Annotated in this window: 55 protein-coding genes and 1 pseudogene (2 of these 56 running past the window's edge); 28 read left to right on the top strand and 28 right to left on the bottom strand. The window is 70.8% G+C overall.

Going from position 1 to position 54,700, the window contains the following annotated elements; genetic code table 11:
- Positions 1 to 1,347: the 5' portion of a menaquinone biosynthesis decarboxylase gene (locus tag CP976_RS25065; protein ID WP_150482395.1), read on the bottom strand. 105 nt of this gene lie to the left of the window's left edge; the window shows 1,347 of its 1,452 coding nt (coding positions 1-1,347); it begins with the start codon at positions 1,345 to 1,347; its stop codon lies off the left edge, out of view.
- Positions 1,348 to 1,415: 68 nt separating this feature from the next.
- Here CP976_RS25065 and CP976_RS25060 point away from each other — a divergent pair, with 68 nt between their 5' ends.
- The 3 genes from CP976_RS25060 to CP976_RS25050 all read left to right on the top strand — a co-directional run bounded on the left by CP976_RS25060 (position 1,416) and on the right by CP976_RS25050 (position 2,759).
- Entirely contained in the window at positions 1,416 to 1,718 is a 303-nt protein-coding gene (locus CP976_RS25060; protein ID WP_086841278.1) for a PLD nuclease N-terminal domain-containing protein, read from the top strand.
- Positions 1,719 to 1,809: 91 nt separating this feature from the next.
- The gene (locus CP976_RS25055; protein ID WP_150482394.1) at positions 1,810 to 2,415 is read left to right on the top strand and encodes a DUF6232 family protein; all 606 of its coding nucleotides are present in this window, start codon (positions 1,810 to 1,812) and stop codon (positions 2,413 to 2,415) included.
- Positions 2,412 to 2,759 carry a hypothetical protein gene (locus CP976_RS25050; protein WP_150482393.1) on the top strand — a complete coding sequence of 116 codons (348 nt, stop codon included), beginning with the start codon at positions 2,412 to 2,414 and terminating at the stop codon, positions 2,757 to 2,759. Before CP976_RS25055 ends, CP976_RS25050 begins: the two co-directional genes overlap by 4 nt.
- 1 nt (position 2,760) lies before the next feature.
- Here CP976_RS25050 and CP976_RS43840 read toward each other — a convergent pair whose 3' ends face one another.
- Positions 2,761 to 2,874, bottom strand: coding sequence for a DUF397 domain-containing protein (locus CP976_RS43840; protein ID WP_229876238.1), 114 nt, complete (start codon positions 2,872 to 2,874; stop codon positions 2,761 to 2,763).
- Positions 2,822 to 3,781: a helix-turn-helix domain-containing protein gene (locus CP976_RS25040; RefSeq protein WP_150482391.1), complete on the bottom strand. Its 960-nt coding sequence runs from the start codon at positions 3,779 to 3,781 to the stop codon at positions 2,822 to 2,824. The genes CP976_RS43840 and CP976_RS25040 overlap by 53 nt, the downstream gene beginning before the upstream one ends.
- A gap of 105 nt (positions 3,782 to 3,886) precedes the next feature.
- On the opposite strand from CP976_RS25040, the gene CP976_RS44505 reads away from it, so the two are divergent.
- Entirely contained in the window at positions 3,887 to 4,492 is a 606-nt protein-coding gene (locus tag CP976_RS44505) for a DUF7848 domain-containing protein (RefSeq protein WP_150482390.1), read from the top strand.
- A 51-nt stretch (positions 4,493 to 4,543) separates the two neighbouring features.
- Here CP976_RS44505 and uvrA read toward each other — a convergent pair whose 3' ends face one another.
- On the bottom strand, positions 4,544 to 7,048 hold the full coding sequence (uvrA, locus tag CP976_RS25030) for an excinuclease ABC subunit UvrA (RefSeq protein ID WP_150482389.1): 2,505 nt from the start codon (positions 7,046 to 7,048) through the stop codon (positions 4,544 to 4,546).
- An 81-nt stretch (positions 7,049 to 7,129) separates the two neighbouring features.
- Here uvrA and CP976_RS25025 point away from each other — a divergent pair, with 81 nt between their 5' ends.
- Both CP976_RS25025 and CP976_RS25020 read left to right on the top strand, forming a co-directional pair.
- Positions 7,130 to 7,864 carry a MerR family transcriptional regulator gene (locus CP976_RS25025; protein ID WP_150482388.1) on the top strand — a complete coding sequence of 245 codons (735 nt, stop codon included), beginning with the start codon at positions 7,130 to 7,132 and terminating at the stop codon, positions 7,862 to 7,864.
- Positions 7,865 to 8,024: 160 nt separating this feature from the next.
- The gene (locus tag CP976_RS25020; RefSeq protein ID WP_150482387.1) at positions 8,025 to 9,422 is read left to right on the top strand and encodes a condensation domain-containing protein; all 1,398 of its coding nucleotides are present in this window, start codon (positions 8,025 to 8,027) and stop codon (positions 9,420 to 9,422) included.
- Between the two features lie 102 nt (positions 9,423 to 9,524).
- Here CP976_RS25020 and ccsB read toward each other — a convergent pair whose 3' ends face one another.
- The 7 genes from ccsB to hemL form a co-directional block, all read right to left on the bottom strand.
- The gene (gene ccsB, locus CP976_RS25015; RefSeq protein WP_150482386.1) at positions 9,525 to 10,604 is read right to left on the bottom strand and encodes a c-type cytochrome biogenesis protein CcsB; all 1,080 of its coding nucleotides are present in this window, start codon (positions 10,602 to 10,604) and stop codon (positions 9,525 to 9,527) included.
- Positions 10,601 to 12,343 (bottom strand): cytochrome c biogenesis protein ResB, encoded by a 1,743-nt coding sequence (resB, locus tag CP976_RS25010; RefSeq protein ID WP_150482385.1) that lies wholly within the window; start codon positions 12,341 to 12,343, stop codon positions 10,601 to 10,603. The genes ccsB and resB overlap by 4 nt, the downstream gene beginning before the upstream one ends.
- Positions 12,344 to 12,346: 3 nt before the next feature.
- A complete protein-coding gene (locus tag CP976_RS25005; protein ID WP_150482384.1) occupies positions 12,347 to 13,117 on the bottom strand; it encodes a cytochrome c biogenesis CcdA family protein in 771 nt (256 codons plus the stop codon).
- Between the two features lie 13 nt (positions 13,118 to 13,130).
- On the bottom strand, positions 13,131 to 13,778 hold the full coding sequence (locus CP976_RS25000; protein ID WP_150482383.1) for a TlpA family protein disulfide reductase: 648 nt from the start codon (positions 13,776 to 13,778) through the stop codon (positions 13,131 to 13,133).
- Between the two features lie 66 nt (positions 13,779 to 13,844).
- Entirely contained in the window at positions 13,845 to 15,134 is a 1,290-nt protein-coding gene (locus CP976_RS24995) for a polysaccharide deacetylase family protein (protein ID WP_150482382.1), read from the bottom strand.
- Between the two features lie 119 nt (positions 15,135 to 15,253).
- Positions 15,254 to 15,955 carry a histidine phosphatase family protein gene (locus CP976_RS24990; RefSeq protein WP_150482381.1) on the bottom strand — a complete coding sequence of 234 codons (702 nt, stop codon included), beginning with the start codon at positions 15,953 to 15,955 and terminating at the stop codon, positions 15,254 to 15,256.
- Positions 15,952 to 17,268, bottom strand: coding sequence for a glutamate-1-semialdehyde 2,1-aminomutase (gene hemL / locus CP976_RS24985; protein WP_150482380.1), 1,317 nt, complete (start codon positions 17,266 to 17,268; stop codon positions 15,952 to 15,954). Before hemL ends, CP976_RS24990 begins: the two co-directional genes overlap by 4 nt.
- Before the next feature lie 287 nt (positions 17,269 to 17,555).
- Between hemL and CP976_RS24975 the strand changes: the two genes are divergently transcribed.
- Positions 17,556 to 18,197, top strand: a complete 642-nt coding sequence (locus tag CP976_RS24975; RefSeq protein WP_190147001.1) for a hypothetical protein — start codon at positions 17,556 to 17,558, stop codon at positions 18,195 to 18,197.
- A 201-nt stretch (positions 18,198 to 18,398) separates the two neighbouring features.
- Here the strand turns inward: CP976_RS24975 and CP976_RS24970 are convergent, their stop codons facing one another.
- On the bottom strand, positions 18,399 to 19,064 hold the full coding sequence (locus tag CP976_RS24970; protein WP_150482378.1) for a helix-turn-helix domain-containing protein: 666 nt from the start codon (positions 19,062 to 19,064) through the stop codon (positions 18,399 to 18,401).
- 74 nt (positions 19,065 to 19,138) lie between these two features.
- Between CP976_RS24970 and CP976_RS24965 the strand changes: the two genes are divergently transcribed.
- The 3 genes from CP976_RS24965 to CP976_RS24955 all read left to right on the top strand — a co-directional run bounded on the left by CP976_RS24965 (position 19,139) and on the right by CP976_RS24955 (position 21,249).
- Complete coding sequence (locus tag CP976_RS24965; RefSeq protein ID WP_150482377.1) at positions 19,139 to 19,987, top strand: aldo/keto reductase; 849 nt, start codon at positions 19,139 to 19,141, stop codon at positions 19,985 to 19,987.
- Positions 19,988 to 20,028: 41 nt separating this feature from the next.
- Complete coding sequence (locus CP976_RS24960; protein ID WP_150482376.1) at positions 20,029 to 20,655, top strand: NAD(P)-dependent oxidoreductase; 627 nt, start codon at positions 20,029 to 20,031, stop codon at positions 20,653 to 20,655.
- Between the two features lie 117 nt (positions 20,656 to 20,772).
- A complete protein-coding gene (locus CP976_RS24955; RefSeq protein ID WP_150482375.1) occupies positions 20,773 to 21,249 on the top strand; it encodes a tautomerase family protein in 477 nt (158 codons plus the stop codon).
- A 39-nt stretch (positions 21,250 to 21,288) separates the two neighbouring features.
- Here CP976_RS24955 and CP976_RS24950 read toward each other — a convergent pair whose 3' ends face one another.
- The gene (locus CP976_RS24950) at positions 21,289 to 21,873 is read right to left on the bottom strand and encodes a TetR/AcrR family transcriptional regulator (RefSeq protein ID WP_150482374.1); all 585 of its coding nucleotides are present in this window, start codon (positions 21,871 to 21,873) and stop codon (positions 21,289 to 21,291) included.
- Positions 21,874 to 21,993: 120 nt separating this feature from the next.
- Between CP976_RS24950 and CP976_RS24945 the strand changes: the two genes are divergently transcribed.
- The 4 genes and pseudogenes from CP976_RS24945 (at position 21,994) to CP976_RS24930 (ending at position 24,803) form a co-directional block, all read left to right on the top strand.
- Entirely contained in the window at positions 21,994 to 22,425 is a 432-nt protein-coding gene (locus CP976_RS24945; RefSeq protein WP_150482373.1) for a tautomerase family protein, read from the top strand.
- Entirely contained in the window at positions 22,418 to 23,428 is a 1,011-nt protein-coding gene (locus tag CP976_RS24940; protein ID WP_150482372.1) for a zinc-dependent alcohol dehydrogenase, read from the top strand. The genes CP976_RS24945 and CP976_RS24940 overlap by 8 nt, the downstream gene beginning before the upstream one ends.
- Positions 23,421 to 24,125, top strand: coding sequence for a PaaI family thioesterase (locus CP976_RS24935; RefSeq protein WP_150482371.1), 705 nt, complete (start codon positions 23,421 to 23,423; stop codon positions 24,123 to 24,125). Before CP976_RS24940 ends, CP976_RS24935 begins: the two co-directional genes overlap by 8 nt.
- Positions 24,126 to 24,151: 26 nt before the next feature.
- Positions 24,152 to 24,803 (top strand): annotated as a pseudogene (locus CP976_RS24930) (M15 family metallopeptidase).
- Positions 24,804 to 24,889: 86 nt separating this feature from the next.
- Here the strand turns inward: CP976_RS24930 and CP976_RS24925 are convergent.
- Positions 24,890 to 25,729, bottom strand: a complete 840-nt coding sequence (locus CP976_RS24925; RefSeq protein WP_150482370.1) for an alpha/beta fold hydrolase — start codon at positions 25,727 to 25,729, stop codon at positions 24,890 to 24,892.
- 67 nt (positions 25,730 to 25,796) lie between these two features.
- Here CP976_RS24925 and CP976_RS24920 point away from each other — a divergent pair, with 67 nt between their 5' ends.
- Together CP976_RS24920 and CP976_RS24915 are read left to right on the top strand one after the other, a co-directional pair.
- Positions 25,797 to 26,276 carry a MarR family transcriptional regulator gene (locus CP976_RS24920; RefSeq protein WP_150482369.1) on the top strand — a complete coding sequence of 160 codons (480 nt, stop codon included), beginning with the start codon at positions 25,797 to 25,799 and terminating at the stop codon, positions 26,274 to 26,276.
- A 93-nt stretch (positions 26,277 to 26,369) separates the two neighbouring features.
- Entirely contained in the window at positions 26,370 to 27,176 is an 807-nt protein-coding gene (locus CP976_RS24915; RefSeq protein ID WP_150482368.1) for a GNAT family N-acetyltransferase, read from the top strand.
- A gap of 28 nt (positions 27,177 to 27,204) precedes the next feature.
- On the opposite strand, the gene CP976_RS24910 is transcribed toward CP976_RS24915, so the two are convergent.
- On the bottom strand, positions 27,205 to 28,287 hold the full coding sequence (locus tag CP976_RS24910; protein WP_373304912.1) for a LacI family DNA-binding transcriptional regulator: 1,083 nt from the start codon (positions 28,285 to 28,287) through the stop codon (positions 27,205 to 27,207).
- Between the two features lie 139 nt (positions 28,288 to 28,426).
- Between CP976_RS24910 and CP976_RS24905 the strand changes: the two genes are divergently transcribed.
- Complete coding sequence (locus CP976_RS24905) at positions 28,427 to 29,026, top strand: antibiotic biosynthesis monooxygenase family protein (protein WP_167537411.1); 600 nt, start codon at positions 28,427 to 28,429, stop codon at positions 29,024 to 29,026.
- Positions 29,027 to 29,077: 51 nt separating this feature from the next.
- Here CP976_RS24905 and CP976_RS24900 read toward each other — a convergent pair whose 3' ends face one another.
- The 3 genes from CP976_RS24900 to CP976_RS24890 form a co-directional block, all read right to left on the bottom strand.
- Positions 29,078 to 30,496, bottom strand: a complete 1,419-nt coding sequence (locus CP976_RS24900; RefSeq protein ID WP_150482366.1) for a sensor histidine kinase — start codon at positions 30,494 to 30,496, stop codon at positions 29,078 to 29,080.
- On the bottom strand, positions 30,497 to 31,216 hold the full coding sequence (locus tag CP976_RS24895; RefSeq protein WP_150482365.1) for a response regulator transcription factor: 720 nt from the start codon (positions 31,214 to 31,216) through the stop codon (positions 30,497 to 30,499).
- A gap of 117 nt (positions 31,217 to 31,333) precedes the next feature.
- Positions 31,334 to 32,410, bottom strand: a complete 1,077-nt coding sequence (locus tag CP976_RS24890) for an LLM class flavin-dependent oxidoreductase (RefSeq protein ID WP_150482364.1) — start codon at positions 32,408 to 32,410, stop codon at positions 31,334 to 31,336.
- A 143-nt stretch (positions 32,411 to 32,553) separates the two neighbouring features.
- Between CP976_RS24890 and CP976_RS24885 the strand changes: the two genes are divergently transcribed.
- The gene (locus CP976_RS24885; RefSeq protein ID WP_150482363.1) at positions 32,554 to 32,889 is read left to right on the top strand and encodes a YnfA family protein; all 336 of its coding nucleotides are present in this window, start codon (positions 32,554 to 32,556) and stop codon (positions 32,887 to 32,889) included.
- 21 nt (positions 32,890 to 32,910) lie between these two features.
- Here the strand turns inward: CP976_RS24885 and CP976_RS24880 are convergent, their stop codons facing one another.
- On the bottom strand, positions 32,911 to 33,345 hold the full coding sequence (locus CP976_RS24880; protein WP_150482362.1) for an ester cyclase: 435 nt from the start codon (positions 33,343 to 33,345) through the stop codon (positions 32,911 to 32,913).
- Between the two features lie 121 nt (positions 33,346 to 33,466).
- On the opposite strand from CP976_RS24880, the gene CP976_RS24875 reads away from it, so the two are divergent.
- A complete protein-coding gene (locus CP976_RS24875; RefSeq protein WP_150482361.1) occupies positions 33,467 to 34,243 on the top strand; it encodes an SDR family NAD(P)-dependent oxidoreductase in 777 nt (258 codons plus the stop codon).
- Positions 34,243 to 34,395, top strand: coding sequence for a hypothetical protein (locus CP976_RS43005; protein ID WP_167537410.1), 153 nt, complete (start codon positions 34,243 to 34,245; stop codon positions 34,393 to 34,395). Before CP976_RS24875 ends, CP976_RS43005 begins: the two co-directional genes overlap by 1 nt.
- Positions 34,396 to 34,421: 26 nt before the next feature.
- Here the strand turns inward: CP976_RS43005 and CP976_RS24870 are convergent, their stop codons facing one another.
- Positions 34,422 to 35,615 carry an RtcB family protein gene (locus CP976_RS24870; protein ID WP_150482360.1) on the bottom strand — a complete coding sequence of 398 codons (1,194 nt, stop codon included), beginning with the start codon at positions 35,613 to 35,615 and terminating at the stop codon, positions 34,422 to 34,424.
- Between the two features lie 171 nt (positions 35,616 to 35,786).
- On the opposite strand from CP976_RS24870, the gene CP976_RS24865 reads away from it, so the two are divergent.
- The 3 genes from CP976_RS24865 to CP976_RS24855 all read left to right on the top strand — a co-directional run bounded on the left by CP976_RS24865 (position 35,787) and on the right by CP976_RS24855 (position 39,028).
- Positions 35,787 to 36,641: a DUF3558 domain-containing protein gene (locus tag CP976_RS24865; protein ID WP_150482359.1), complete on the top strand. Its 855-nt coding sequence runs from the start codon at positions 35,787 to 35,789 to the stop codon at positions 36,639 to 36,641.
- A 118-nt stretch (positions 36,642 to 36,759) separates the two neighbouring features.
- Positions 36,760 to 37,665: a DUF3558 family protein gene (locus CP976_RS24860; protein WP_150482358.1), complete on the top strand. Its 906-nt coding sequence runs from the start codon at positions 36,760 to 36,762 to the stop codon at positions 37,663 to 37,665.
- Positions 37,666 to 37,777: 112 nt separating this feature from the next.
- On the top strand, positions 37,778 to 39,028 hold the full coding sequence (locus CP976_RS24855) for a DUF2637 domain-containing protein (protein ID WP_150482357.1): 1,251 nt from the start codon (positions 37,778 to 37,780) through the stop codon (positions 39,026 to 39,028).
- Positions 39,029 to 39,086: 58 nt separating this feature from the next.
- Here CP976_RS24855 and lysS read toward each other — a convergent pair whose 3' ends face one another.
- Positions 39,087 to 40,832 carry a lysine--tRNA ligase gene (gene lysS, locus CP976_RS24850; RefSeq protein WP_150482356.1) on the bottom strand — a complete coding sequence of 582 codons (1,746 nt, stop codon included), beginning with the start codon at positions 40,830 to 40,832 and terminating at the stop codon, positions 39,087 to 39,089.
- A 149-nt stretch (positions 40,833 to 40,981) separates the two neighbouring features.
- Here lysS and argS point away from each other — a divergent pair, with 149 nt between their 5' ends.
- Positions 40,982 to 42,745 carry an arginine--tRNA ligase gene (gene argS, locus CP976_RS24845; protein ID WP_150482355.1) on the top strand — a complete coding sequence of 588 codons (1,764 nt, stop codon included), beginning with the start codon at positions 40,982 to 40,984 and terminating at the stop codon, positions 42,743 to 42,745.
- A 441-nt stretch (positions 42,746 to 43,186) separates the two neighbouring features.
- Here the strand turns inward: argS and CP976_RS24840 are convergent, their stop codons facing one another.
- On the bottom strand, positions 43,187 to 43,687 hold the full coding sequence (locus CP976_RS24840) for a DinB family protein (RefSeq protein WP_150482354.1): 501 nt from the start codon (positions 43,685 to 43,687) through the stop codon (positions 43,187 to 43,189).
- 86 nt (positions 43,688 to 43,773) lie between these two features.
- On the opposite strand from CP976_RS24840, the gene CP976_RS24835 reads away from it, so the two are divergent.
- Positions 43,774 to 44,559, top strand: coding sequence for a DUF4253 domain-containing protein (locus tag CP976_RS24835; RefSeq protein ID WP_150482353.1), 786 nt, complete (start codon positions 43,774 to 43,776; stop codon positions 44,557 to 44,559).
- Between the two features lie 9 nt (positions 44,560 to 44,568).
- On the opposite strand, the gene CP976_RS24830 is transcribed toward CP976_RS24835, so the two are convergent.
- The 3 genes from CP976_RS24830 to CP976_RS24820 all read right to left on the bottom strand — a co-directional run bounded on the left by CP976_RS24830 (position 44,569) and on the right by CP976_RS24820 (position 47,710).
- The gene (locus CP976_RS24830) at positions 44,569 to 45,402 is read right to left on the bottom strand and encodes an arylamine N-acetyltransferase family protein (RefSeq protein WP_150482352.1); all 834 of its coding nucleotides are present in this window, start codon (positions 45,400 to 45,402) and stop codon (positions 44,569 to 44,571) included.
- An 86-nt stretch (positions 45,403 to 45,488) separates the two neighbouring features.
- A complete protein-coding gene (locus CP976_RS24825) occupies positions 45,489 to 46,712 on the bottom strand; it encodes an aminotransferase-like domain-containing protein (RefSeq protein WP_150482351.1) in 1,224 nt (407 codons plus the stop codon).
- A gap of 95 nt (positions 46,713 to 46,807) precedes the next feature.
- Positions 46,808 to 47,710 (bottom strand): SAM-dependent methyltransferase, encoded by a 903-nt coding sequence (locus CP976_RS24820; protein WP_150482350.1) that lies wholly within the window; start codon positions 47,708 to 47,710, stop codon positions 46,808 to 46,810.
- An 86-nt stretch (positions 47,711 to 47,796) separates the two neighbouring features.
- Here CP976_RS24820 and CP976_RS24815 point away from each other — a divergent pair, with 86 nt between their 5' ends.
- Positions 47,797 to 48,153 (top strand): hypothetical protein, encoded by a 357-nt coding sequence (locus CP976_RS24815; RefSeq protein ID WP_150482349.1) that lies wholly within the window; start codon positions 47,797 to 47,799, stop codon positions 48,151 to 48,153.
- Positions 48,154 to 48,175: 22 nt separating this feature from the next.
- Here the strand turns inward: CP976_RS24815 and CP976_RS24810 are convergent, their stop codons facing one another.
- Positions 48,176 to 49,627 (bottom strand): helix-turn-helix domain-containing protein, encoded by a 1,452-nt coding sequence (locus CP976_RS24810; RefSeq protein WP_190147000.1) that lies wholly within the window; start codon positions 49,625 to 49,627, stop codon positions 48,176 to 48,178.
- Positions 49,628 to 49,854: 227 nt separating this feature from the next.
- On the opposite strand from CP976_RS24810, the gene CP976_RS24805 reads away from it, so the two are divergent.
- Positions 49,855 to 50,601 carry a DUF4232 domain-containing protein gene (locus CP976_RS24805; protein ID WP_150482347.1) on the top strand — a complete coding sequence of 249 codons (747 nt, stop codon included), beginning with the start codon at positions 49,855 to 49,857 and terminating at the stop codon, positions 50,599 to 50,601.
- Here CP976_RS24805 and hemB read toward each other — a convergent pair.
- Positions 50,595 to 51,593 carry a porphobilinogen synthase gene (hemB, locus tag CP976_RS24800; RefSeq protein WP_150482346.1) on the bottom strand — a complete coding sequence of 333 codons (999 nt, stop codon included), beginning with the start codon at positions 51,591 to 51,593 and terminating at the stop codon, positions 50,595 to 50,597. The two genes, CP976_RS24805 and hemB, sit on opposite strands and share 7 nt — an antisense overlap.
- Before the next feature lie 304 nt (positions 51,594 to 51,897).
- Between hemB and CP976_RS24795 the strand changes: the two genes are divergently transcribed.
- Entirely contained in the window at positions 51,898 to 53,286 is a 1,389-nt protein-coding gene (locus CP976_RS24795; protein WP_150482345.1) for an FAD-binding oxidoreductase, read from the top strand.
- A 24-nt stretch (positions 53,287 to 53,310) separates the two neighbouring features.
- Here the strand turns inward: CP976_RS24795 and CP976_RS24790 are convergent, their stop codons facing one another.
- A protein-coding gene (locus CP976_RS24790; protein WP_150482344.1) for a bifunctional uroporphyrinogen-III C-methyltransferase/uroporphyrinogen-III synthase crosses the window boundary here: on the bottom strand, positions 53,311 to 54,700 show its 3' portion. It continues 317 nt past the right edge of the window; the window shows 1,390 of its 1,707 coding nt (coding positions 318-1,707); its start codon lies beyond the right edge, outside the window; the stop codon is at positions 53,311 to 53,313.

The following is a 54,700-nucleotide window of genomic DNA, read 5'->3' as shown; positions in this document are numbered from 1 at the left end:
CCACTTCTTCGTCGCGTCGATACCGGCCTTGCCGCCCCAGAACTGCTGGTAGGACGCGTGGTCGAGGTGGTCGACGGGTCCCTCGACGACGCTGAGGTCGCGGGCGTAGTCCGTGTTGCCGAGCGCCCGCCAGGCGACCTCGTGCAGGTCGTGGACGTCGCAGTCGGAGTCGACGACCACGATGAGCTTGGTCAGCGACATCATGTGCGCGCCCCAGATCGCGTGCATGACCTTCTGCGCGTGCTTCGGGTACTTCTTGTCGATCGAGACGATCGCGCAGTTGTGGAAACCGCCCGCCTCCGGCAGGTGGTAGTCCACGATGTCCGGCACGATGATCTTCAGCAGCGGCAGGAAGAAGCGTTCCGTCGCACGACCGAGCGGCCCGTCCTCCGTCGGAGGCCTGCCGACGACGATCGACTGAAGCAGCGGCCGCTTCCGCATCGTCACGCAGTCGATCTTCAGGGCGGGGAAGGGCTCCTGCGGCGTGTAGAAGCCGGTGTGGTCGCCGAACGGCCCCTCGGGCAGCATCTCGCCCGGCTCCAGCCAGCCTTCGATGACGACCTCCGCCTGCGCGGGCACCTGGAGCGGCACGGTCTTGCAGTCGACCATCTCGATCCGCTTGCCCGCGAGGAACCCGGCGAAGAGGTACTCGTCGATGTCGCCGGGCAGCGGGGCGGTGGAGGCGTACGTGACGGCGGGCGGGCACCCGAAGGCGATGGCGACGGGCAGCCGCTCCCCGCGCCGGGCCGCGACCTGGTAGTGGTTGCGGCTGTCCTTGTGGATCTGCCAGTGCATGCCGATCGTGCGCTTGTCGTGGCGCTGGAGGCGGTACAGCCCGAGGTTGCGGATGCCGCTCTCCGGGTCCTTGGTGTGGGTGAGCCCCAGGTTGAAGAAGGAGCCGCCGTCCTTCGGCCACGTGAACAGGGCGGGCAACTGCTCCAGGTCCACGTCGTCCCCGGTCAGGACGACCTCCTGCACCGGACCGTCCTTCACCTTCTTCGGCGGCACGTGCGTCATCGCGCCGAGCTTCCCGAAGGCCTCGCGCACGCCGACGAACCCGTGCGGCAGCTCGGGCTTCAGCAGCCCGCCGATCCGCTCCGAGATCTCGGCGTACGACTTCAGGCCCAGCGCCTTCAGCAGGCGCCGGTCCGTGCCGTACACGTTCATCGCGAGCGGCATGCCCGACCCGCGCACGTTCTCGAAGAGCAGCGCGGGACCGCCGGCCTTCTGCACCCGGTCGACGATCTCCCCGACCTCCAGATACGGGTCCACCTCGGCCTTGATGCGCTTGAGGTCGCCCTCGCGCTCCAGAGCCCTGAGCAGGGAGCGAAGATCGTCGTAAGCCATGCGGTCCAGTATCCCCGAGCCGCTACCCTGGCCCTGAACCGCCCACCCGCTTTGCTGAGAGGCCGCGCATGCTCCGGGTACTGATGTTCCTCGTACCGCTGGCGCTGAGCGTGTACGCGTTCATCGACTGCATCAGCACGAAGGACGACGACATCCGTCACATGCCCAAGCCGCTGTGGGCGATCCTCGTGCTGCTGTTCCCGCTCGTCGGCTCGATCTCCTGGCTCATCGCCGGCAAGAAGCGGAGCGCGGTCGCCGGCGGCGGCCGTCCCCGTCCCCGGCAGTGGGTCGCGCCCGACGACAACCCCGACTTCCTGAAGTCCCTCGACGAGGAGAAGCGGGACGACGATCCCAAGCGGGACGAGTCCTGAAACGAGTTGCCCTCGGGCAACGCATGGTCGTCAATGGTGTTCGGACAGTTACGGCTGTCACTCAGAACCCGTCGGCCCTCAGAAGGACTTCATGGAGATCCAGCAGCCGCCTGGGCAGTGGGACGTCCCGCCCCCGCCCGCCACTCCGCCCCAGGCCATGACCGACATCGAACTGCGCGTCAGCAAGCGGCTGTTATGGGTCGGCGGCGCGGCCTACCCGCTGCGGAACATCGCGCGGGTGTACACCTTCACCCTCCACCCGAGACGCAAGGAGGCGGTCATCCGCTTCCTGGCACGCACGGGGATCACCCTTGCCGTGGCCATCGGCCTGTCGATCATCGGCAGCGTGACGTTCCTCGCGAGCGAGTCCACGGGCAGCGGCCTCCTCACCTTCGTGTGGCTCGGCTCCGGCGCGGCGCTGATCTACTTCCTCGTGGACATGCTCTCCGTCGTCACCGCCCAGTCGCACTACGTCCTCGCCATCGAGACGGCCGGCCCCTCCACCGCGATGGTGACCAGCCGGAACCCGCAGCACCTGGACCAGCTCGTGGGCTACGTCGCCGGCGCGCTGGAGAACCCGGACACCGAGTTCCATGTGACGGTCGAGCGTCTCACCATCAGCTCGCCCAACAACTACTACTTCGGCGACAACGTGAACATGTACGGCGGCAACGGCAACGTGGGGATGGCGAAATGAGCGGCGACAACTACTACTACGGCGACAACGTCACCATGCACGGCGGCAGCGGCAACACGGGCATCGTGAAGAACGGGGCGGCCGGCGACGCCATGGATCCCACCCTGCGGCTGGCCATCGCCGAACTGCTCCAGGGCGTCCGCGAGTTGCGCGACCAGCTTCCGCAGCCCAGCGCGCAGCTCATCGACGAGTCCCTGCCGGTGCTGTCGGCTGAAGCCGCGCCCCCCGAGGAACGGCACCGTGCGCTGATGGCTGTCGCCGCGATCGCCGCGGCCGTCGGGGCCGTGGGCCAGCCGGTGGCGGAGGCGGCGAACCGGATCCTGCAGATGCTGAGCGGGCAGTAGTTCAGCGCACGCCGGAGAGGAAAGCGGACCAGGCGGACCGGGTGACGAGCAGGACCGGTCCGTCAGGGTTCTTGCTGTCGCGGATGGGGACGGTGTCGGGGAAACCGGGGGCTATTTCCACGCAGTTGCCGCCGTTGTCGTCGCTGTGGCTGCTCTTCATCCATTGCGCCGCGCAGAGCTCGTACCGGTCCATGATGCTCGTACCCCTCCATCGCGTCGCTGATCAGGGCGGCGGATTCGCGGGCTGACGGGATGTCGGCCCTGAGCACATCATAGGTCTGGGAATGCCGCTGGTAGACGGCCGGATCGTTGTTGAAGTGGCCACGGTCCAGGGACTCCGAGTACACCCATCGCTCGTCAGCCAGTTCGATCAGCGACATGGATCCTCGGGGCCGGACGAGCCCGAAAGCGTCTGACGGGGCCACCTGGACACGGACGTTCCGGCGCTGCCCGACCGCCAGCAGGTGCGCGCACTGCTCGCGCATGATCTCCGGGCTGCCCACACCGTTGCGCAGGCAGCTCTCGTCGAGGATGACGACGTACAGCGGACCGCCGTCGGCCAGGAAGCGTTGCTGTCGGCTCAGACGAACCCGGACGCGTGAGTCCACCTCGTCGGCATCCGCACCACGGCGGCTGAACAGCGCACGCGCGTAGTCCGCTGTCTGCAACAGGCCCGGAACCACTCGCTCCTGGTACTCCCGCAGGGCGACGGCCACCTCATCCATCTCAGCCCGCCGCCGAAACCAGTCAGGATGCTCCACCTGCGGATACCAGTCGATCCGCCCCCACAACCGCAGCAACACCCCACCCGTGCCAAGAAGTTCGTCGCACTTCTTCGCGAAAGCCTCCTGCGGAACCCTCGTGCCCGCCTCCACCCGCGCCACGTGCGAGCGGTCGCACGGGATCTGCCGCGCCAGACCCTCCTGCGTGAGCAGCGCCGCCTCGCGGAAATGCCGCAGCACCTCGCCGAACACGGCCGCCGTGCTCGCCCCCGACTCCGCCCCGCCGTTCCGTCGGCTCACGGCCTCCCCCTCCGTGACAGTGCACCGGTGTCACACGCCAAGCATTGAACCGGACTGTTCCCCTGCGCAACGCTCGGTACACCCAGAGTTACGGAGGTGCACGGGATGGAACCGGGAACGCTCGTCTACGACCCTGCGACGGGCAAGGTCGGCGAGTATCAGGACAACACCGGCCCGTATGTGATGCTGCGCCCGGCCGGCGGCGGCCGGGAGTGGCAGGCGGACCCGGCGCGGATCCGGGTGGCGACCCTGGAGGAACGGCTCAGGGCGGGCGTACGCGCGGCCAACGACCGTTCCAGGGAAGGGCTGTCACCCGATCCGAACCGGCCCCCCGTACCCGTGTCCGGGTGCGCGGCGTGCGAGGAGCTGGCCGTCCGCCGGGACCAGGCACGGGCCGCCTTCGACGGGAGTGCCGTGACGGACGCGAACGTGCTGCTGCGCCAGCACCAGCGCAAGGAGCACGGTGGGGAACCGGCAGGGCGCCGGATCTTCCGGTACGTCCCGTACTCGATCGTGCAGGACGCTTCGGCCCTCCCGGAGTACCAGGCGTACTGCGTCTCGGGAGAGGTCGAGGACTGCGGGGCGACCTCGGGCCCGCGCCCGTCCCCGGCCGAGGTGGAGGAGTGGCAGCGCAGGCACACCCAGGAGACCCGGCACCTGCGCTACCGCCGCAGCTTCGCCGACTACGCGGTGCTGGAGAGGCAGGGCTGACGGGGCACGACGCCGCCGAGGAAGCGGGCGAACCCGAGAGCCCGGCGCAGGTCACCCTGCCAGAAACCCACCTGTCCGAGACGCCCGCACGGCCGCCACCTCCTGCGGGGTCCCCTCGGCCACCACCCGGCCCCCGCCGGCCCCGCCGACCGGCCCGAGGTCGATCAGCCAGTCCGACGCCCGCATGACGTCGACGTTGTGCTCGATGGTGATGACGGAGTGCCCCGCGTCCACCAGCCGCTGGAGCACGTCCAACAGCCGTGCCGAGTCCGCCGCGTGCAGGCCGGTCGTCGGCTCGTCGAGGACGTAGAGCGTGCGGTCGGCCGCCCGGCGCCCCAGTTCCTTCGCGAGTTTCAGGCGCTGCGCCTCGCCTCCGGACAGTGTGGGCGCGGGCTGGCCCAGCGGGAGGTAGCCGAGGCCGACGTCCGCCATGCGCCGCAACCGGCCGGCCACGGCGGGCACGTCCCGGAACACCTCGAGCGCCTCGTCCACCGTCGCCTCCAGCACCTCCGCGATGTCGTGCCCCTGGTACCGCACCGCCAGCACCTCCGGCCGGAAGCGGCGGCCCCGGCACCCCGGGCAGCGCACCTCCACGGCCGGGAGGAAGTGCATGCGTACCGTGAGCACGCCCGCGCCCTCGCAACGTTCGCAGCGTCCGCCCGGCACGTTGAAGGAGAACCGGCCTGCCGTCAGGCGTCCTTCGCTGCTCGCGGCGAAGACCTCGCGGATCGGTGTGAAGACGTCCGAGTAGGTCGCGGCGTTGGAGCGTGGGACGCGGCTGATCGGCTCCTGGTCGATGAGGACCGCCTTGGACAGGTGCTCCCAGCCGTCGATGCCGTCGTGTTCGGCGGGGAGTTCCCCCGCCCCGTGGAAGTGGCGGCGGGCGGCGCGGCCCAGGATGTCCAGCAGCAGCGTCGACTTGCCCGAGCCGGACGGGCCCGTGACCGTCACCAGGCGGTTCAGCGGGATCCGTACGGTCACGTCCTTGAGGTTGTGGGCCCGGGCCCCGCGGATCACGACCGCCGTGCCGTTGCCGCCGCGGTCCCGGGACTCGGGGGCGGGCAGCCGGCCCGACAGATACGCGCCGGTCACCGAGCCTTCGGCCCGGCCCACCTCCTGCGGCGTCCCGGCCGCCACGATCCGTCCGCCGTTGCGGCCCGCCCCCGGGCCGACGTCCACCACGTGGTCCGCCGCCCGCAGCACGTCCAGGTCGTGCTCGACCACCAGCACGGTGTTGCCCAGGTCGCGCAGGCGGCGCAGGACGCCGATCAGGCGGGCGGTGTCCGAGGGGTGCAGTCCGATGGTCGGCTCGTCGAGGACGTAGAGCACGCCGGTCAGGCCGGAGCCGAGCAGGGCGGCCAGCCGCAGCCGCTGGGTCTCCCCGGCGGAGAGGCTCGGCGTGGACTGCTCCAGGCTGAGGTAGCCGACCCCGACGTCGACCAGGCGCCGTACCCGCTCCTCCAGGTCGGCGACGACCGGCTCCACGAGCAGCCACTCGTCCCCGGCCGACCGCTCCTTCAGGGCGGCCAGCCAGCCGTCGAGTTCGGTGAGCGGCAGCCGTGCCGCCTCGACGATCGTCAGTCCGTGCACGGTCACCGCACGGCTCTCCGGCCGCAGCCGGGTGCCCTCGCACTCCCCGCAGGGCTGCTTCACCAGGCCCTGTTTCTCGGCCCGTTCGCGGTACTCGGGGTCGTGGGCGCGCTCGGTGTAGCGCCGCAGCAGCGCTGTGGCGACCCCTTCGAAGCGGCCCGTCGCCACGGTCGCCGGCGCCTCGACCGACGGGAAGTGCCGCCGGAACTCCGGGCTTTCGACGCCGTACACCAGCAAGTCGCGCTGCTGCTCGCCCAGTTCACCGACCGGGAGGTCCGGGTCGAAGGTGAAGCCGTAGTGGCGGGAGGCTGCCCGCAGCGCGGTGAGGTTCCACTCGGTGAGCTTCGGGTTCCAGCCCCGTACCGCACCCTGGGACAGTGAGCGGGAGCCGTCGACCAGTCGCCGTACGTCGGGGCGGATGACCTCGCCCAGGCCGGTGCAGGACGGGCAGGCGCCCGCGGGCTTGTTGAAGGAGAAGGAGCCCATCACCAGCTCGGGCACGAGGGTGCCGCAGTGCGGGCAGGGGGTCTGCTCCCCCTCGGCGTCGTCGTCGGCCGTGGTGTCGGCCTCCGCCTCGTTGGCGTACGACGGCGGGATGCTCTTGCCGCACCCGGGGCAGGGGCGGGTCCCGATCCGCGACCACAGCAGCCGCAGGTACGTGAACACCTCGGTGACCGTGCCGACCGTAGAGCGCGGGCTGCGGTTGGTGAGGTGCTGGTCGACGCTGATGGACGGGGACAGGCCGCTGATCGAGTCGACGGCGGGTTTGCTGACGAATCCGGTGACCATGCCCAGCGACTCCAGGTACTGCCGCTGGCCCTCCCGGTGGAGGGTGTCGAAGGCGAGCGTGGACTTGCCGGAGCCGGACAGGCCGGTCAGGACGACCAGCTTGTTCTTCGGCAGGGAGAGGGAGACGTTCCTGAGGTTGTGGAGGCGGGCGCCGGTGACCCGGATGCTGTTGTCCATTCCTTCAAGTCTTCCATTGAAGTGCGGTGTTGAGACTTTTCAGGCATCAGCAATGGTTCTCCTGCCGTAACCTTCAAATCGATGACCAACGAACGCCGACTCCGCCCCGTCGACCTCGCCCGGCTGGCCGGTGTCTCGACGCAGCAGATCCGCAACTACGAGGACGCCGGGGTGCTGCCGCCCGCCGCGCGGACCGCGTCCGGCTACCGCGTCTTCGGGGACGTGCACCGCGCCGCGCTGCTGGCGTACCGGGCCCTGATGCGGGGGTACGGGCCCGTGAAGGCGACGGAGATCATGCGGTCCCTGCACGACGGGGACGTCCCGGGCGCGCTCGCGCTGGTCGACGCCGCGCATGCCGCCCTGCACGAGGAGCGGGTCTCCCTGCGGGCCGCGAGCCAGGCCCTGGAGCTGCTGGCGGCCCAGCCGCCCGCCCCGCTGCCACGGTCCGGCGGGCTGCGCATCGGGGAGGTGGCCGCGCTGCTGGGCGTACGGACGTCCGCGCTGCGGGTGTGGGAGGGGGCCGGGCTGCTCACGCCGGGGCGCGAGCGCGGCACGGGGTACCGCGTCTACGAACCCGCCGATGTGCGCGACGCCCGGCTCGTGCACACGCTGCGCCGCAGTCACTATCTCTTCGACCAGATCCGTCCGGTGCTGGAGGGCCTGCGGCGGGAGGGCAGCAGCGAGGCGCTGCGGGCGGCCGTCGCGGCGCGCGGGGAGGCGCTGACGGCTCGGAGCAGGGCCATGACCGGGGGCGCGGCTGCCCTCCACGCCTATCTGGAGGTCAGCGCGGGTGGGCCGGGACCCTCAGCCAGGTGATGACGGCCACCCGGCGTCAACCGAGCGCACCGGCCAGGGCTCGCATCGCCGTTCGAGATGCCATCCGATCCATTGAAAAAACGCCGACACCGGGTGTCGCCGTTAGCTGGTTCGCCATTCCTTTGGTCGGGTCTATCCCACCTGCGAACGGAGACCCCCTGTGCGAATGACTGATATCCAGCGCTGCGAGGTCCGACCTGGGCGACTCTTCGAATGGACACTCAGTCCGGCGACTGTCGCAACGGCGAAGGCTTTGCCCGAGGACTCCAGGCCGCCGGCGTACATCCAGGAGTCGCACATCCGGACGGCGCGGTCCGTCCGGGAGGACGGACTGTTCGTGCCGACCTGGCTGGGCGCGGCGTTCGACATCCCGGGACGGGCCGACCTGGACGCGCTGGGCGAGGCGCTGCGCAGCTGGACGCTGCGGCACGAGACCCTGCGCAGCGGTTTCCGCTGGGCGGGTGGGCCCGGCGACTCGATCCGCCGCTTCACACTGGACCCCTCCTCGGTGTCCCTGCACCGCGAGGACGTCGGCGACTTCGACGACGCGGCGGCCCTGGCCCAGCACCTCCAGGACCGCTTCGACACCACGGCGGACGCCCTGCGCTGGCCCAACCTCATCTACACGGCGGTCGTCCGGGACGACTGCACCAGCGTGTACATGGCCTTCGACCACAGCAACGTCGACGCCTACTCCATCCACCGCATCCCCGCCGAGATCCACGAGCTGTACGAGGCCGGGGTCGCGGGCCGTGCCGAGGGGCCGGAGCCGGTGAGCAGTTACGTCGACTTCTGCGAGGCCGAGCGGGCGGACGCCGACCGCATCGACGCGGATCACGACATCGTCTCCCGCTGGCGGGAGTTCATCCGGCGTTGCGGCGGACGGCTGCCGAGCTTCCCCGTGGACCTCGGCGTGGATCCCGGGGGCGAACTGCCCACGCAGAAGTTCATGCGCGAGATGATGGTGGACGCGGATGCCGCCGCCGCGTTCGAGTCGTACTGCCGCCCGTACGGCGGGAGCCTGGTCGGTGTCCTCGCGGCCACCGCCCTGATCGTCCACGAGATCGGCGGCGAGCCCGTCTACCGCACGGTCGTGCCGTTCCACACGCGGGTGAAGTCCCAGTGGTCGCAGTCGGTCGGCTGGTACGTGGGCGGCGCCCCGATCGAGATCCCCATGTCCGAAGCCACCGACTTCCCGAGCGTCCTGCGCACCGTACGCGCCGCGCTCCAGGCCAACCGCCGGCTGGCCCGCATCCCCCTCGCCCGGGTACTCCACCTCCTCGGCACCGACTTCCGCCCGACGTCCCCCGACCTGTACTCGATCGTCTCGTTCGTCGACACGCGCGGTATCCCCGGCTCCGACGACTGGGCGGACCGGAAGGCGTACGGGCTGCTCAGGGTGTCCTACGGCGACCAGGTCTGCGCCTGGATCACCCGCCTCCACGAGGGTCTGTGGTTCGCCGGCCGCTATCCGGACACGGACGTCGCGCACAAGAACATGCGGCTGTACGCCGAGCGGCTGGGGGATCTGATCACCTCGGTCGCCGATCCGGCCTGACCGTGCCCGGCTGGTGCTGCTGACGTCGCTCGCTCACGAGCGGCAGGCAAAAGGCCGGTTCCCGTGACTCAGGTCGCGGGAACCGGCCTTCGCCGGTACGGGCTAGACGCCCGCGTACGAGTGCTTGCCGGAGACGAAGATGTTCACGCCGTAGTAGTTGAACAGCCAGCAGCCGAAGGCGACGAGCGCCAGGTAGGCGGCCTTGCGGCCCTTCCAGCCGGCGGTGGCGCGGGCGTGCAGGTAGCAGGCGTAGGCGACCCAGGTGATGAAGGACCAGGTCTCCTTCGGGTCCCAGCCCCAGTAGCGGCCCCAGGCGTCGCCGGCCCAGATGGCGCCCGCGATGATCGTGAACGTCCACAGCGGGAAGACGGCCGCGTTGACGCGGTAGGAGAACTTGTCGAGGGAGGCGGAGGACGGCAGCCGCTCCAGGACGGACGTCGCGAAGGTGCCGGGCGTGCCGCCGCTCGCGAGCTTGTTCTCGTAGGAGTCCTTGAAGAGGTACAGGATCGTGCCGACCGCGCCGACGTAGAAGACCGCGCCGCAGAAGATCGCCGTGGAGACGTGGATGTACAGCCAGTACGAGTGCAGGGCCGGAACCAGCTGGTCGCTGGCGGTGTAGAGGACCGTGACCGCGAGGCCCAGGTCCAGCAGGACCGAGGTGATCAGGAACAGGCCGAGCCAGCGCACGTTCTTCTTCAGCGCCAGCAGCCCGAGGTACACGCCGACGGCGACCGTGGAGAACGTGATGTTGAACTCGTACATGTTGCCCCACGGCGCCCGCTCCACCGAGGCCGCGCGGGCGACGACGCCGCCCAGCTCGATCAGGAAGGCGAGCACGGTGAGGGAGATGGCGATGCGGCCGTACAGGTCGCCCTGTTCGTCACCGCCGTGCGCCCCGGGACCGTCCGGCACGTCCCGCTGACCGCTCGCGGCCCGCACGGTGACCTTCGGCCGCTCCAGGACGGCGGTGCCGCCCGCCTTGTTCACGGTGACGGCGGGCGCCTTCTTCGCCTCCGGCTCGCTGGTGAGCGCGGCGGCGGTCCGGGCGACCTTGCTGCGGCTGCCGAAGAGCCATTCGGCGATGTACGCGAAGAACGCCAGGGTGTAGACGGCCATCGCGGAGTAGATCAGCACATTGCTGATGTTCGCGAGGTTTTCGTTGGTGGCGGCGGCGAGAGTCACTTCTCAGCCCCTTCGGCAGGTACGGGGGTTTCGGTACCCGGCTCCTGGTCGGTGTCGGGGGAATCTGCGGGGTCGTCCGGGCCGGACGCGGCCGGCGCCTCGTCGTAGAGGATCCCGGCGAGGTCGCCGAGCTCCTCGGGGACCTTGGCGGACTCGCTGCGGCCGAGGCCGGCCATCTCCACGACGGTGACGCCGTCGGCGCCCTTGACCGCGCGGACCCAGACGCGGCGGCGCTGGATGAACAGGGAGGCGGCGAGGCCGCCGATGGCCGCGAGGGCCCCGGCGAGGGCCCAGCCGCCGCCGGGCTCCTGGACGACCTGGAAGCCGGCCCACTCCTTGATGTCCTTGCCGAAGGTGACCGAACCGGCGCCGTTGGGGAGCGTCATGGTCTCGCCGGGCTTCAGCAGCTTCTTGAACAGCTTGCCCTGGGAGTCCTTGAACTCCTTCATGTTGGTCTTGTCCATCTGGTACACGCTCTGCGGGATGCCGGAGTCGGCCCCCAGGTCGCCGTGGTAGGCGGACAGCGCGAGCACCGGGGAGTCCAGCGCGGGGAACTGCGACAGCATCGTGCCGCTGGCGGAGCCGCCGAAGGTCGGCACGAAGAACGCGTTGAATCCGAGCTGTTCCTTCTTGCCCTCGGCGTTGCGGTAGCCGTCGAGGACCTTGACGACGCCGGAGGAGGTGACGTTGGCGTCGAGCGGGAGCAGGGGTACGGCGTCGTCGAAGACGACGTTGCCCTTGGCGTCGCGGACGGTGATGACCGGGGCGTAGCCGTGGCTGACGAGGTAGACCTTGGAGTCGCCGATCTCCAGGGGGTGGTTGACCTTGACGGTGGTCTTCTGGTCCTTGCCGTAGGGACCGTCGCTGTAGGTGAGGTCGGCCTGGTAGACGCGCGGGGTGCCCTTGTTGGGGCCGCTGCGCTCGTAGGTGCCGGTGAACTTCTTCAGGTTGAAGCTGAACGGCACCAGGTCGTCCGACGTGAAGAGGTTGCCGGACTTGAAGTCGTCGTACTGGGTGAGGGTGTTGGAGAAGCCGTCGCCCTCGACGATCAGTTTGTTGCCCTCGGACTTGTAGAGCTGGCCCCAGGCGAAGGCGATCAGCAGCACGATGAGGGCGATGTGGAAGACGAGGTTGCCCAGCTCGCGCAGGTAGCCCTTCTCGGCGGCGACGGCGTCACCGGCGAGGTGGGCGCGGAACCGGCGCTTCTTCAGCAGGGCCAGGGCGGCGCTGTGGATCTGCTCGGGTTCGGCCGTGGTGCGCCAGGTGGTGTGGGCGGGCAGCCGGTTCAGCCGGCTGGGGGCGCGCGGCGGGCGGCCGCGAAGCTGGCCCACGAACTGCCAGGTGCGGGGGACGATGCAGCCGATGAGGGAGATGAACAGCAGGATGTAGACCGCGGAGAACCACACCGAGCTGTAGACGTGGAACAGGCCGAGCTTGTCGTAGACGTCCCCGAGGGTCGGGTTGGCCTTGCGGAAGTCGGCGACCTTCGTCTCGTCCTGGCCGGACTGCGGGATGAGCGAGCCGGGGATCGCGCCGAGGGAGAGCAGCAGGAGCAGCAGCAGCGCGACCCGCATGGAGGTGAGCTGCCGCCAGAACCAGCGGGCCCAGCCGATGACGCCCAGGGAGGGCAGGTTGGGCGCGTCCTCCGTGGGGGCGGTGGACAGCTGGGAGCCGGCGTCGCCCAGCTCCTGGTTCTCGGCGGCGGTCGGGGCCGGGTCGGAGGCGGTGGTCTTGCTCATCGATCAGATCCCCACAGTGAAGCCGTCGGACCAGACCTGCATCTCCTGCACGATGCGGTCCCAGGCGCCGGTCAGCAGCAGCAGACCGGTCACGATCATCATGGTGCCGCCGATCCGCATCACCCAGACGTAGTGGCGCTTGATCCACCCGAAGGCGCCGAGGGCCTTGCGGAAGGCGACCGCGGCGAGCACGAACGGCACGCCCAGGCCCAGACAGTACGCGACGGTGAGGGCGGCACCGCGTCCGGCGCTCCCCTGGTCGGAGGAGAGGGCCAGCACGGAGGCGAGGGTGGGGCCGATGCAGGGCGTCCAGCCGATCCCGAACAGCGCTCCGAGCAGGGGCGCGCCGACCAGCCCGGCCACCGGCTTGCGGTGGAGCCGGAACTCGCGCTGGGTGAACCAGGGCATCAGGCCCATGAAGAAGACGCCCATGAGGATCATGAGCACGCCGAGCACCTTGGACAGGACGTCCTTGTGCTCCTGGAGCGTGTCGCCGAAGTAACCGAACAGCGCCCCGGAGGAGACGAACACGGCGGTGAAGCCGAGCACGAACAGCGAGGCGCCCGCGACCATCCGGCCGCGCCGCGCCTCGGCGAGGTCGGTGCCGGCGACCCCGGTGACGTAGGACAGGTAGCCGGGCACGAGCGGCAGCACGCAGGGCGAGAAGAAGGAGACGAGTCCGCCGAGCAGCGCGATGGGCAGGGCCACCAGCAGGGCGCCGTTGAGCACCGTGCCGTTGGGGTCCGCCACCGCGGCGAGGGTGAGCGCGCTCACGTCACTACTCCGCTCACTTCTCGGCGACGACCGGCTTGAGCATCTTCAGCAGCCGTTCCTCGCTGAGCGCGGACAGCGAACGGGCCGCGATCTTCCCGTCCCGGTCGAGGATCAGGGTGGAGGGGATCGCCTGCGGGTTGAGGGTGCCCCTGCCGAAGCGCAGCAGCAGCTTGCCGGTGGGGTCGTAGAGGCTGGGGTAGGTGATGTCCCAGTCCTTCTCGAAGGCGAGCGCGGCGCCGGTGGAGGTGTCGCGGGTGTTGATGCCGACGAACTGCACGCCCTTGCCGGCGTACGCCTTGGACACCTTCGCGAAGTACTTGGCCTCGGCCCGGCAGGGGTTGCACCAGGAGCCCCACACGTTGAGGACGACGACCTTGCCCTTGTAGTCGGCGACGTCGAGGGTCTTGCCGGCGATGGTCTTGCCGGACAGGTCGGGTGCCGGGGCGCGCTCACCCTTGGCGGCCGTCGCGATGCCGTCGGTGCCGGTGACGAAGTTGGTGTTGCCGCCCCCGCCGGAGGTGCCGCCGGAGCCGCACCCGGTGACGAGCAGCGCTGCCACGGCGGCACCGGCGGTCAGGGCGGCGCGGCGACGGACCCGGGTCGAGCGGGTCGCGCGGGTCGAGCGGTTCGAGCGCAGGGGGGCGCGGCTGGCGGCACTCATGTGAAAAGTTTCGCATGTCCGTTCCGGGGCTCTCGCCCACCCCCCTTGCGGGTGGAAAACCGCATTTCAGGCGGCGTTCCGGGAGGGGGTACCGGCACCTCCCGGGGTCTTCTCGGCGAACCCCTTCCAGCCACCGGCCGGTTGCTGCCCGACGTCGAGCGTGCGGAGCTTGTCGAGCACCTCGGGCTTCTGCACGTCCAGCCAGTCGACGAACTGCCGGAAGGAGACGAGGCGCACATCCGCGCCCTTCTCCTTCTCGCGCGCGATGTGCTTGAAGGCCTCCTCGACGGCGTCCATGTAGATGCCGCCGTTCCACTGCTCGAAGTGGTTGCCAATGAAGAGCGGCGCCCGATTTGTCTCGTATGCCCGCTTGAATCCCTGGATGTACGCCTGTGCCGACTGCTCCCGCCACCCCGGGTAGTTGTGCGCCGGGGCCTTCGTGGTGCTGATGGACTGGTTGGCCAGCATGTTGTAGTCCATGGAGAGGACCTCGAAGCCACGGCCGGGGAAAGGTATCTGCTGCAACGGCAGGTCCCAGAGACCCTGCCGCTTCACCGGCCAGACCTGACGGCCGCCGGGCGAGGAGGCGTCGTAGCGCCAGCCCAGCTCGCGGGCGGTGGGCAGCAGGTTGTCCTGGCCGAGCAGACAGGGCGTACGGCCGCCGACGAGCTCCTTGTCGTAGTCGAACGGCAGCGAGGGCAGGTCCCTCCAGCCGGTGTTGGTGCGCCACTGCTTCACGAAGGACTTCGCCTGGTCGATCTCGCTGCGCCACTGCCGCGGCGTCCAGTTCTTGACCGAGCCGTGGGCCTCACCGCAGAAGTGCCCGTTGAAGTGGGTGCCGATCTCGTGGCCCTCCAGCCACGCCCGGCGGACGTTCTTCAGCGTGTCCTTGATGTGCGCGTCGGTGAGGTAGCCGATGTCGGAGGCGCCGCGCGGGTTGTTCGGCGGGTCGTAGAGGCGCTTCTTCGACTCGGGCAGCAGGTACAGCCCGGACAGGAAGAAGGTCATGCTCGCCCCGTGCTCCTTGGCCAGGTCCAGGAAGCGCGCGAAGAGCCCGTTGCCGACCTCGCCGGCGCCGTCCCAGGAGAACACGACGAACTGCGGCGGGGTCTGACCCGGCTCCAGCGGCTCGGGCCTGCCGGGCTGGTGGGGCTGCTTGCCGGTGTAGGCGGTGGAGCCGTCGCCGATGGGCCGGGCGGTCGGCTTCGGCTTCGACCCGCCTTGTGCGGAGTCTCCGGAACCGTCGGCGTGGCTGGAGTCATCTGACCCGGTGAGTCCGCCGCACCCGGCGAGCGAGACGGCGGCCGCGGCACCCGCGCCGATTCCGAGCATTCCCCTGCGGGAGTGAGGGCGCATTGCATCCCCGTTCATCACGTTCTCTGGTGGTCACCCAGTCAGAGGACGTGACGAACGGGGAGGTTCCGCTCATATTTGCAGATTCCGTAACGAAGCCGTCAGAAGCGAACAGAAAGGGCCTACGCCCCGAACGCCTTGTCCTTCCCCTTCACCGGCTTGGCGCCGGCGAGGAGATGCGCCGGGACGAGATCGCGGGCCGGCTCGGAGTAGCCGACAGAAACGATCCGGTCACCCCGGTACGTGAAGCTCGTCAGCGAGGCGAGCGTGCACTGCCGCTTGCGCGGGTCGTGCCAGAGCCGCCGCCGCTCGACGTACGACCGCACGATCCAGATCGGCAGCTGGTGGCTGACCACGACGGCCTCGTGCCCCCGGGCCCGGTCCTTCGCGGTGCTCAGCGCGTTCATCATCCGCACGACCTGGTCGACGTACGGCTCGCCCCAGGACGGCCGGAACGGGTTGATCAGGTGCTTCCAGTTGCCGGGCTTGCGCAGCGCCCCGTCCCCGACGCCGAACGTCTTGCCCTGGAAGATGTTGCCGGCCTCGATCAGCCGCTCGTCGGTGGCGAGGTCAAGACCGTGCGCCTTGGCGATCGGCTCCGCCGTCTCCTGCGCCCGCTCCAGCGGGGAGGCGACGACGTACGTCACATCGCGGGACGCCAGGTGCTCGGCGACCCGGTCGGCCATGCGCCGGCCCAGCTCGGACAGGTGGTAGCCGGGCAGCCGTCCGTAGAGGATGCCGTCCGGGTTGGCGACCTCGCCGTGCCGCATGACGTGGACGACGGTGATGTCGTCGTCCGTCTCATGGGTCGTCCCGTTGCTCATGCCGTGGCCTCCGCGGCGGCTCGGGCCGCCGCCGGGAGGGCGTCGGCGATCCGCTGCACGGCCCGCTCGTCGTGCGCGGTGGAGACGAACCAGGACTCGAAGGACGACGGCGGCAGGTAGACGCCGCTCGCGAGCATCGAGTGGAAGAACGCGGTGAAGCGGAAGGACTCCTGCGCCTTGGCGTCCTCGTAGTTCCGCACGGGCCGGTCGGTGAAGAACACGGAGAACATGTTGGAGGCGTTCTGGAGCCGGTGCGCGACGCCCTCCTTCGTCAGCGCCTCGCTGACGAGCTCCTGGATCTGCTTCGACACGGCGTCGACCTTGTCGTAGGCGGCGTCGTCGAGGAGGCGGAGCTGGGCGAGCCCAGCCGCGGTGGCGACGGGGTTCCCGGAGAGGGTGCCGGCCTGGTAGACGGGCCCGGCCGGGGCGAGATGAGCCATCACATCCGCACGCCCGCCGAAGGCCGCGGCGGGGAAGCCACCGCCCATGACCTTGCCGAAGGTCATGAGGTCGGGCCGGACCCCGTCGACCCCGTACCAACCGGCCCGGCTGGTCCGGAACCCGGTCATGACCTCGTCGGAGACGTAGAGGGCGCCGTTCTCGGCGCAGAGGTCCTTGAGGCCCTGGTTGAAGCCGTCCGCGGGCGGCACGACGCCCATGTTGCCCGGGGAGGCCTCGGTGATCACGCAGGCGATCTCGCCGGGGTGGGCGGCGAAGGCGGCGCGTACGGCGTCGAGGTCGTTGTAGGGCAGGACGATCGTGTCGCCGGCCTGGGCACCGGTGACGCCCGGGGTGTCGGGCAGCGCGAACGTCGCGACGCCGCTGCCGGCTGCGGCGAGCAGCGAGTCGACGTGCCCGTGGTAGCACCCGGCGAACTTGACCACCTTGCTGCGCTGCGTGAACCCGCGCGCGAGCCGGATCGCGGACATGGTCGCCTCGGTCCCGCTGGACACGAGCCGCACCTGCTCGACCGGCTCCACCCGGGCGACGATCTCCTCGGCGAGCGCCACCTCGCCCTCACCGGGCGTACCGAAGGACGTACCGCGGGCGACGGCGTCCTGCACGGCGGCGATCACCTCGGGGTGCGAGTGCCCGAGGATCATGGGTCCCCAGGAGCACACGAGGTCGACGTACTCCCGCCCGTCGGCATCGGTCAGATACGGCCCCTTGCCGGACACCATGAACCGCGGTGTGCCGCCGACGGCGCGGAAGGCCCGCACCGGCGAGTTCACGCCACCGGGTGTGACGGCCGCCGCACGGTCGAACAGAGCCTGCGAGGCCGGTGCTTCATACGGATATGCCAGTTCGCTCATGACCTGCGACTTCTCCGACCTTCTCCGACGACGTCGGACTCCGGGTGTGAGTGACCTGTTCAGGGTAGGACAGTGCCCGGCAACCGGTCCCCGAACCTCCGTCGTCTGCGAGACTGGGACGTGATACACACAGCTCAAACGGCCGAGGGTGGTCGGAGGCTGCGTAGATCCCGCGGGCAGATGTTTCAGCGCACGTTTCGGCGAGCGGCCGCGGGGGAGGTCACTGACACGATGATCGGGTTGCGCGGCGGGGGCGACGCGTCCTAGAAAAGCAGTCGGGTGGAGATATGCATCGCGGTGGCGGACTGGGCGAGGGGACTGATGACCTGGGTCCTCGACGTGCCCGGCGGGGAAGGCACCGGCGCGAAGCGGAGGAAACGCAGGAAGCACGTCGGACTCAGGATCTGCCGAGTGAACCGGAGCGGCTCGACGGACGTACAGAACGCCGAGTGGACGATCTTCGGGCCGGGAGCAGCAGGAATGGTGGTCGGGTGGGGGTGACGTACAAGTACTTCGGCGCGCCGGACGGCGCGACCGCGGCCCGCGTCCCGATCTCGATGCGCCCCGAGGAACTCGGCGGCGACGAACTCGGCATGAACGGCATGTTCACGAAGATCAAGCCGGAGACCATGGCGGCGATGGTCCTGACGGGCATCGAGGGCATTCCCCTGCACAAGGTGCCGCCCCTGGAACTGGTCGTGCTGCACCCCGACTACGCGGTCGTGAAACTCCCGATGACCGTCGTCGACCCCCTGCGGGGCATCGGCGAGGAGTCGGTGGGCGCGGCGGCCTTCATCTGGTCGACGGTCCCGGACCGGGGCGGGCCCCGGGACGCGTTCAACGTGTACCAACTGCTGCACGAGTGGCAGGACTTCTCGCATCGGCTGCATGAGGCGGGACACCAGCCGTATTGCCTTGTCTGGCCCTGAGCTGGGGTTTCGTGGTGTTCGGGCGGGGCTTTCGGGCTCCGCCCTCGTCATGTGCCGGTGATGCGGGGATCGACTGGATGATCGTCGGTGGCGCGAGCGGCTCGGCTCACCGGCGGCTTTCCTGCTCGGCCGGGCCTTGCGGCGGTCATGGCGATCCTGCTCGTCCACGTCCTCGCGCGAAGTCCGCGGCAGAGACAGTGATCACCCGCGGGTCAGGCCCAACTCCCCCGCGCGTACTCCCGCTTGGAAACGCGAACCCGCGTCGAGGGCGACGAGCAGTTCCGCGACCCTGCGGCGGTAGGTGCGCAGGGACATGCCGAGTTGCCGTGCGGCTGCCTCGTCGGTGACGCCGGTGCCCAGGGCGCGCAGGACTCTGCTGGTCTGAGCGTCGATGGCGGGCCGGCCCGAACCCAGGAAGGCGTCGAGGTCGGCGGCGCTCTCCCAGGCGGCTTCGAACAGCGCGTAGGCTCCGCCGACCAGGGCCGGTGCGGCACTCATGGTGTACGTGCGCCGGCCTTGAGCGGCCGTGGCGGGGAGAACCGGGTCGGTGAGGATGATGGTGCGCCGGTCGATGATGAAGGTTCCCTGCGGGAGCGGGGTGGTGGCGATCCGCACCCGGAAGCCATGGTCGGCCATCTCACGCAGCGCTTCCCGGTCGCGCTCGTCGGCGAGGACGGCGGGACTGTACAGCTTGCGTGCCCGAGGCGCCGCGCCGCGACGCATCTGCAGACGGGCAGCCTCACGGGCACCGGGCCAGGTGTCGAGGTCGCGGGCGGCGTTGACCCATTCCGCGTCGTCGGACTCCGCCAGGGGCTTCATCCGCGCCCACAGCTCGAGATCCCCGCGGAGCTCCGTGACCTGTGTCATGGGCCCATTGTGCCGGTGGCAGCAAACTGCCACGGGCTCGCCGGGTGGATCCCGGGCCGCGCAGGCTCAAGGCCATGAGCAACAGATTCCGCCTCGGTGGCGACCTGGATGTGAACCGGATGGGTTTCGGCGCCATGCGCCTGCCGTCGAAGGACGGCATGGGCGGTCCCGCCCGCGATCCCGAGGCCGGCCGTGCCGTGCTGCACCGCGCCGTGGAACTCGGCGTCGATCACATCGACACCGCCGACTTCTACGTCAGCCACGGCGGTACGGTGCGTGCCAACACCCTGATCCGTGAGGCTCTGCATCCCTACCCGTCCCACCTGGTGATCGCGGCCAAGGTCGGCCCCATCGTCAACCAGGACGGTTTCACACAGGGCAGCCCCGGCGACATGCGCGGACTGGTCGAGGCCAACCTGGAAGGCCTGGGGCTGGACCGGCTCGACCTGGTCTACCTGCGCATCGGGCGCATGACGCTCCCGCACGGCGAGTCGATCGCCACACGCTTCGAAGCGCTGGCCGCACTGCGCGAGGAGGGGCTGATCCGGCACCTCGGCCTCAGCAATGTCGACGCCGGTCATCTCGCGGAGGCTCAGGCCATCGCCCCTGTCGCGGCCGTGCAGAACCACTTCCACGCCGGCCGGCGTGACGACACCGACCTGCTGGGCGCCTGCGAAGAGGCCGGTATCGCCTTCGTGCCCTTCTTCCCGCTCGGTGGTGGGCGGGACCTCGACGACGAGCGTCTGGTCAAGGTGGCGGCCCGGCACCGCACCACCGTCTCCCGGATCGGCCTCGCCTGGCTGCTGGCCTCCTCTCCGGTGACTCTGGCCATCCCGGGCACGGGGTCCCTCTCCCACCTGGAGGAGAACACGGCCGCCGCGGCGATCACCCTCACCGAGGAAGACCTCGCCGACCTCGCGTGACGCCGACCGACCTCGCCACGTAGCCGAAGGGCGCCCCTGTCATGAAGCTGTTGATCCTTGGTGCGACCGGCCCCACTGGTCGTCATGTCGTCGACCTGGCCCTGCGCTCGGGGGACCAGGTCACCGCCCTGGTCCGTCACCCGGCGGCGCTGGGCGACCTGGCGGACCAGGTCACTCTGCTCGCCGGAGACGCGACCTCCCGCCGCGACGTCTCCACCGCCCTGGCCGGTCAGGACGCCGTCGTCGCCGCCCTCGGCAGAGGCAATTCGGTGGTCGCGGACGACCTCTTCGCACATTCCTCGGCCGCCCTGATCGCCGCGGCCGGGGAAACTGACGTTTCCCGGCTGGTGTGGCTGTCGTCGTTCGGGGTCGGCCACACGTTCGCGTGGGCGAGCGGCCCTCAGAAGGTGATCTACCGCACGCTCCTGCGGGCGATCTACGCGAACAAGGAGATCGCCGACGACAGCATCCGCTCCAGCGGACTGGACTGGACCGTGGTCTACCCGACGAGGCTGACCCACGGCCCGTCCAAGGGTGCGTACCGCGCGGGCGACCGGCTGCCGATGAAGGGCAACCCGACGATCAGCCGGGCGGACGTCGCCGCCTTCATGCACCGGGCGGCACACGGGAGCGAGTGGATCCGCCGCTCGGCTGTCATCTCCGACTGAGCATCCGCCTCCCCGTCGATGACAGTCGTCGTCGTTCACGACAGCCGCAGTTTATGACAGTCGTTATAGGCGGGTGTAGCCTGACGCCGTCTATAACGACTGTCATAGGAGGATGCCATGACGATCATCACGGTGAACGCCCTGAAGGGCCGTCTCAGTCAGGAGCAGCGCCGGAAGCTGGCCGGGACGCTGACGGACGCGGTGCTCGTGCCGGAGGTCGGGCAGGTCGCGCCGGCCGCGCGGGTCGGGTTCCAGGTGCACTTCACCGAGCGTGAGGCCGACATGATGGCCATCGGCGGGTGGCTCCTCGCGGATACCGGACCGGACGCCGACGTCATGGTGATCGACGTGACGGTGATGGACGGGGACTGGCGGGAGGAGGTCCGGGCCGAGGTCATCGAACGCGTCCTGGCCGCGATGGCCGACGCCTGCGGCCTCCCCGAGCCGTCGCCGGCCTGGTGGGTGACCTTCCGGGTGATCGACGAGGGCAGCTGGGGGTCGCGCGGCGGCGTGCTGTCCGTCCTCTCCCTCCTGGACAGCGGCGTGTTCACCGAGGAGAAGGCCGAGGCCGTGCGTGCCGCGCTCGGCGCGTGACGCGGATCCGCCCCACCGGCCCCAGCGCCTTGGCGGGCGTCAGCGCTTGATCGCGCCGACGACGAGCGCCCGCAACTGCTCGGCGGTGTCGTCGAGCGGCTGCGCGCTGCGCTTGGCGCGGCACATGGCGACCGTGCCCTCGACGGCCGCCACGACGAGCGTCGCGAGTTGCGCGGCCTGTTCGGCCTCGGCGCCGTGCTCCCGCAGCGAGGCGGCCAGCAGGGTCTCCCACTGGGCGAACACGTCTGCCGCGGCGGCCAGAGCGGGCGGGACCTCGTCAGCCGGAGGCTCCTCGACGGCCACGGCCAGCACAGGGCAGCCGGCGTGGAAGTCGCTCTCGACGACGATCTTGCGCCACAGGGCGAGGAACGCCCGCAGCCCTTCGACCGGCCCCGACTCCAGCTCCTTGCGCAGGCTGCGGGCGACCCACTCGCCCGTGTACCGGACGGCTTCGGTGGCCAGCTGCTGCTTGCCCTCCGGGAAGTAGTGGTACGTCGAGCCGAGCGGCGCCTTGGCGTGCTTGGCCATCTCCCGGATGCTCGTGGCGCTCAGACCACGCCGACTGATCATGTCGGCGGCCCCGGCCACGATCCGCTCGCGCGACGGCGTTCTGCGCTCGGCCACCTGTGCACATCCCCTCTGGCTATAACGGCCGTCATAGTCTACCGTGACCTCTCGTTATAACGACTGTCATAGAAAATGGCTGTCGACGAACAGTGGCTGTCGACGATTCGAGGAGCTGCCATGCCGATGATCAGGCTGACCGTCCCGACCGGTGCGCTCACCGCTCAGGGGCGCACGACCGTCCAGCGCGACCTGGCCGCCGTGCTGCTGCGCTGGGAGGGCGCGCCCGACACCGCCTTCTTCCGCGCTCAGGCGTGGAGTTACCTCGTCGAACTGCCCGAGGGTGCCCAGACCACCGCCGGGGACGACGAACCGCGCTTCCTGGTGGAGGTCACCGTTCCGCAGGGCGCCCTGTCCGAGCGCCGCAAGGCGGGCCTGGTCGAGGAGGCCACGAGGACCGTCCTGGGCGCCGCCGGCCTCGGCCCGGACGACACGCTGCGGGTGTGGGTGCTGGTGCACGAGCAGCCCGACGGCACCTGGGGCGCGGGTGGCTCCGTCGTCCGGTACGCCGATCTGGTGGCACTGGCGAAGGGGCAGCGCACCGATGCGTGAACTGACCTACGTCGCCAAGCGCACCGTCGAGTGGCGGGAAGCACCCGACCCCAGGATCCAGTCGGACGGTGAGGCGATCGTCGCGCCGGTGGCCGCCACCCCGTGTGATGTCGACTCCTCGATCCTCGCCGGGCACGGCTTCATCGAGCCGCCCTTCGCCCTCGGCCACGAGTGCGTCGCCCGGGTCGTGGAGACCGGCGACGCCGTCACCACCGTCTCCCCCGGCGACCTCGTGGTCGTCCCGTGGTCCGTCAACTGCGGCGGCTGCGACCGCTGCCGGGCCGGGCTGACCGCGCACTGCACCGCCGTGCCCTACATGGCGATGTACGGCGCACCGATCGGCGGCGACTGGGGCGGGCTCTTCTCCGACCTGGTCCGCGTGCCCTACGCCGACGCCATGCTGGTCCCGCTGCCCACCGGCCTCGACCCGGTCGCCATGGCCTCCGCCAGCGACAACTGGTCCCTGGCCTGGCGCCTGGTCGCACCCCACCTCAAGGCCCGCCCCGGAGCACGGGTACTCGTCGTCGCCCGCGGCAGCATCGGCCTGTACGTGTGCGACATCTCCCGCGCGCTCGGCGCCTCCGACGTGCTCTACGTCGACCCCGACCCCGAACACCGCGAGCTGGCCCGCGCGTTCGGCGCCGCCACCACCGAGACACTGGAGCCCCTTCCGCAGGGCTACGACATCGCCGTCGAGGCCACCGGCCGCGTCGACCAGCTCGGCCTGGCCGTCAAGTGCCTCACCCCGGAGGGGATCTGCGAGAGCGCGGGCAACCACTTCCGCCCCGGCGAGCTGCCCCTGATCGACATGTACCTCAACGGCGTCACCCTGCGCATCGCCCGCGACAACGTACGCGCCCACATCCCCGACGCTCTGCGACTCGCCGCCTCCGGCAAGGTCGCCCCCCAACGGGTCGTCTCCCACGTCATCGACTGGGAGGACCTTCCGGCCGCGCTGCCGGAGAAACACCTCAAGCCGGTCTTCGTCCGGGCAGATGTCTGACCGCCCCCGGCTTCCGCGCACCGGCACCGGCACCGGCACCGGCACCGAGGAACTGGAGCGCCGGAAGGCGGCCATCACCCGCCTCGGTCACGAACTGCGTGCTCTGGTGGAAGCCACCGTCCGCACCGACGCCTCCCCGGACACCCTCCACCGCGTGGCGGACGGCGTCCGCACCGTCACCGGCCGGCTCACGGGGCGACGTCGCGCACGAGGCGAGATCCCCGAGGTGGACGAATTCCCCGCGGGACCGCGGTTCTACAGCCCCGTCACGGGAGCCGGCAGCCCGCTCGCCCCGCCGATGCGGGTCACGGCCGCCGACGACGGCCTGATCGGCGAGTGCACCCTCGCCGGCACCCACGAAGGCCCGCCCGGCTACGGCCACGGCGGGGTGAGCGCCATGCTCCTGGACGAACTGATGGGCCGCGCCTGCGCGGCAGCAGGGACGCCCGGCCTGACCGTCTCCCTCCAGATGAGCTACCACCGCCCGGTCCCGCTGGAAACACCCCTGCGGATCACCGCGCGCGTCACCGGCACGGACGACCGCAAGATCTTCGTGAACGGTTCGATCACCAGCCGGACGGCCCCGGACGCCGACCTCGTCACGGCCGAGGGAGTCTTCGTCACCCCCGACCCCGACAGCACCCGCGCCCTGTTCCCGGGGCTGCAACGGGTGATGGCCGAAGAGCTGCGCGGCTGAGTCGGTCCCTGCGTCATGATCGGCGCATGACCGAGATCGTGCTGATGTCAGACGCCAGAATCGCGGCGATCCCCGTGGCCGACTGCGGGGAGGCTGCTCGACGTCAGGGCGCGGGAGTCCATCGCCGTCGACCCTCGCAAGGAAGACGGGTCGGGCGCTTTCGCGCACCTGCGGGAGGGCGTCCTGGCCCGCCTGCTGACGGCTCAGGAGCTGCCGCCGGACGGAGTTCGTCTGTTGTTCGTCGAGGGGTACCGGCCGCCCGCCCTCCAGCGTTCCTATTTCGAGCAGTACTCCGACGCCCTGCGGGCGGACCATCCGGGCTGGTCGGCGGAACAGGTGCGGGAGGCCGCGAGCCGCTACGTGTCACCGCCCGAGATCGCTCCCCACAGTGCCGGAGCGGCGGTCGATCTCACCCTCATGTCCGCCGACGGGCAGGAACTCGACATGGGGACGCGGGTGAACGCCAGTCCGGAGGAGAGCGACGGCGCCTGCTACACGAACGCCCCCGGCATCCCACCCCGGGCACGCGACAACCGGCGGCTGCTCGGCGACGCACTGACGGCCGCGGGCCTGGTCAACTACCCGACCGAGTGGTGGCACTGGTCGTACGGCGACCGCTACTGGGCTCTGGCCAACGGTGCGGAGAACGCGCTCTACGGGGCGCGGGAGCAGGCTTGAGTGTCACGTCGTCATCGGAGGCGGGGCGGTCCGGCGCGGCGGGCAGGTCGCTCGTGACGGACCGGTTGCCCAGGCGGCCGCGGTGCTCAGGCCAGGAACTCTGCCAGCAGGCGGTTGAGTTCGGCAGGCCGCTCGGTGGGGAGGGAGTGGTGGGAGGCGTCCGGCAGGGTGACGACGCTTGCTTTGGGCAGGAGCCGGCGTGCGGCGGCCGCTGTGCGCGGCACGTCGTGAACCCGGCTGTGTTCGGCCAGGACCACCAGGGCCGGGACGGTGCAGGCCCTCAACTGCTGTGCCCTGGGGCGTCGCATGGCGACGACCTTCGACCGCCGGGCGGTGGCGGTACTGTCCAGGAACGCCCGCCACACCGGATCCTCAGGGGCACGGCCGGTCTCCCACCGGTGGAAGGCCCGCACGCGCTCAGCGGTGGGCTTCAGCAACACCGGCAGCCCGTGCATGAGGTAGCGCGGGCTCATGCCGGCGAAGCAGTTGGCCGGGTCGAGCAACGCGAGTCTGCCGAGCCGGTGGGGCGCGTGCAGCGCGTGGTTCAGGGCGATCCAGGCGCCGTAGGAGTGGCCGCACAGGTGTGCCCCGTCCAGGTCCAGTTCGTCGAAGAGCGCGTCGAGCCATGCCACCAGGTCGCCGGCGCCGCGCAGTGGCGCCCCGTCGTGCACGCTGCGACCGATGTCGCCCATCAGGTCGACGGCGTACACCCGATGGGTGGAGGCCAGGGCCTTGACGTTGGCGAACCAGACCATCGAGGTTGATCCACCGCCGGGCAGGAGCACGACCGGAGCGCCGTCCTCCGGGCCGCAGATGTGGACCCGCGTGCTGCCGTACGGGGACGGAACGTCGACGCTGTGGACCTCGACGGGCCACTGTCGCAGGACGGCGTCGTACGCCGCGAAGAAGACTGCCTCGTCACCCATGGCCCCCGCCTTATGATTACTCGGTCATCAATAATCTCGACTATCGAGATAGTACGGGAGTGAGAGCGTGGACGACCAGGACCCCGGCCTTCAACTGGTCCACCTGCTGCGAGCCGTCACGGTGGAACTGGACCTTCTCGCTGCCGAGTTCGCCGGCCGTGAAGGGCTTCATCCCACGGATGTGCGCGCACTGATCCACCTGCTCGACGCCGGCCGGGAGGGCGTGCGGGCCACCCCCGGATGGCTCGGAGCGCAGTTGGGTGTGAACTCCGCATCGACCACTGCCCTGGTCGACCGGCTGGAGCGGCTGGGGCTCGTACGCCGGGAACGGGACACGCGCGACCGCCGGCGGGTACTGCTGGTCGTCCAGGACGAGGCCGTCACCCTGGGCTGGTCGTTCTTCGGGCCGCTGATCCACGAGATGGTCGCCGAGATGCGGTCCTTCGAGGAGACGGAGCTGGCCACGGTGCGGCGTTTCCTGCTGGCCATGCGCGATGTCGCCGCCGCACGGCGACGGGCCCAGCAGGACAGCTCGGGCCGACGGTGAACACATGAGCGGGATGAGGCAGCCCCGCGAAGGGCAGTACGTGTACGGGGCACGGCCAACGTCCGTGCTCCGTCGCCGACCTGGGGGGATGTCATGCGCGATCTCGCGGACTCGACCGAATCGATGGAGCAGCTCGCCGCGGTGTGGCGGGTCATGGTGCTCGACCGGGATCCGCGGGCGGACGTCCGCGATCTGCCGGGGATCGCCGTCCGCTGGGCCGACTGCCGGTTCGCCTTCTGGAACTGCGTCACGCTGACCGAGCACGGCACCACCGCCGGGCTGCTGAAGCAGCGGCTGAACGAGGCCGCGGAGATCATGCGGTCGAAGAAGTGCCCAGGCTTTCTGTGGGTCTTCGAGGATCTCCTCGACGACGAGGCACGCGCGGGCCTCGGGGACGCCGCCGAGCGGGCCGGGCTCGTGCACGCCTTTCGCGGCACGGGGATGGCGGGGGACTTACTGCCCGTTCCCGATCCCGCCCACCCCGACCTGACGTTCGTACGCGTGACCACCGATGAGCAGCTACGAGCCTTCGCCGACCTCAACTCGCGTGCCTACGGGTTCCCGTCGGAGGACGGCCGCGACGGTCTCGGCCGCTCCTCGCTGTGGAAGAACCAGGTGTACGCCTACCTGGGCGTGCGCGACGACGGCACTCCCGTGACCTGCGCCGCCACCGTCGAGGCCGACGGCCGCCTCTTCGTGCTGCTCGTCGCCACCGATCCGGCGTGGGAGCGCCGGGGATACGGGGAAGCGGTGACGCGGAAGGCTCTGCACGAGGGCGGCCGGGCCACGGGACTGACCCGGGCGACGTTGCACGCCACCGCCGCCGGAGCGCCCGTGTATCCGCGCATCGGGTTCGAGGCGAACTCACCGATGAGCTTCTTCACCCTCGCGGGGGACTGACACCGGTCCTCGGCTGCGGAGCGTGCCCTCAAGCGCCCCCGCCCCGCGTCCCCTCGCCCCCCGCCTGTCGCTCGCCCTCGTCCCGGGGCCGGGCCACCGGCGCGGTCGTGGCACGCGGGAGCACATACGTCGGCAGCACGACATGCCGCTGGTGGTCGGCCCCGGAGTCGTCGATGAGCTTCAGCGCCAGCTCGCCGGCCTCCCGCCCCATGTCCGACGGTGACTGGGCGACCGTGGACAGGTCGAACCAGTCGGCCAGCGGCTGGTCGTCGAAGCCGAGGACGGAGATGCGTTCGGGTACGGCGATCTGCGTCCTGCGCAGGTTCCAGATGAGGGCGACGGCGACCTCGTCCTGCTCGGCGAAGACGGCGGTGGGCGGCTCGCGCAGGCTCAGCAGCATGCCGAGCACCTCGGCGGCGGCACGCTTGTCGCCGACCCGCGTGGACACCACCAGGTCGTCGTCGAGCGGGACCCCCGCCTCGGTGAGCGCCTGCTGGTAGCCCAGCAGCCGTTCGTTGGAACTGAAGGAGAAGCCGCTCGTGCCCGCGGTCTGGACGAAGGCGATCCGGCGGTGGCCGAGGTTGAGCAGGTGCCGGGTGCCGTGCAGGGCGCCGGCCACGTCGTCGACGTAGACGCTGGGCCGTCCGGCGACATGCTGGCTGACGTAGATCACCGGCATGCCCAGGTCGTCCAGCCGCGCGGTCTCCTCGTCGGTGAGGTCGAAGGAGAACACCAGGAGCGCGTCGGCGTTGCGGCGGGCCGGGAGGTGCTCGAAGAACGCGGTGCGCTCGGCCAGGTCGGGGATCTCGTAGACGTTCAGCTGCATGCCCGCCGCCCGCAGCAGCGGGGCCAGGCTGGACAGGGCGGATCCCATGAACCAGGAGTCGAGCGTCGGGACCAGCACCGCCACCGTCCCGGTCCTGCCCGTGACGAGGCTCGCGGCCTGCCGGGACACGGCGAAGTTCAGCTCACGCGCGGCCTTCTCGACCCGGGCCCGCACGTCCGGCGAGACCGTGGACAGGCCGCGCAGCGTGCGCGAGACGGTGGATGTGGAGACCCCGGCCCGTTCGGCGACGTCGGCCATCGTGGGGTGCCGTTGAGCTGGAGGCATGAGCGGACGGTAGCAGCCGCCGGACCGGGCCGGAGCGAGCGTGGAGCCCCGGACGCCCAGCGACGTAAAGCAGTTGACGACTCCCTGCCACGCCGGGGCACGATCACGGTTCCGCTCCCTTCACGAAGGAGTTCCGTCCGTGCCCTCAGCCCCCTTCCCGGACCTGACCGTGCCCGGCACATTGGTGATCGGCACGCGGTACGCCGACGGCCCGGAGCAGCAACAGGCCGTCGTGGAAGCCGAGTCCGGCACACTGGCGACCCCGCCCGCCGGGCTCGCCGCCGTGAGCTGGTTCTTCAGTACGGACGGGGAGACGGTGCTGACGCTCGCCCGGTGGACCGACGACACCGCGGTTCCGCCGGCCGGCCCGCCCCGCTACCGGCTGTACCGCAGCCTCGTCGAGGAGCAGGAGACGCGCGTCCCGGGGTGTCTCATCACCGCCGCCTTCGACGTCGACGGGCCCGAGCGGCAGCGCGCCTTCACCGACGCGGTGATCGAGGCCCAGCCGCGCGAAGGCGGCCACCCCGGGGCGATCTCCGCCCACTTCCTGCACAGCGTCGACGGCAGCCGGGTGCTGCTGTACACCGAGTGGACCAGCGTGGAGGCCCACCAGGAGGCCGCCGAGGCCGGGGACCACGACAAGGGGCACGAGCTGTTCTCGGGGACGCCCGGGGTGCGGCTCACGCACGGTGGGCGGTTTCACCTGTACCGCACCCTTCGGCGGGATCCTGCGAGCTGAGCCTCATACGAAGGCAGGTGATGTCAGTCGAGCCCGCGAGGGCAGGTGATGTCAGTCGATCCCCCCGCCCACCGTGAACCCGATCACCGTCCCGCCCCCCTCCCGCCGGAACGCGAACGGCGCTCCCCCGTGCGCGAGTGCCACCTCGCGCACGATGGACAGGCCCAGGCCGGAACCCGGCAGGGAGCGGGCGTCCGCGGCGCGGTAGAAGCGGTCGAAGACGCGGTCGAGGTCCTTGCCGGAAATCCCGGGGCCGCGGTCGAGGACCTCGACGCGGATGGTGCCGGGCCGGGCGGGCCCGGCGACGACGATCTCGATGGGGCCCGAGCCGCCCTGGTCGAACTTCACCGCGTTCTCGACGAGGTTGGACAGCGCCCGGGTCAGCATCCCGGGCCGTCCGTCGGTCGTGGTGTCGCCGCTCGCGCGGAGCAGGATCCGCCGGCCGCTGCGGCGCCGGGCGAGGCCCGCCACCTCCTCCGCGATGTCGGCGACGTTCACCCGCCGTGGCGGCTCGGTGTCGGACTGCCCGGCCGCGAGGTCGACGAGCTCGTTGACCAAGTCGGTCAGCTCTCGGGCCTCCTGCCCCAGGTCGGCGACCAGTTCCTCGCGGGTCCCGGGCGGGAGTTCGTCGATCCGGCGGAGCAGGGAGATGTTCGTACGCAGGGAGGTCAGCGGCGTACGGAGCTCGTGGCCCGCGTCCTGGACCAGGCGGCGCTGGTCCTCCTCCGACTGGGCGAGCCGCCCCAGCATGCGGTCGAAGGCCCGGCCGAGCCTGCCCACCTCGTCGTGCCCGGCGACGGGCACCTGGATGCCGAGCCGGCGGGTGCGGGCGACGTCCTCGGCCGCGTCGGTGAGGACGACCAGGCGGCGCGTGATCCGCCGGGCCAGCCACCAGCCGAACAGTCCGGCGGCGATCACGACGGCGGCCATCAGCAGCAGCGTCCGCCGCTGGAGCGCCCGCAGCAGGTCCTCGACGTCGCTGAACTCCTGCGCGACCTGCACCGCGCCCCGGCCGTCGCCGAGGGAGACGGTGGCGACACGGTAGACGTCGTCGCCGACGTCGACGTCCTTGTGCTGGGCCACCCGCCCGGACACGGCCGCCGCGGCGATCCGCACATCGGCGCCGGTGACCGGCAGCCCCGGACTGCCCCGGTCGACGACATGCCCGTCCGGGCCGAGCACCTGCACATCCGTCCGGGCGGGCCGGACCAGGTCGTGCCCCGGCGCGGCGGACGAGAAGTCGCCGGGCGTCATGCGGTTCTCCCGCACCTCGTCGCGCAGGTCCTGCACGACCTCGTCGAACACGGTCTGCTGGTCCACCCGCACCAGCCGGGCCGCCGCGCTGTACGACAGGATGCCGACCAGGATCGTCACCGCCGCCGTCACCGCCGCGAACGACACCGCGAACGTGGTGCGCAGCGAGACCAGCTTCGGCCGCCGCCCGTCCAGCAGCCGGCCGAGACGGCCCACTCAGTCCTCCCGCAGCACGTAACCCACGCCACGCACCGTGTGGATGAGCTGCGGCGCGTCCGGCTCGTCGAGCTTGCGGCGCAGATAGCCGACGTAGACGGCGAGGTTCTTCGAGCCGGGGCCGAAGTCGTACCCCCAGATGCGGTCGTAGATCGTCGAGTGGTCGAGGACGATGCCCGCGTTGCGGACCAGCAGCTCCAGCAGTTCGAACTCGGTGCGGGTCAGCTCCAGCTCCCGGGCGCCGCGCCAGGCCCGGCGCGCCTGCGGGTCCATGCGAATGCCGGCCGCCTCGATGAACCGCTCGGGCACCGGCCGGGGCGCCTCGGCCACGGGCGCGCCGCCGACGCCCACCGGGCTGGTGCGGCGCAGCAGCGCGCGCAGCCGGGCGAAGACCTCCTCCACGTCGAAGGGCTTCACCACGTAGTCGTCGGCGCCCGCGTCCAGGCCGGCGATCCGGTCGGCGGTCTCCACGAGGGCGGTCAGCATCAGGATCGGCGTCCGGTCGCCCTCGGCGCGCAGCACACGGCACGCCTGGAGCCCGTCGATGCCGGGCATCATCACGTCCAGGACGAGGACGTCCGGACGGTTGCGGTGGGCCTGCGCCAGTGCCTCGACACCGTCGGCGACCGCCATGACCTGGTAACCCTCCAGGGTCAGGGCACGCTCCAGGGCGTTGCGGATGGCGCGGTCGTCTTCGGCGAGCAGCACTGTTTGGGACACGCGTCCAGTGTGCCCCGCCGCCGGGGTTCCGGGACCGGACGAGCTGCGCCGGAACGTCCTTCTTACTGCCCTCTCACCAGGGGACACGCAACCGCAGGCCGGGGGCCTACCGTCCTCTCACCCTCGGGCCTGCGCGAGCCGGGCCGCGTGCGTCGGCGCGTCCGGCACGTCCGCCGGGCGGCCCACGGCGAACTCCTTGCGCAGCACCGGCACGACCTCCTCGCCCAGCAGGTCGATCTGCTCCAGCACGGTCTTCAGCGGCAGCCCGGCGTGGTCGACCAGGAACAGCTGGCGCTGGTAGTCACCGGCGTACTCGCGGAAGGCCAGCGTCTTCTCGATGACCTGCTGCGGCGAGCCGACGGTCAGCGGCGTCTGCGCCATGAAGTCCTCCAGCGACGGCCCGTGCCCGTACACCGGCGCGACGTCGAAGTACGGCCGGAACTCGCGCACGGCGTCCTGCGAGTTCCGCCGCATGAACACATGCCCGCCGAGCCCGACGATCGCCTGCTCGGGCGTGCCGTGCCCGTGGTGCGCGTACCGCGTCCGGTACAGCTCGACCATCCTCTTGGTGTGGTCGGCCGGCCAGAAGATGTTGTTGTGGAAGAAACCGTCGCCGTAGTACGCGGCCTGCTCGGCGATCTCCGGCGAGCGGATCGACCCGTGCCAGACGAACGGCGGTACGCCGTCCAGCGGGCGGGGTGTGGCGGTGAAGCCCTGCAACGGCGTACGGAACTTCCCCTCCCAGTCGACGGCCTCCTCGCGCCACAGCCGGTGCAGGAGGGCGTAGTTCTCGATCGCGAGCGGGACGCCCTGCCGGATGTCCTGCCCGAACCAGGGGTAGACGGGGGCGGTGTTGCCGCGCCCCAGCATGAGATCCACCCGGCCGTCGGCCAGGTGCTGGAGCATCGCGAAGTCCTCGGCGATCTTCACCGGGTCGTTGGTGGTGATGAGGGTGGTGGCCGTGGAGAGGATCAGCCGCTCGGTGCGGGCGGCGACGTAGCCGAGCATCGTGGTCGGGGACGACGGCACGAACGGCGGGTTGTGGTGCTCGCCGGTGGCGAAGACGTCGAGCCCGGCCTCCTCGGCCTTCAGCGCGATGGCGACCATGGCTTTGATGCGCTCGCGTTCGGTCGGCGTCCGGCCGGTGGCCGGGTCGGGCGTGACGTCGCCGACGCTGAAGATCCCGAACTGCATGGTCGCTCACCCTCCAGGTTGTTTACACTTCAACCGTACCTCCGGGTGGCAGGAGCGGTAGGGGTCCCCCGTGTCCAGGACGAGCACTCCGTCAGGTGACACCACGCCCCTCCGGTCCCACCCCGACGTGCCAAGCTGCCCGCATGCAGATCCTGCGTTCCGCCGCCCTCTTCGTCCTCGCCGCCCTGCTGGAGATCGGCGGCGCGTGGCTGGTCTGGCAGGGCGTGCGCGAGAGCAAGGGCTGGCTGTGGGCGGCCGGCGGCGTCCTCGCGCTCGGTGCCTACGGCTTCGTCGCGACGTTCCAGCCCGACGCCCACTTCGGCCGCGTCCTCGCCGCGTACGGCGGGATCTTCGTCGCCGGCTCGATCCTGTGGGGCGTGATCGCGGACGGCTACCGCCCGGACCGCTGGGACATCACGGGCGCACTGATCTGCCTCGCGGGCATGGCAGTGATCATGTACGCCCCGCGGGGGAACTGACCGGCCTTCCGGGCCGGGCGCTCAGAACGGCTCGTCGGGCAGCAGCCCGAGCTGCCCCAGGAAGTCCATCTCGTCGAAGTACAGGCGGTAGTCGACGATCCGGCCGTCCTTCACGGTGGCGATGTCCACCCCGCGGATCCTGATCTCCTTCTGGGTCGGGGGCAGCGTCTCACCATTGGGCAGTTGCAGCGGCCCGGTGTTCCGTCCGCTGAAGATCCCTTCGTCGATGGCGGTGTCGCCGACCTCGTAGGAGTGCAACGTCTGGAACGTCGCCTCGGGAAGCGCCTCCGTCATCGTCCGCCAGTACTCGACGATGTTGTCGCGCCCGTGCAGCTCGCCCTCGTCGGGGGTGAAGGCGACCGCGTCCTCGGCGTACAGCTCGCTGATGACCTTCAGATCGGCGTGCGTGGTGACCGCGTCCGTGAGCCGGTCCATGACCTGGCGTGCCTCTCCCATGATCAACCTCCAGAGGAACAGGAGGATCACCCGACCCCATTCTCCCACCGCGGGGCCCACCTATCCTGGCCGGAGGCCTTCGCACAGAAGTCGGCCCGTCCGCCACGCCCGAGGAGCTCCCATGGCCACCGCCGCCCCGTCCGCAGCCTCCCGCATCGCCGTCGTCACCGGTGCGAGCAGCGGAATCGGCGCCGCCACGGCCCGGCAGCTCGCCGCCGCGGGCTACCGCGTCGTCCTCACCGCCCGCCGCAAGGACCGCATCGAGGCGCTGGCGGAGGAGATCACCAAGGCCGGCCACCAGGCCACGGCGTACGCCCTCGACGTCACCGACCGCACGGCGGTCGACGAGTTCGCCACGGCCTTCAAGACGATCGGCGTGCTGGTCAACAACGCGGGCGGCGCGCTCGGCGCCGACCCGGTCGCGACCGGTGACCCGGCCGACTGGCGCCAGATGTACGAGACGAACGTCATCGGCACGCTCAACCTCACCCAGGCCCTGCTGCCCAAGCTGGTCGCGAGCGGCGACGGCACGGTCGTGGTCGTCTCCTCCACCGCGGGCCACGGCACCTACGAGGGCGGCGGGGGCTACGTCGCCGCCAAGCACGGCGCGCACGTCCTGGCCGAGACCCTGCGCCTGGAGATCGTCGGCCGGCCGGTCCGCGTCATCGAGATCGCCCCCGGCATGGTCAAGACGGACGAGTTCGCCCTCACCCGCTTCTCCGGCGACAAGGAGAAGGCGGAGAAGGTCTACGAGGGCGTCGCCGAACCCCTCACCGCCGACGACGTCGCCGGCACCATCACCTGGGCGGTCACCCGCCCCAGCCACGTCAACGTCGACCTCCTGGTCCTGCGCCCCCGCGCCCAGGCGTCCAACACGAAGGTCCACCGGGACCTGTGATGCCGGACGCCGAACGCGAACGGGAACAGCGGCGCCTCGCCCAGGAGACGAAGAACGAACGCCACATGTGGTGGTGGCTCGCCTACTTCCTCTTCGGCATCCACATCGTGGCGTTCGTCATGATCTACGCGGTGCTGCACGCCCCGAAGTGAACGGGCAGCCGCTCACCGAGAGCGGCTCAGCCCTTCACGCACACGACCTGCTTCAGCTTCGCCACGACCTCCACCAGGTCCCGCTGCTGGTCGATGACCTGCTCGATCGGCTTGTAGGCGCCCGGGATCTCGTCCACGACGCCGGAGTCCTTGCGGCACTCCACGCCCCGCGTCTGCTCCTCCAGGTCCTTCGTCGAGAACCGGCGCTTGGCCGCGTTGCGGCTCATGCGCCGGCCCGCGCCGTGCGAGGCCGAGTTGAAGGACTTGTCGTTGCCGAGGCCCTTCACGATGTACGAACCCGTGCCCATGGAGCCCGGGATGATCCCGTAGTCGCCGGAGCCCGCCCGGATCGCGCCCTTACGGGTCACGAGCAGGTCCATCCCGTCGTAGCGCTCCTCGGCCACGTAGTTGTGGTGCGCGCTGATCTCCGGCTCGAAGGCCGGCTTGGCCTTCTTGAACTCCTTGCGGATCACGTCCTTCAGGAGCGCCATCATGATCGAGCGGTTGTACTTCGCGTACTCCTGCGCCCAGAACAGGTCGTTGCGGTACGCCGCCATCTGCGGGGTGTCCGCGACGAAGACGGCGAGGTCGCGGTCGACCAGGCCCTGGTTGTGCGGGAGCTTCTGGGCCACGCCGATGTGGTGCTCGGCCAGCTCCTTGCCGATGTTGCGGGAACCGGAGTGGAGCATCAGCCAGACAGAGCCGGTCGTATCCGTGCAGACTTCGACAAAGTGGTTGCCCCCGCCGAGCGTTCCCATCTGCTTCGTGGCCCGTTCCTGACGGAATTTGACCGCCTCCGCAACCCCGTCGAACCGCCCCCAGAAGTCGTCCCACCCGGCAGTGGCCAACCCATGGAACCGCCCGGGGTCGACGGGATCGTCATGCATCCCCCGCCCCACCGGAATCACCTGCTCGACCCGCGACCGCAGCCGCGACAGATCCCCGGGCAGGTCGTTCGCCGTCAGGGACGTCTTCACGGCCGACATTCCGCAGCCGATGTCGACGCCCACCGCCGCCGGGCACACCGCACCCTGCATGGCGATGACCGAACCGACCGTCGCACCCTTGCCGTAGTGCACGTCGGGCATGACGGCCAGGCCCTTGATCCAGGGCAGCGTGGCGACGTTCTGGAGCTGCTGGAGCGCGGAGCCCTCGACCGTGGACGGGTCGGTCCACATCCGGATCGGTACTTTCGCACCAGGTATCTCTACATACGACATAGCTTCCTCAATCCCCCGTATACGAACAGAAGTCTTCAACAGCAAATACCGGAGCCAAGGTCTACGAAAGGGATTCCGGACCGGCGTCCACGGCAGTGCGTGCGATAGACATTGTGTTCATCGGCCGCCCCGCGGCGGCAAGCCGATTTCCGCGTCGAGAGGGGCCACCACGTGCAACGGAAGGCGTACGCACCCGGTATCGCCGCGCTCCTCGCGGCCCTGCTGGCCGGCTGCACCGGCAGTTCGGGCGACGGCGGCCCGACGGACGACTCCAACCCGGGCGACACGGGCACGGCCTCGGCCGCCGCCGAGCCGGGCCGGTACCGCACGCTGCCCGAGCCCTGCGGCGCCGTCGGCCCGAGCTCCCTCGACGAACTCCTGCCCGGCATCCGGGAGATCACCGACAAGGAGCAACGCGAGAAGGCGTACGAGGGCGAGGCGACGGTCACGTACGACACCGACCGCAAGGTCGGCTGCCAGTGGAAGGTCGATGCGCAGCAGGCCACCGACCATCTGCTCGTCGACTTCGAACGGGTCGTCTCCTACGACAACGCGGTCAGTGACGACAGCCAGGCCGAGCAGCTCTTCGCGGAGAAGGAGGCGGCGGCCCACCTGCCCGAGCCGACCGCCACCGAGTCGGCGACCGTCGGCAGCACCCCGGCCGGCGGTTCCTCCGCCGCTCCGAGCGGCTCCCCGTCCCCCTCGGGCAGCACGTCACCGTCGGGCTCCCCGTCCCCGTCGGGCAGCACGTCACCGTCGGCGTCCGCCTCCGCCGCCCCGACCGATCTCCAGCCCCGCGTCCTGGAGGAGGTCGGCGACGAGGCCTTCCTCGACGACGAGCTGAGCAGCTCCGGTTCGACGGCCAAGCAGCGGACGGTGACTGTGGCATTCCGCACGTCCAACGTCATCGTGACCATCGAGTACACCGAGCAGCCGACCACCATCGGCGTCGTCCCGGACAGCAAGGAAATGCAGGACAGAGCCCGGAAACTGGCCTCGCAGCTGGCCGATTCGCTGGGCGGCTGAGGCCTCTTCACGCCCCCTTCACGCGCACCCGCAAAGCAGCCGAAGGAAGAACACACAGCGGCCTCACCGCGTACCGTGACCACTCGGACCCGTTCCGACCGCAGGAACCACGAGCGTCATGAGTGAAGGAACCATGCAGCGACGAGCACAGCGTGAACAGCGAGACCAGCGAGCGAAGCGACTCCACCGCGTCCTTGTCTGCGCGGCCGCCGTCCCCGTGATGCTGGTCGCCGCCGGCTGCTCCTCGGACTCCGGCTCTGGCGACAGCACGGACAAGGCGGCGAAGGCCGCCGCCTCGGCGTCCGCGAGCCCGTCGCCGACCGTGGAGGCGGCGGCGTACGGCAAGCTTCCGGAGCCCTGCAAGGTGCTGTCGAAGAAGACGCTGAAGGACCTCGTCCCGGAGGGCAAGTCCGGCAAGGAGGGCAAGTCGGACGACATCTCGACCCGCGGCAACTGCTCCTGGAACAGCCTCGACAACAACGGCGTCAAGGGCTCGCAGTTCCGCTGGCTGAACGTGTCGATGCTGCGCTTCGAGTCGGACGTCGCCCGCGGCCCGGCCGACAAGCTGGCCCAGGAGTACTTCGAGAAGCAGGTCCAGGACGCCCAGGCCACGGAGGGCGCCAAGAGCACCAAGTCGGAGCCGGTGCCCGGGACGGGTGACGAGGCGACGGCCGTGCGCTACGAGCTGAAGAAGAAGGAAGGCACCTTCAAGCAGCAGACGGTCGTGGCACGCGTCGAGAACGTCGTCGTCACCATCGACTACAACGGCGCGGGCCTGGCCGGTGACAAGAGCCCGAGCGCCGACGACCTGGCGAAGGACGCGAAGAAGGCCGCCAAGGAGGCGGTGGCGGCGGTGTCCGAGGCGAACGGCGCGGGCGGCGGCAAGGCGAGCGGTGCCCCCTCCAAGTCCGCGTCCAAGTCCCCGTCCAAGTCCCCCTCGCAGTCGGCCTCCAAGGACGCGTCGGACGAGCCGTCGGGCGGCGCGTCGAAGTCGCCGTCCAAGAAGCCCGCGTCGAAGAGCTGAACAAGCCCGACGGGATCCGGCCACCCGTCCTCCGCACACATGTGCCACCCTGTTGCGCGCAACAACACGCAAGGGGAGGGGAGTACGGGTGGCCGCGCCACAGCTGACTCGGATGCACCGCGTTCTCATCGGTGTGGTCGTGGCCGGTGCCGTGATCATCGCCGGCATCGGCTTCGCCGGTTCGTACGCGGCCGTCCGCGAACTGGCCTTGCAGAAGGGCTTCGGGAACTTCTCCTACGTCTTCCCGATCGGCATCGACGCGGGCATCTGCGTCCTGCTGGCCCTGGATCTGCTCCTCACCTGGATCAGGATCCCCTTCCCGCTCCTGCGCCAGACGGCCTGGCTCCTGACGGCGGCGACGATCGCCTTCAACGGCGCGGCCGCCTGGCCGGATCCGCTCGGTGTCGGCATGCACGCGGTGATCCCGATCCTGTTCGTGGTCGCGGTCGAGGCGGCCCGCCACGCGATCGGCCGGATCGCCGACATCACGGCCGACAAGCACATGGAGGGCGTCCGCCTCACCCGCTGGCTGCTGTCCCCCGGGCCGACGTTCCTCCTGTGGCGCCGCATGAAGCTCTGGGAGCTCCGCTCCTACGACCAGGTCATCAAGCTGGAGCAGGAACGTCTCGTCTACCAGGCCCGGCTGCGTTCCCGTTTCGGACGGGCGTGGCGCCGGAAGGCCCCGGTGGAGTCGTTGATGCCGCTACGGCTGGCGCGCTACGGCGTGCCCCTGGCGGAAACGGCCCCGGCGGGTCTGGCGGCGGCGGGCATCGAGCCTGCACTGATCCCCCCGCCGCCACAGCTGGACACAGGCATAGCTGCGGGCAGTCGTGCCGCTGGGGCGGCACCCGTCCCCCAGAAAGCGGCACCTCCCGGCGAGCAGCGCCGGCAGCTCGAGAGCCACCGCACCGAGCAGCCGGACGACATCCCGGAACCAGACCAGAGCCCCTGGTTCAACGCCCCGCGCGAGGTCGAATACCAGGGCGGCTACGACCCGGCCTACGACCCCGAGCAGTACGCCCAGTGGATCGCCGAACAGCAGCAGGCCGAGCAGTACCTCGACCAGCCTCACGAGGAACCCTCCCCGGAGGACACCGGCAGCTTCCCCATCCCGGTGGGCCCCAACCGCACCCGGGAACTGGGCGACGGCGGCGGCACCCCGCCGGCTCCCGAGCCGGACGAGGAGTCGTACTACCAGGTGTTCCGTCAGTCGATCGACGGCAGCTACCCCACGCCCCGCGCCCTCGGCGACAACATCCAGGCGACCTACGGGACGACGCTGAGTCCCAGCGCCCTGAAGACCCTGGCGGAACGCTTCCAGAAGCGCCACACGGCGGAACTGGAAGAGGACCACATCGCATGACGACATGAAGGAAGGGGCCCTGGGAACAGGGCCCCTTCTTCCATACCGATACCGGCGGCTACTCCCCGAGCAGAGCCCGAACCCGCTCCTGACCCACCGCCAGCAACAGCGTGGGCAGCCGCGGCCCCGTGTCCCGCCCCACCAGCAGGTGGTACAGCAGGGCGAAGAAGGACCGCTGCGCGGTCTTGATCTCCGGCGGCAGCTCCTTCGGCGTGGCGTCGGCCGAGAACCCGGCCTGCACCTTGGGCACGCCGTACACCAGGTGGGTCAGCCCGTCGAGGGACCAGTGCTCGGCGAGTCCGTCGAGCAGGAGCCGCAGCGACTGCTGGGACGCCTCGTCCAGCGACTTCAGCAGCTCCGCGTCGGGCTCGTCCCGCACGATGGTCCGCTGTTCGGCCGGCACATGCGTGTTGATCCAGGCCTCGGCCTTGTCGTACCGCGGCCGCACCTCGTCGAGCGAGGTCAGCGGCTGCTCCGGGTCCAGCTCGCTGAGGATCCGCAGTGCCTGGTCCTCGTGCCCGGCGGTGATGTCCGCGACGGACGCGAGCGTCCGGTACGGCAGCGGCCGGGCGGTCCGCGGCAGCTCACCGGCGGCCGTGCGCACCGCGCGCGAGTGCGCGGCGGCGTCGGCCGGCAGGACGCTGCCGTCGGCGACCTTGGCGTCGAGCCGGTCCCACTCGTCGTAGAGCCGCTGGATCTCCTGGTCGAAGGCGACCTTGAAGGACTGGTTGGGCCGGCGGCGGGCGTAGAGCCAGCGCAGGAGCTGCGGCTCCATGATCTTCAGGGCGTCGGCCGGGGTGGGCACGCCGCCCTTCGAGGAGGACATCTTCGCCATGCCGGAGATGCCGACGAAGGCGTACATCGGGCCGATCGGCTGCTTGCCGCCGAAGATCCCGACGATCTGCCCGCCCACCTGGAAGGAAGACCCGGGGGAGGAGTGGTCGACGCCGGAGGGCTCGAACACGACGCCCTCGTACGCCCACCGCATCGGCCAGTCGACCTTCCAGACCAGCTTGCCGCGGTTGAACTCACTGAGCCGGACCGTCTCGGAGAAGCCGCACGCGGTGCAGGCGTACGTCAACTCGGTGGAGTCGTCGTCGTAGGACGTGACGGTCGTGAGGTCCTTCTCGCAGTTGCCGCAGTACGGCTTGTACGGGAAGTACCCGGCGGAGGCGGAGCTGCCGTCGTCCTCGGCGGCCGCGCCGGAACCCTCGGCGGCCTCCAGCTCGGCCTCGTCGACCGGCTTCTGCCCCTGCTGCTTCTTGGCCGGGGCCTTCTTCGTCCGGTACTGGTCGAGGATCGCGTCGATGTCGCCGCGGTGCTTGATGGCGTGCAGGATCTGCTCGCGGTACACGCCTGAGGTGTACTGCGCGGTCTGGCTGATCCCGACGAACTCCACGCCCAGCTCGGCCAGCGACTCGATCATCGCGGCCTTGAAGTGCTCGGCCCAGTTGGCGTGCGTCGAGCCCTTGGGCGCCGGGACGGACGTCAGCGGCTTGCCGATGTGCTCGGCCCACGACTCGTCGACGCCCGGGACACCGGCCGGCACCTTGCGGTAGCGGTCGTAGTCGTCCCAGGAGATCAGGTGCCGCACCTGGTGTCCCCGGCGGCGGATCTCGTCGGCGACGAGGTGCGGGGTCATGACCTCGCGCAGGTTCCCGAGGTGGATGGGGCCGGACGGCGAGAGGCCGGACGCGACGACGACGGGTTTGCCCGGGGCCCGACGCTCCGACTCCTCGATGACCTCATCCGCGAAACGGGAGACCCAGTCGGTGGTCTCGGTGCTCTGAGCCACGATCGGCACGTCCTTCTTTCTGCATCGGGCAGCCGGTACGGTCGCACGGCTGACCGCACCATTGTCCCAGACCTGCGTGCGCCCGGAAAAACGGCTTTACCTCCGTGGGATACTGGCCGGGTCTATCCATCCCCACGAGGAGAACGGCACCCTTACCTATGGCCTCGGTCACGTCCCTCAGCGACTCCGTCCACCAGCGCCTCGCGGCGGCCCTGTCGGCGGCTCTGCCGCAGGCCGGCTCCGCGGACCCGCTGCTGCGACGAAGCGACCGGGCCGACTTCCAGGCCAACGGGATCCTGGCCCTCGCGAAGAAGGAGAAGGCGAACCCGCGGGAGCTGGCGGCGCAGGTCGTCTCCCGGGTCGAGTCGGGTGACGTGATCAAGGACATCGAGGTCTCCGGCCCCGGCTTCCTGAACATCACGATCACGGACCGGGCGATCACGGAGACCCTCGCGGCGCGCTACGCGGACGACACCGGCCGCCTCGGCGTGCCGCACGCCGAGCAGCCCGGCACCACGGTCATCGACTACGCCCAGCCGAACGTGGCGAAGGAGATGCACGTCGGTCACCTGCGCTCCGCGGTGATCGGCGACTCGGTGACGCAGCTGCTGGAGTTCACCGGCGAGAGCGTGGTCCGGCGTCACCACATCGGCGACTGGGGCACTCAGTTCGGCATGCTCATCCAGTACCTGGAGGAGCACCCGCACGAGCTGGACCACAAGGCCGACGAGGTCTCCGGCGAGGAGGCGATGTCGAATCTGGACCGCATCTACAAGGCCGCCCGCAAGCTCTTCGACGCGGACGAGGAGTTCAAGACGCGGGCCCGCCGCCGGGTGGTCGACCTCCAGGCGGGCGAGCCGCGGACCCTCGCCATGTGGCAGAAGTTCGTGGACGAGTCGAAGATCTACTTCTTCTCCGTCTTCGAGAAGCTGGACATGGAGATCCGGGACCCGGACATCGTCGGCGAGTCCGGCTACAACGACATGCTCGCGGAGACCTGCCGCCTGCTGGAGGAGTCGGGCGTCGCGGTCCGCTCCGAGGGCGCGCTGTGTGTCTTCTTCGACGACATCAAGGGCCCGGACGGCAAGCCGGTCCCGCTGATCGTGCAGAAGTCGGACGGCGGCTACGGCTACGCGGCGACCGACCTCTCGGCGATCCGCGACCGCGTCTTCACCATCAAGGCGAACACGCTGCTGTACGTGGTGGACGCCCGCCAGTCGCTGCACTTCAAGATGGTCTTCGAGACGGCCCGCCGGGCGGGCTGGCTGAACGAGGACGTCAAGGCGGTGCAGCTCGCCTTCGGCACGGTCCTCGGCAAGGACGGCAAGCCGTTCAAGACCCGTGAGGGCGAGACGGTCCGCCTGGTCGACCTGCTGGACGAGGCGATCGACCGTGCCTCGGCGGTGGTCCGGGAGAAGGCGCAGGACCTCTCCGAGGAGGAGATCGCCGAGCGGGGCACCCAGGTCGGCATCGGCGCGGTGAAGTACGCGGACCTGTCGACGTCGGCGAACCGCGACTACAAGTTCGACCTGGACCAGATGGTCTCGCTGAACGGCGACACGTCCGTCTACCTCCAGTACGCCTACGCCCGTATCCAGTCGATCCTGCGCAAGGCCGGCGAGGCCCGTCCCGTCGCGCACCCCGAGCTGGATCTGCACGAGGCGGAGCGGGCGCTCGGCCTGCACGCGGACTCGTTCGCGGCGACGGTGGCGGAGGCGGCGGCGGAGTACGCCCCGCACAAGATGACGGCGTACCTGTACCAGCTGGCGTCCCACTACACGACGTTCTACGACAAGTGCCCGGTCCTGAAGGCCGAGTCGCCCGAGCAGATCGAGAACCGCCTGTTCCTCTGCGACATCACGGCCCGCACCCTCCACCGGGGCATGGCCCTGCTGGGCATCCGGACGCCCGAGCGGCTCTGAGCCCGGACCGGTACGCACGGACCGAGGGCGGCACTCCCCCGTGAGTGCCGCCCTCGGCGTATCAGGAGCCGTGGATCACTTGCAGTTGACCCACGTGTTGGACTTCGCGAGCTTCCTGGTCGTACGCATGCTGTTTCCCCCTCCGTGGGCGGGCCGACCGCACCGGCCGGCTCGTCAACGAGACTGCGGCCTGCGGTCCCGGGTCCGCCACAGTCGCCTCCGAAGTGACGTGCTCGCGGGACGTCCCACGCGCTGACCTGCGGTGACACCGCCCGCCGGGACGGTGCGGCGGGACGGTCGCGGCGGGCGTGGCCGAATCGGTAGGGGGCGGCGCGGGGAAGGGAACCGATGTATGGGGCACCGCGTGGATGCTGATGCTGCCCGGCGGCGGGAGGCAGCCGCGAGTGCTTCGACGCCCGCGTCATCTGACGGACCGCCGGGTCAGCGCCGGGCCGTGGTGTTCGCGCCGTCCAGGGCCTCCCGGACGATGTCGGCGTGCCCGGCGTGCTGGGCCGTCTCCCTGATCAGGTGCAGCAGGATCCGGCGCGCCGACCAGCGCTCGGGCTCCGGCGGCGACCACGGAGTGGTCGGCAGAAGCACGTTCCGCCCCAGGTCCGGCAGCCCGGCCACGGCCTCGTCGGTCGCCCGGGCGGCCGCCGCGTACCGCTCCAGCAGCGCGGGGAGCGTCTCGCCCTCGGCCATGCGGTACTGCCCCATGTCGAGCATGCCGTCGGGGAGTTCACCGTCGCCCTTGGTCATGATCCGCGTCCACGCCTCTTCTCCCTGGGCGAGATGCTTCACGATCCCGCCCAGGGTCAGCTCACTGACGGTCGTACGCTGCGCGGCCTGCGCGTCGGTGAGCCCGCGCACGGTGATCAGCAGCAACTCCCGCTGCTCCGCGAGCGCCTGCGCCAGGTCCGTCTTCTCCGGGGAAGTGGTCATGGGAGGACCGTAGGGAGCAACTAGGCCAGACTGTGTCCTCCATGGGGCCGGTCCGATTGTCAGTGGTCGCCTCTAGAGTCACGACCATGGCGACTCTTCCCAACCCCCTGCCGAAGCTGGCGGCAGACCCGAGCGGCAGCGCACTCGGACTCCGGCTCCCCGCCGGGTCACTGGTCGACACGACGGACGAGGGCCCCTGGCGCGAGCCGCTGTTGTGGTACGCGGACGATCGGGCCCTCCCGGGTGGCTGGGCAGCGCTGGAGTCGGCCCGTCGTACGGGACTGCTGCCGGTCGTGCTCGACGTGGGGGACGGGCATGACGGGCCGGAGCGCTGGCAGTTGATGCCCGGCGAGGTGTCGTACCCCGGGGACCACGACGCCGAGGAGGTCCTGGCGGAGTACTGGGAGGAGTACGCCGCGGAGGTCGGCGCATGGCCCGGGCCGGCCGGTCCGTTCCCCCACCCGCAGGACCCCGACGCGGTCGCCGCCGGGGCCGCGGACGCGCTGCTCGACGGCGGAGGCCCCCTCAAGGACCCCCGCCTCGCCCTCGTCCCGGCCCGCCGCAGCGCCGACATCCCCACGGCGATCGGCTGGACGGGCCCGGCCAACCACGAGGGCGACACGGCCCGGCTCAGCGCGGTGCTGCGCTCCTGGGAGGACCGCTTCGGCATACGGGTCGTGGCGCTCGGCTTCGATCACCTGCTGGTGTCGGTCGCCGCCCCGCCCGTCACGATGGCCGACGCGGAGGCAGTGGCCGCCGAGCACTTCGCGTTCTGCCCGGACAACCTCCGGCAGGGCGCCGACCCGACGCTGCGGGCCTACGCGGAGCACCAGGTGCTCGACCAGCGGGTCTGGCACTTCTGGTGGGACTGACGCGACCCGTCAGCCGGTCAGCAGCGTCATCCCCTCCGGCGCGGTGATGCCGAACTCCTCCTCCAGGAGCCGTCGCGCCTCCGCCTCATCGGTCACCTCCCGCTCGGTGACCGTCCCGTCGGTGCGGGTCTGCGTGAGGAGCCGGCCGTCGAGGAGGAGGTGCCGCGTGGCGCTGATGTGCTGGGCGTAGAGGCGCTGGGCGAACGGCGAGCGCGGGTTGGTGGCGATGTGCCAGTTGATGACGTCGTAGTCGGGCTTCTCGAAGGGCTCCAGGGTGAAGGCGTACTGCCCGATCCAGTCGTCCTTCTCCTGGTCGTGGGCCTGGAGCAGCCACATCTCCAGTGGACCGTCGTGCGGCGCGTGCACCAGGCGGTGCCGCCGCCCGGCCCCGGTGAACTCGACGTCCGCGATCAGCGGCACCGGCTCCAGGATCGAGCCGATCGCCCCGAAGCCGACGTCCGCGAGGTACGGCCGTGATTCGCCGGGGACGTGGGCCAGCAGCGTCATGTGGGTGCGCGGCCGGCTCGCGATGGTGTCGGCACCGACGACGACCCGCGCGGCCAGCCGGGTCACCCGGAAGCCCAGCGCCTCCAGGGCGCAGGCGAACAGCGTGTTGTGCTCGTAGCAGTAGCCGCCACGCCGGCTGTGGACCAGCTTGGCCATGAGGTCGGCCGGATCGAGGGACGGGGCTCCGCCGCGCAGTGCGTCGAGGTTCTCGAACGGGATGGCCCGCATGTGCGCCAGATGCACACCGCGCAGGGTGGCCGCGTCGGCCCGCCGCTCCCCTTCCCATCCGATCCGCCGGAAATACGCGTCGAGGTCGAACTGTGTGGAGTCCAGCATGGCGTCACCGTAACGACACCGGCCCCACCCCGTCCGCGGTCCACAGCAGGAATCGCCGCTCCGCCGTTGGTCCTAGGCCGGCAGTCTCAAGGGGTGTCAGTCCGCAGTCCCGCCCCCAGCCTCCGCAGCCCTTCCTCGATCTCCTCCGGCGTCTGCGTCACGAAGCACAACCGCAGGGTCGCGCGGTCGGGTGTGCCGGCGTGGAAGGGGGCGCCGGGGACGTACGCCACGTCGTGCCGCACGACGTGCGGCAGCAGGGCCGTCGTGTCGTACGGCTCGGGCAGGCGCGCCCAGAGGAACATGCCGCCCTCGGGCCGGGTCCAGACCGACCCCTCGGGCAGCGCGCCGGGCAGGCCCGCGAGCATGGCGTCCCGGCGTTCGCGGTACACGCCGGCGACGCGCGTGACGTGCGCGTCCAGGTCGTGGTCGGCGAGGTACCGGGCCGCGGCGAGCTGGTTGACGGTCGGCGTGTGCAGGTCGGCGGCCTGCTTGGCGACGGCACAGGCGCGCCGCACCTCACCGGGCGCGCGCAGCCAGCCCAGCCGCAAACCGGGCGCCATGACCTTGGAGAAACTGCCGAGCAGGACCGTACGGTCCTCGGCGCCCGGGTGGGAGGCGATCCACGGCAGGCGTTCGCCCTCGTAGCGCAGCTCCCCGTAGGGGTCGTCCTCGACGATCCACAGCCCGCGCCGGGCGGCGACGGCGGCCACGGCGGCGCGCCTCGAGGCGGGCAGCGTGCGGCCGGTGGGGTTCTGGAAGGTGGGCACGGTGTAGAGCAGCTTGGGCCGCTCGCGCGCCACGAGGTCCTCCAGCGCCTCGGGATCGACTCCGTGCTCGTCGCCGGGCACGGCCACGATCCGCGCTCCGGCCAAGCCGAAGGCCTGAAGGGCCGCCAGATAGCAGGGGTTCTCGACGAGGACGGTGTCCCCGGGTTCGAGCAGTGCGGTGGCGAGGAGCGAGAGGGCCTGCTGGGAACCGGTGGTGACGAGGAGATCGTCGGGAGCGGTCGGCAGTCCGCGTGCCGTGGTGCGGTCGGCGAGCGCGGCCCGCAGCGTGGGCTCGCCCTCGGTCGTGGAGTACTGCAACGCCCGGGCGGGTTCCTCGGCGAGGACGGCCCGGTACGCGGCCGCGATGCCCTCCGCGTCGAACAGCTCCGGTGCCGGAAGCCCGCCCGCGAAGTTGATCACCTCGGGGCGGGCGGTGACCGCGAGGATGTCCCGCACGGGTGACCCGCCGACCGATCGCGCCCGCGCGGCGAGCGGCGGCACGGGAGAGCGGGCGGGCGCGGGTGCGGGCTCGGTGACGGTCATGACACGGCTCCTTCGACTGCGGTGGCGGTTGTGGGCCGCAGCCTAGGAAAGTACGTGCCGCCTACAAGCACATTTCCGCGATCCGGACGCCCGGCTCAGCCCTTGGCGGCCGTCCCCGCGTACACGTTGATGTCCGCGTCCGTGACGTCGTTGATGTCGTGGTAGCGGACCTTCTCGATGTCGTCGAGCCCCGCGAGGTACGACTCGTCCGGCCGCTCGGGGACGGGAGCGGCGTGGTCGGGCCGCCAGCGGTGGGCGGGGACGACCCCCGGGTCGGCGATCTCCAGGGAGTTCTCCGTGAAGAACCGCTCCACCTCCGCCCGGGACCGCAGTACGAAGGTGAACCCCCGCTCGGTGTACGTCCGCTGGACCGCGCGGATCTTCTCGGGGTTGAGGTCCTCGGTGAGGTGGCTGAGCACCAGCCGGCTGCCGACGGGCAGCGCGTCCAGCAGCTCGCGCACCAGCGGGTACGCCTCCTCGTCCGCGACGAAGTGCAGGATGGCGACCAGGCAGAGCGCGACCGGCTGGTCGAAGTCCAGGGTCTTGGCGGCCTGTTCCAGGATGCGGGCCGGATCCCGCAGATCGGCGTCGATGTAGTCCGTACGCCCCTCGGGCCCGCTCGTCAGCAGGGCCCGCGCGTGTGCGAGCACGACCGGGTCGTTGTCGACGTAGACGACCCGCGAGTCGGGCGCGATGCGCTGCGCGATCTGGTGCACGTTCTCGGCGGTCGGCAGTCCCGTGCCGATGTCGAGGAACTGCCGGATGCCGTACTGCTCCACCAGCGTGGTCACCGCGCGGCGCAGGAAGTCGCGGTTGTGCCGTACGTCGAGGTATCCGCGCGGGTTGGCGGCGAGCGCGGCGGCGGCCGCGTCCCGGTCGGCCGGGTAGTGATCCTTGCCGCCGAGGAAGACGTCGTAGACGCGGGCCGGATGGGCCTTGCTGCTGTCGATCCTCCCCTGCAGCTCGGCTGGATCCTGGCTGAGGGCGTCACCGGTCATGGACGTCTCCCTGAAGAGTAGGTGGTTCAATCAGCAACCACTTCGGCGGTCAACAACCTAACGGCTCAGGTGATTTGATGGTGCCCATGCAGCCCGACCAGCCGCCGACGACGACCCTGTGGCGCCCCACCGGGCCCAAGGAACTGGACCTGGTACGGGAGCTCGACTGGCGCGCCTGGCCGCCCCGGCTCCCCGAGCAGCCGATCTTCTACCCGGTGCTCAACGAGGACTACGCCATCAGGATCGCGCGCGACTGGAACGTCAAGCACGACGGCGCCGGCTTCGTCACCCGGTTCGAGGTCGACTCCGGCTTCCTGCGCCGGTACCCGGTCCAGCAGGCGGGCGGGGAGACCATCCTCGAACTGTGGGTACCGGCCGAGGAACTCGACGAGTTCAACGCGCACATCGTCGGCGAGATCGAGCTGGTTCACGAGTTCCGCTGAGTTCAGTCCCGCGCGCCGGCCTTCAGGAGTCGGTGGTCCCGGCCTCGACCCACTTGTCGCCGCCCAGCGGGAACTCGTACGCCGGCCGCCCGTTGTTGCCGCTCGTGCGGAAGGGCCGGCCCCGGTCGTCCACCGTCAGCGTGCCGCTCCGGTCGCCGCTGGACCAGCTCAGCTCCAGGTACCAGCTCACGTCGTACGCGGAGGCGTCGGCCCGGATGTAGTAGACCTCCGGGTCGGACTCGCTCACCGAGAACGGGAAGTCGTCGTGACCCGCCTCCGGGACGACGGCGGGACGCGCGGCGTCGAGAGCGACCGTGAAGGAACGGGTCGGGACGTTGCCGCCGCAGCCGACGCCCGGATAGCCCATGGCGTAGTCGTTCCAGGCGAGCGGCGCCCGCTTGCCGGCCATACGGACCTTCAGCCCGTCGACGACCACCGTCTCCTTCCCGGTGCCCTGCACGGTGACCTTCAGATACTGCTTCCCCGACGGCACCGCGCCCGTCGCCCCCACCCAGGCGGGCGCGTCCTGCTCCAGCGGCGGCGGCCCCACCCGCCCCGGCGGCCGGTTCACCAGGTAGCGCTGGGAACAGGGGTTCTCCCAGACGTGCGCGTCGGTGTTCACCGTGAGGGGGACGGGGGCGGCCGGGGCGGCGGCGTCCCGGCCGGGTCGGTCGGCGCCCTCGCCGGTGCCGGAACCGGTGCCGGTACCCCTGCCGGTGGCAGAGGCGGAGGAACTGGGTGCCGCGGAGGCCGCGTCCTTTCCGCCGCCCTTCTTCTTGCCGCTGCCGGGGGAGGAACTGCCCGAGGGCGACACCGATGCGGCCGAGCCGCCGTCCGGCTGCTGCCGATGCCCGCCGGAGACCGCCGCCGAACCACGATTCCCGTCGTCGTCCGCCCCGCCGTGGGGAACCGCCACGGCGAGCCCGACCCCGGCCAGGACCACGGCTACGGCGGCAGCGGCGAGCAGGGCGGGACGTGGACGGCGCGGGCGGCGGTCCACCGGGCCCCCTGAGACCACCTCGCCCGGCTCCTCGCGGACGTCCTCGCCCGACTCCTCCGGAAGGCCTGCTTCCGAAGAAGCCTCCGCCGCGGACGCGGTCTCCGCAGACACCGTCTCCCCGGACACCGTCTCCGCGGTCACGGCCTCCGGGGCCGCGGCGTCCGGGGTCACGGCCTCCGGTCTCACGGCCTCCGCGGCCGGAGCGGCAACGGCCCCTTTGCGCCCTCGGTCGGCATCCGCCAGCACCCACCGCCGATGCAGCTCGACAAGCTCCCCGGGCGACGCCTTGCACAGCCGGGCGAGTCTCTCCACAGGCGCGTAGTCGGTGGGTACGGCATCCCCGTTGCAGTACCGGTGCAGCGTCGACGTACTCATGTGGAGCCGCTTGGCGAGCACCCCGTAGCTCAGCCCGGACCGCTCCTTCAACTCCCCCAGCAACGCGGCGAAGTCCGCCGCGGCCGTGCCTTCCGACACCGTTCCTCCATCCCCCATGTCCCGATCCCCCGTTCCAGGGGAGGGTCGTTTCCCCTGGTCAAAGCCTGTGCGGGCGTTCCAGCGTCCCGGATCGTCCGCCGGCTGTGGCGGCCGGGACGGATCACGGCACAAGCTCTGGTCATCCAAGCACGCCGCTCCCGGCCGACCGGTGGAGCGGCTCGCTCAGGCCTCCTTGTCAACGACGTTTGTCCGAAAGGGAACCACCCATGCGCAAGTACCACGCTCTCCCCGTCGCCCTCCTGGCCGCCCTCGCTCTCACTGCGTGTCAGGACGGCACGGGCACGCAGGACGAGGGCGCGGCCAAGCCGCAGCTGACGGCGACGGCGAACACCGCGCCCACCGACGCGGCCTCGGACAAGGCGGGCGACACGGCTGCCGACACGGCCACGGTCGCGAAGGCCACCAAGGCAACGAAGGCCGCGAAGGCGAAGGGCACGAGCGAGAAGGGCACGAGCGAGAAGGGCACGAGCGCGAAGGGCACAAGCGCCAAGGGCACGAAGCCCGGAACGGCCGCCGCCCCCGCCGCCCGTGTCTCCTGCAACGGCGCCAACACCACCGTCACGGCCAAGCCGGTCCGCCGCCCCATCAACCACATGCTGATCACGGTCAAGAACACCGGCTCGAAGGCGTGCGACCTCACCTACTACCCGGTGCTGCGCTTCGACGAGATGCAGTGGGCCCCGCAGCCGATGGAGGAGTCCAAGCCGCAGGCCGTGACGACCCTGGCGCCCGGCGAGTCCGGCTACGCGGGCGTAGCGCTGTCGGCGGCCGACGGCAGCGGCTCCGGCGGCACCACCGGCCGCAAGCTCACGGTCGGCTTCCAGGGCCGCACGCCGCACAGCAGCGGCGGCCCCTCGGCGATCCCGCAGCTGCCCTCCGAGGGCGTGTACTACGACAGCTCGCTGACCGTCACGTACTGGCTGCACGACATGGAGCAGGCCCTGTCCTACTGATCCTTGAGCCGCTGGGCCACTTCGGTGGCCCAGTAGGTGAGGATGTTCCGGGCGCCCGCCCGCCGGATACCGGTCAGGCTCTCCATGATCGCGCGGTCCCGGTCGATCCAGCCCTTCTCGGCGGCGGCCTCGATCATCGAGTACTCACCGGAGATCTGGTAGGCGGCGACGGGCACGTCCACGGCGTCCGCGACCCGGGCGAGGATGTCCAGGTAGGGCCCCGCGGGCTTCACCATGACCATGTCGGCGCCCTCCTCGAGATCGAGGGCGAGTTCCCGCATGGAGTCCCGCACGTTCGCGGGATCCTGCTGGTAGGTCTTCCGGTCCCCCTTCAGGGACGAGCCGACGGCCTCCCGGAACGGCCCGTAGAAGGCGGAGGCGTACTTGGCGGTGTAGGCGAGGATGGCGACATCCTCCCGCCCGATCTGGTCGAGGGCGTCACGGACGACGCCGATCTGCCCGTCCATCATCCCGCTGGGGCCGACCACATGGGCCCCGGCGTCGGCCTGCACCTGGGCCATCTCGGCGTACCGCTCCAGGGTCGCGTCGTTGTCGACCCGCCCCTGGTCGTCCAGGACCCCGCAGTGCCCGTGATCGGTGGTCTCGTCGAGACAGAGATCGGACATGACGAGCAGGTCGTCACCGACTTCGGCCCGCACGTCCCGGAGGGCGACCTGGAGAATCCCGTCCGGGTCGGTCCCCGGCGTGCCGAGAGCGTCCTTCTTCGACTCCTCCGGCACGCCGAACAGCATGATCCCGGAGATCCCCGCCGCGACGGCCTCCGCGGCGGCCTTCTTCAGACTGTCCCGGGTGTGCTGCACGACCCCCGGCATGGCCGAGATCGGCACCGGCTCGCTGACGCCCTCCCGCACGAAGGCCGGAAGAATGAGATCGGCAGGGTGCAACCGGGTCTCGGCGACCATCCGACGCATGACGGGAAGGCTCCGCAAACGCCGCGGCCGCGTACCGGGAAAAGATCCGTACGTCGTCATGCCACCTACGCTACGCCCGCCCCCTACGCCCCGATGCCGACGCGATGTCGGCGCTTCAGCGGCCCAGCTGCGGGCATTCGTGCCGCTTAGGGCGGCACGGGTGGGCGCAGCGGCACCTCGTCGCGCCGAGTTGCGCACCCACCCGCCCCAGCCCCCACGCCGAGCACCAACCACCCCACAGCTCCACAATGCGCCCACCACCCCCCAGGTCCATCCTGAAAACAACACCTGAGGACAAGGACCCCGACGGCCAACACAACCCCCGCCGCCGCCGTCCCTCCGTACGCCCCCCACGGAGGACGCGATGACCACCCGCCACGACACGCCCGACATCTTCGCCCTCTCGGAAATCCACGGCCCGGTCCTGCGCCCCGGCGACCCCGCCTACGCCGACGAAGTCACCGGCTTCAACCTGGCCGCCCTCCACACCCCCGACGTGGTCGTCGGAGCAACCGGGCCCGACGACATCGTCACCGCCATGCGCTGGGCCAAGGCCACCGACACCCCCGTAGCCGTCCAGGCCACCGGCCACGGCGCCAACTTCCCCATCGAAAAGGGCCTGTTGATCAACACGGCCCGCATGACCGACGTACGGATAGACCCCGCCACCCGCACGGCCACCATCGCCGCGGGCGCGAAGTGGAGCCACGTCATGGCCGCGGCCGCCCCGCACGGCCTCGCCGGCCTCAGCGGCACCTCCACGGACGCGGGCGTCATCGGCTACACCCTCGGCGGCGGACTCCCCGTCCTCGGCCGTGCCTACGGCTACGCCGCCGACCTGGTCCGCTCCTTCCAGGTCGTCACCCCGGACGGCCGGCTGCGCGAAACGGACCCCCAGCACGAACCGGAGCTGTTCTGGGCCCTGCGCGGCGGCAAGGGCAACGTGGGCGTCGTCACCTCACTCGTGACCGAGCTGCTCCCGCTCCCCCGCCTCTACGGCGGCGGCATCTACTGTCCGGGCGAGCACACCGAGGCCCTGCTCCAGGCCTGGGCGGACTGGACCCGCACCGTCCCGGACGAGATGTGCAGCGCGTTCACGATCCTGCGCCTGCCGCCCATCCCCCAGATCCCGGAGCCCCTGCGCGGCGGCTTCTGGGCCCGGGTGGCGATCGCCTGGCCGGGCCTCCCGGCCGAGGGCGAGGCACTGATCGCGCCTCTGCGCGAAGCCGCCCCCGTGGCCGTCGACACGGTCGAGGTGATGGACCACGCGGCCCTGGACCGCATCCACATGGAACCCCAGGACCCGCTCCCCGGAAGGGAGTCGTGCCTGCTCCTGCGCGACCTGCCCCCGGACGCCATCCGCGCGTTCCTGGACCAGGCCGGCCCCGCGGCGGGCGTCGACTTCCCGCTGCTGATGGTCGAGATACGCCACATGGGCGGCGCCATGTCCCGCCCGTCCGCCGTCGAGGACGCCGTCTGCGCCCGCGACGCCCTGTACTTCATCGACTCGGTCGGCATCATGGCCGCGCCACCGGCCGCCGAGGCCATCGAACAGGCGACGCAGCAGCTCTACACGGCCATGGCCCCCTACGGCACGGGCCGCACCATGGTCAACATCCACGGCACCCCGGGCGACGAACAGGACCGCGCCCGCGCCTGGACCCCGGAGGTCTACGAACGCCTGCGCCACGACAAGGCGGTCTACGACCCGACCAACCTGCTCCGCTACGGCCACGCGGTGACTCCCGCGTAGCCGCAGCGAACACAGTCGATCCGCTTACGTCGTCGAACGCCGCCGCCGGGCCCCCGGCCGCCGCTCGCTCGGCCGCGTCACCGGATCCCCGGCCTCGAGAGCAGCAGCTCTCCGCTTCGCGCCGAAGTCGGCCAGCGCCTCCGCCAGCTTGTGCACGGACGGCTCCGGAGCCATCACGTCCACCCGGAGCCCGTGCTCCTCGGCGGTCTTCGCCGTGGCCGGCCCGATACAGGCGATCACGGTCACGTTGTGCGGCTTGCCGGCGATACCGACCAGGTTCCGCACGGTCGACGACGACGTGAACAGCACGGCGTCGAACCCGCCGCCCTTGATCGCCTCGCGCGTCTCCGCCGGCGGCGGCGAGGCCCGCACGGTCCGGTAGGCCGTGACGTCGTCGACCTCCCAGCCCAGCTCGATCAGCCCGGCGACCAGCGTCTCCGTGGCGATGTCGGCCCGCGGCAGGAACACCCGGTCGATCGGGTCGAAGACCGGGTCGTAGGGCGGCCAGTCCTCCAGCAGACCGGCGGCCGACTGCTCCCCGCTCGGCACCAGGTCCGGCTTCACGCCGAAGGCGATCAGCGCGTTGGCCGTCTGCTCGCCCACGGCCGCGACCTTGATGCCCGCGAAGGCACGCGCGTCGAGCCCGTACTCCTCGAACTTCTCGCGCACGGCCTTGACCGCGTTCACCGAGGTGAAGGCGATCCACTCGTAGCGGCCCGTCACCAGGCCCTTGACCGCCCGCTCCATCTGCTGGGGCGTGCGCGGCGGCTCGACGGCGATGGTCGGCACCTCGTGCGGCACGGCCCCGTACGACCGCAGCTGGTCGGAAAGCGACGCCGCCTGCTCCTTGGTGCGCGGCACGAGCACCTTCCAGCCGAACAGCGGCTTGGACTCGAACCACGCCAGCTGGTCGCGCTGGGCGGCGGCGGAACGCTCACCGACCACGGCTATCACGGGCCGGCCGCCGTCGGGCGAGGGCAGCACCTTGGCCTGCTTCAGCGTCTGCGCGATCGTGCCGAGCGTGGCGGTCCAGGTGCGCTGCCGGGTGGTCGTACCGGCGACGGTGACCGTCATCGGGGTGTCCGGCTTGCGGCCCGCGGAGACGAGCTCGCCGGCCGCCGCGGAGACGGAGTCCAGCGTGGTGGACACGACGACCGTGCCGTCCGACGCCCCGACCTCCGTCCAGCACCGGTCCGACGCCGTCCGCGCGTCCACGAACCGCACGTCCGCGCCCTGCGCGTCCCGCAGCGGCACACCGGCGTACGCGGGCACACCGACGGCGCTCGCGATACCGGGGACGACCTCGAAGGGCACCCCGGCGGCGGCGCACGCCAGCATCTCCTCGGCGGCGTACGTGTCGAGTCCGGGGTCCCCGGACACCGCACGCACGACCCGCCTGCCGCCCCGTGCGGCC

This window comes from Streptomyces coeruleorubidus (assembly GCF_008705135.1).
Taxonomy (GTDB): Bacteria; Actinomycetota; Actinomycetes; order Streptomycetales; family Streptomycetaceae; genus Streptomyces; species Streptomyces coeruleofuscus.
This window is presented reverse-complemented; position numbering and strand designations above follow the sequence as displayed.

Bases quoted from the DNA above. Each gene is read 5' to 3' on its own strand.
- CP976_RS25060 (WP_086841278.1), top strand. From the start codon at position 1,416: ATGCTCCGGGTACTGATGTTCCTCGTACCGCTGGCGCTGAGCGTGTAC.
- CP976_RS25055 (WP_150482394.1), top strand. From the start codon at position 1,810: ATGGAGATCCAGCAGCCGCCTGGGCAGTGGGACGTCCCGCCCCCGCCC.
- CP976_RS25050 (WP_150482393.1), top strand. From the start codon at position 2,412: ATGAGCGGCGACAACTACTACTACGGCGACAACGTCACCATGCACGGC.
- CP976_RS44505 (WP_150482390.1), top strand. From the start codon at position 3,887: ATGGAACCGGGAACGCTCGTCTACGACCCTGCGACGGGCAAGGTCGGC.
- uvrA (WP_150482389.1), bottom strand. From the start codon at position 7,048: ATGGACAACAGCATCCGGGTCACCGGCGCCCGCCTCCACAACCTCAGG.
- CP976_RS25025 (WP_150482388.1), top strand. From the start codon at position 7,130: ATGACCAACGAACGCCGACTCCGCCCCGTCGACCTCGCCCGGCTGGCC.
- resB (WP_150482385.1), bottom strand. From the start codon at position 12,343: ATGAGCAAGACCACCGCCTCCGACCCGGCCCCGACCGCCGCCGAGAAC.
- CP976_RS25000 (WP_150482383.1), bottom strand. From the start codon at position 13,778: ATGAGTGCCGCCAGCCGCGCCCCCCTGCGCTCGAACCGCTCGACCCGC.
- CP976_RS24995 (WP_150482382.1), bottom strand. From the start codon at position 15,134: ATGCGCCCTCACTCCCGCAGGGGAATGCTCGGAATCGGCGCGGGTGCC.
- CP976_RS24990 (WP_150482381.1), bottom strand. From the start codon at position 15,955: ATGAGCAACGGGACGACCCATGAGACGGACGACGACATCACCGTCGTC.
- hemL (WP_150482380.1), bottom strand. From the start codon at position 17,268: ATGAGCGAACTGGCATATCCGTATGAAGCACCGGCCTCGCAGGCTCTG.
- CP976_RS24975 (WP_190147001.1), top strand. From the start codon at position 17,556: ATGCATCGCGGTGGCGGACTGGGCGAGGGGACTGATGACCTGGGTCCT.
- CP976_RS24970 (WP_150482378.1), bottom strand. From the start codon at position 19,064: ATGACACAGGTCACGGAGCTCCGCGGGGATCTCGAGCTGTGGGCGCGG.
- CP976_RS24965 (WP_150482377.1), top strand. From the start codon at position 19,139: ATGAGCAACAGATTCCGCCTCGGTGGCGACCTGGATGTGAACCGGATG.
- CP976_RS24960 (WP_150482376.1), top strand. From the start codon at position 20,029: ATGAAGCTGTTGATCCTTGGTGCGACCGGCCCCACTGGTCGTCATGTC.
- CP976_RS24955 (WP_150482375.1), top strand. From the start codon at position 20,773: ATGACGATCATCACGGTGAACGCCCTGAAGGGCCGTCTCAGTCAGGAG.
- CP976_RS24945 (WP_150482373.1), top strand. From the start codon at position 21,994: ATGCCGATGATCAGGCTGACCGTCCCGACCGGTGCGCTCACCGCTCAG.
- CP976_RS24940 (WP_150482372.1), top strand. From the start codon at position 22,418: ATGCGTGAACTGACCTACGTCGCCAAGCGCACCGTCGAGTGGCGGGAA.
- CP976_RS24935 (WP_150482371.1), top strand. From the start codon at position 23,421: ATGTCTGACCGCCCCCGGCTTCCGCGCACCGGCACCGGCACCGGCACC.
- CP976_RS24925 (WP_150482370.1), bottom strand. From the start codon at position 25,729: ATGGGTGACGAGGCAGTCTTCTTCGCGGCGTACGACGCCGTCCTGCGA.
- CP976_RS24915 (WP_150482368.1), top strand. From the start codon at position 26,370: ATGCGCGATCTCGCGGACTCGACCGAATCGATGGAGCAGCTCGCCGCG.
- CP976_RS24910 (WP_373304912.1), bottom strand. From the start codon at position 28,287: ATGCCTCCAGCTCAACGGCACCCCACGATGGCCGACGTCGCCGAACGG.
- CP976_RS24890 (WP_150482364.1), bottom strand. From the start codon at position 32,410: ATGCAGTTCGGGATCTTCAGCGTCGGCGACGTCACGCCCGACCCGGCC.
- CP976_RS24885 (WP_150482363.1), top strand. From the start codon at position 32,554: ATGCAGATCCTGCGTTCCGCCGCCCTCTTCGTCCTCGCCGCCCTGCTG.
- CP976_RS24880 (WP_150482362.1), bottom strand. From the start codon at position 33,345: ATGGGAGAGGCACGCCAGGTCATGGACCGGCTCACGGACGCGGTCACC.
- CP976_RS24875 (WP_150482361.1), top strand. From the start codon at position 33,467: ATGGCCACCGCCGCCCCGTCCGCAGCCTCCCGCATCGCCGTCGTCACC.
- CP976_RS43005 (WP_167537410.1), top strand. From the start codon at position 34,243: ATGCCGGACGCCGAACGCGAACGGGAACAGCGGCGCCTCGCCCAGGAG.
- CP976_RS24870 (WP_150482360.1), bottom strand. From the start codon at position 35,615: ATGTCGTATGTAGAGATACCTGGTGCGAAAGTACCGATCCGGATGTGG.
- CP976_RS24860 (WP_150482358.1), top strand. From the start codon at position 36,760: ATGAGTGAAGGAACCATGCAGCGACGAGCACAGCGTGAACAGCGAGAC.
- CP976_RS24855 (WP_150482357.1), top strand. From the start codon at position 37,778: ATGCACCGCGTTCTCATCGGTGTGGTCGTGGCCGGTGCCGTGATCATC.
- argS (WP_150482355.1), top strand. From the start codon at position 40,982: ATGGCCTCGGTCACGTCCCTCAGCGACTCCGTCCACCAGCGCCTCGCG.
- CP976_RS24840 (WP_150482354.1), bottom strand. From the start codon at position 43,687: ATGACCACTTCCCCGGAGAAGACGGACCTGGCGCAGGCGCTCGCGGAG.
- CP976_RS24835 (WP_150482353.1), top strand. From the start codon at position 43,774: ATGGCGACTCTTCCCAACCCCCTGCCGAAGCTGGCGGCAGACCCGAGC.
- CP976_RS24830 (WP_150482352.1), bottom strand. From the start codon at position 45,402: ATGCTGGACTCCACACAGTTCGACCTCGACGCGTATTTCCGGCGGATC.
- CP976_RS24825 (WP_150482351.1), bottom strand. From the start codon at position 46,712: ATGACCGTCACCGAGCCCGCACCCGCGCCCGCCCGCTCTCCCGTGCCG.
- CP976_RS24820 (WP_150482350.1), bottom strand. From the start codon at position 47,710: ATGACCGGTGACGCCCTCAGCCAGGATCCAGCCGAGCTGCAGGGGAGG.
- CP976_RS24815 (WP_150482349.1), top strand. From the start codon at position 47,797: ATGCAGCCCGACCAGCCGCCGACGACGACCCTGTGGCGCCCCACCGGG.
- CP976_RS24805 (WP_150482347.1), top strand. From the start codon at position 49,855: ATGCGCAAGTACCACGCTCTCCCCGTCGCCCTCCTGGCCGCCCTCGCT.
- hemB (WP_150482346.1), bottom strand. From the start codon at position 51,593: ATGACGACGTACGGATCTTTTCCCGGTACGCGGCCGCGGCGTTTGCGG.
- CP976_RS24795 (WP_150482345.1), top strand. From the start codon at position 51,898: ATGACCACCCGCCACGACACGCCCGACATCTTCGCCCTCTCGGAAATC.